Origin of the sequence: Micromonospora musae (assembly GCF_003626635.1) — a bacterium.
GTDB lineage: Bacteria > Actinomycetota > Actinomycetes > Mycobacteriales > Micromonosporaceae > Micromonospora > Micromonospora musae.
The window spans coordinates 171,758-228,292 of the sequence record NZ_RAZT01000007.1; the positions used below are offsets into that span (position 1 = coordinate 171,758).

At 72.2% G+C, this 56,535-nt stretch carries 51 protein-coding genes and 1 tRNA gene (2 of these 52 only partly in view); 26 read left to right on the top strand and 26 right to left on the bottom strand.

Going from position 1 to position 56,535, the window contains the following annotated elements; all coding sequences use genetic code 11:
- On the bottom strand, nucleotides 1-1,246 hold the 5' portion of the coding sequence (locus D7044_RS15365; RefSeq protein WP_120689340.1) for a D-arabinono-1,4-lactone oxidase. It extends 68 nt beyond the left edge of the window; 1,246 of the gene's 1,314 nt are visible here — the first part of the coding sequence; it begins with the start codon at nucleotides 1,244-1,246; the stop codon falls past the left edge of the window.
- A gap of 225 nt (nucleotides 1,247-1,471) precedes the next feature.
- Between D7044_RS15365 and D7044_RS15370 the strand changes: the two genes are divergently transcribed.
- Nucleotides 1,472-2,047, top strand: a complete 576-nt coding sequence (locus D7044_RS15370; RefSeq protein WP_120673673.1) for a TetR family transcriptional regulator — start codon at nucleotides 1,472-1,474, stop codon at nucleotides 2,045-2,047.
- Nucleotides 2,048-2,175: 128 nt separating this feature from the next.
- On the opposite strand, the gene D7044_RS15375 is transcribed toward D7044_RS15370, so the two are convergent.
- Nucleotides 2,176-3,384, bottom strand: a complete 1,209-nt coding sequence (locus D7044_RS15375) for an amino acid deaminase/aldolase (RefSeq protein WP_120689341.1) — start codon at nucleotides 3,382-3,384, stop codon at nucleotides 2,176-2,178.
- Nucleotides 3,385-3,531: 147 nt separating this feature from the next.
- Here D7044_RS15375 and tmk point away from each other — a divergent pair, with 147 nt between their 5' ends.
- From tmk to D7044_RS15405, 6 genes are all read left to right on the top strand, one after another.
- Nucleotides 3,532-5,856, top strand: a complete 2,325-nt coding sequence (gene tmk, locus D7044_RS15380; RefSeq protein WP_267901612.1) for a dTMP kinase — start codon at nucleotides 3,532-3,534, stop codon at nucleotides 5,854-5,856.
- Nucleotides 5,856-7,115: a DNA polymerase III subunit delta' gene (locus D7044_RS15385; protein WP_120689342.1), complete on the top strand. Its 1,260-nt coding sequence runs from the start codon at nucleotides 5,856-5,858 to the stop codon at nucleotides 7,113-7,115. Before tmk ends, D7044_RS15385 begins: the two co-directional genes overlap by 1 nt.
- A 145-nt stretch (nucleotides 7,116-7,260) precedes the next feature.
- On the top strand, nucleotides 7,261-7,590 hold the full coding sequence (locus D7044_RS15390; protein WP_120673670.1) for a YbaB/EbfC family nucleoid-associated protein: 330 nt from the start codon (nucleotides 7,261-7,263) through the stop codon (nucleotides 7,588-7,590).
- A 1-nt stretch (nucleotide 7,591) separates the two neighbouring features.
- Nucleotides 7,592-7,897 carry a hypothetical protein gene (locus D7044_RS15395; protein WP_120673669.1) on the top strand — a complete coding sequence of 102 codons (306 nt, stop codon included), beginning with the start codon at nucleotides 7,592-7,594 and terminating at the stop codon, nucleotides 7,895-7,897.
- A complete protein-coding gene (locus tag D7044_RS15400; protein ID WP_120673975.1) occupies nucleotides 7,897-8,583 on the top strand; it encodes a hypothetical protein in 687 nt (228 codons plus the stop codon). The genes D7044_RS15395 and D7044_RS15400 overlap by 1 nt, the downstream gene beginning before the upstream one ends.
- 287 nt (nucleotides 8,584-8,870) lie before the next feature.
- Nucleotides 8,871-9,710, top strand: coding sequence for a PSP1 domain-containing protein (locus tag D7044_RS15405; protein ID WP_120673668.1), 840 nt, complete (start codon nucleotides 8,871-8,873; stop codon nucleotides 9,708-9,710).
- Between the two features lie 145 nt (nucleotides 9,711-9,855).
- Here the strand turns inward: D7044_RS15405 and D7044_RS15410 are convergent, their stop codons facing one another.
- A complete protein-coding gene (locus D7044_RS15410) occupies nucleotides 9,856-11,715 on the bottom strand; it encodes a metallophosphoesterase family protein (RefSeq protein ID WP_233564998.1) in 1,860 nt (619 codons plus the stop codon).
- A gap of 144 nt (nucleotides 11,716-11,859) precedes the next feature.
- Between D7044_RS15410 and D7044_RS15415 the strand changes: the two genes are divergently transcribed.
- Together D7044_RS15415 and D7044_RS15420 are read left to right on the top strand one after the other, a co-directional pair.
- Nucleotides 11,860-11,933: transfer RNA gene (locus tag D7044_RS15415), tRNA-Thr, on the top strand.
- 175 nt (nucleotides 11,934-12,108) lie between these two features.
- Nucleotides 12,109-12,618: a hypothetical protein gene (locus D7044_RS15420; protein WP_120689343.1), complete on the top strand. Its 510-nt coding sequence runs from the start codon at nucleotides 12,109-12,111 to the stop codon at nucleotides 12,616-12,618.
- Nucleotides 12,619-13,013: 395 nt separating this feature from the next.
- Here the strand turns inward: D7044_RS15420 and D7044_RS15425 are convergent, their stop codons facing one another.
- Both D7044_RS15425 and D7044_RS15430 read right to left on the bottom strand, forming a co-directional pair.
- The gene (locus D7044_RS15425) at nucleotides 13,014-13,283 is read right to left on the bottom strand and encodes a hypothetical protein (protein ID WP_120673666.1); all 270 of its coding nucleotides are present in this window, start codon (nucleotides 13,281-13,283) and stop codon (nucleotides 13,014-13,016) included.
- Nucleotides 13,284-13,514: 231 nt separating this feature from the next.
- Nucleotides 13,515-14,738, bottom strand: a complete 1,224-nt coding sequence (locus D7044_RS15430; protein WP_147434672.1) for a hypothetical protein — start codon at nucleotides 14,736-14,738, stop codon at nucleotides 13,515-13,517.
- A gap of 274 nt (nucleotides 14,739-15,012) precedes the next feature.
- On the opposite strand from D7044_RS15430, the gene D7044_RS15435 reads away from it, so the two are divergent.
- On the top strand, nucleotides 15,013-15,603 hold the full coding sequence (locus D7044_RS15435; RefSeq protein WP_120689344.1) for an HAD family hydrolase: 591 nt from the start codon (nucleotides 15,013-15,015) through the stop codon (nucleotides 15,601-15,603).
- A gap of 15 nt (nucleotides 15,604-15,618) precedes the next feature.
- Here D7044_RS15435 and D7044_RS15440 read toward each other — a convergent pair whose 3' ends face one another.
- On the bottom strand, nucleotides 15,619-16,986 hold the full coding sequence (locus D7044_RS15440) for an FAD-dependent monooxygenase (protein WP_158610010.1): 1,368 nt from the start codon (nucleotides 16,984-16,986) through the stop codon (nucleotides 15,619-15,621).
- A gap of 184 nt (nucleotides 16,987-17,170) precedes the next feature.
- On the opposite strand from D7044_RS15440, the gene D7044_RS15445 reads away from it, so the two are divergent.
- The gene (locus D7044_RS15445) at nucleotides 17,171-18,349 is read left to right on the top strand and encodes a low temperature requirement protein A (protein WP_120689346.1); all 1,179 of its coding nucleotides are present in this window, start codon (nucleotides 17,171-17,173) and stop codon (nucleotides 18,347-18,349) included.
- Between the two features lie 104 nt (nucleotides 18,350-18,453).
- Here the strand turns inward: D7044_RS15445 and D7044_RS15450 are convergent, their stop codons facing one another.
- From D7044_RS15450 to D7044_RS15475, 5 genes are all read right to left on the bottom strand, one after another.
- Entirely contained in the window at nucleotides 18,454-19,206 is a 753-nt protein-coding gene (locus D7044_RS15450; protein ID WP_120673661.1) for a hypothetical protein, read from the bottom strand.
- A gap of 47 nt (nucleotides 19,207-19,253) precedes the next feature.
- A complete protein-coding gene (locus D7044_RS15455; RefSeq protein ID WP_120689456.1) occupies nucleotides 19,254-19,601 on the bottom strand; it encodes an antibiotic biosynthesis monooxygenase family protein in 348 nt (115 codons plus the stop codon).
- Between the two features lie 41 nt (nucleotides 19,602-19,642).
- Entirely contained in the window at nucleotides 19,643-21,190 is a 1,548-nt protein-coding gene (locus D7044_RS15460) for an MFS transporter (RefSeq protein WP_325050897.1), read from the bottom strand.
- Nucleotides 21,187-21,825: a winged helix-turn-helix domain-containing protein gene (locus D7044_RS15470; RefSeq protein WP_120689348.1), complete on the bottom strand. Its 639-nt coding sequence runs from the start codon at nucleotides 21,823-21,825 to the stop codon at nucleotides 21,187-21,189. Before D7044_RS15470 ends, D7044_RS15460 begins: the two co-directional genes overlap by 4 nt.
- A gap of 72 nt (nucleotides 21,826-21,897) precedes the next feature.
- Nucleotides 21,898-22,515 carry a pyridoxamine 5'-phosphate oxidase family protein gene (locus tag D7044_RS15475; protein WP_120689349.1) on the bottom strand — a complete coding sequence of 206 codons (618 nt, stop codon included), beginning with the start codon at nucleotides 22,513-22,515 and terminating at the stop codon, nucleotides 21,898-21,900.
- Nucleotides 22,516-22,829: 314 nt separating this feature from the next.
- On the opposite strand from D7044_RS15475, the gene D7044_RS15480 reads away from it, so the two are divergent.
- Entirely contained in the window at nucleotides 22,830-23,375 is a 546-nt protein-coding gene (locus D7044_RS15480) for an Hsp20/alpha crystallin family protein (RefSeq protein WP_120673658.1), read from the top strand.
- 9 nt (nucleotides 23,376-23,384) lie between these two features.
- The gene (locus D7044_RS15485; protein WP_120689350.1) at nucleotides 23,385-24,491 is read left to right on the top strand and encodes a glycosyltransferase family 9 protein; all 1,107 of its coding nucleotides are present in this window, start codon (nucleotides 23,385-23,387) and stop codon (nucleotides 24,489-24,491) included.
- 14 nt (nucleotides 24,492-24,505) lie between these two features.
- On the opposite strand, the gene D7044_RS15490 is transcribed toward D7044_RS15485, so the two are convergent.
- Together D7044_RS15490 and rfaE2 are read right to left on the bottom strand one after the other, a co-directional pair.
- The gene (locus tag D7044_RS15490; RefSeq protein ID WP_120689351.1) at nucleotides 24,506-25,384 is read right to left on the bottom strand and encodes a glycosyltransferase family 2 protein; all 879 of its coding nucleotides are present in this window, start codon (nucleotides 25,382-25,384) and stop codon (nucleotides 24,506-24,508) included.
- On the bottom strand, nucleotides 25,381-27,207 hold the full coding sequence (rfaE2, locus tag D7044_RS15495) for a D-glycero-beta-D-manno-heptose 1-phosphate adenylyltransferase (protein ID WP_120689352.1): 1,827 nt from the start codon (nucleotides 27,205-27,207) through the stop codon (nucleotides 25,381-25,383). The genes D7044_RS15490 and rfaE2 overlap by 4 nt, the downstream gene beginning before the upstream one ends.
- 147 nt (nucleotides 27,208-27,354) lie before the next feature.
- On the opposite strand from rfaE2, the gene D7044_RS15500 reads away from it, so the two are divergent.
- Both D7044_RS15500 and D7044_RS15505 read left to right on the top strand, forming a co-directional pair.
- Nucleotides 27,355-27,906: a type 1 glutamine amidotransferase domain-containing protein gene (locus tag D7044_RS15500; protein WP_120689353.1), complete on the top strand. Its 552-nt coding sequence runs from the start codon at nucleotides 27,355-27,357 to the stop codon at nucleotides 27,904-27,906.
- Nucleotides 27,907-28,025: 119 nt separating this feature from the next.
- Nucleotides 28,026-29,702 carry an MDR family MFS transporter gene (locus D7044_RS15505; protein WP_233562884.1) on the top strand — a complete coding sequence of 559 codons (1,677 nt, stop codon included), beginning with the start codon at nucleotides 28,026-28,028 and terminating at the stop codon, nucleotides 29,700-29,702.
- Nucleotides 29,703-29,835: 133 nt separating this feature from the next.
- On the opposite strand, the gene D7044_RS15510 is transcribed toward D7044_RS15505, so the two are convergent.
- Nucleotides 29,836-30,327: an NUDIX domain-containing protein gene (locus tag D7044_RS15510; RefSeq protein ID WP_120673652.1), complete on the bottom strand. Its 492-nt coding sequence runs from the start codon at nucleotides 30,325-30,327 to the stop codon at nucleotides 29,836-29,838.
- A gap of 98 nt (nucleotides 30,328-30,425) precedes the next feature.
- Between D7044_RS15510 and D7044_RS15515 the strand changes: the two genes are divergently transcribed.
- Entirely contained in the window at nucleotides 30,426-32,060 is a 1,635-nt protein-coding gene (locus tag D7044_RS15515) for a fatty acid--CoA ligase (RefSeq protein WP_199716642.1), read from the top strand.
- 174 nt (nucleotides 32,061-32,234) lie between these two features.
- Here D7044_RS15515 and D7044_RS15520 read toward each other — a convergent pair whose 3' ends face one another.
- From D7044_RS15520 to D7044_RS15535, 4 genes are all read right to left on the bottom strand, one after another.
- Complete coding sequence (locus D7044_RS15520) at nucleotides 32,235-33,248, bottom strand: NADPH:quinone reductase (RefSeq protein WP_120689355.1); 1,014 nt, start codon at nucleotides 33,246-33,248, stop codon at nucleotides 32,235-32,237.
- Nucleotides 33,249-33,329: 81 nt separating this feature from the next.
- A complete protein-coding gene (locus D7044_RS15525; protein ID WP_120689356.1) occupies nucleotides 33,330-33,983 on the bottom strand; it encodes an HAD family hydrolase in 654 nt (217 codons plus the stop codon).
- A 98-nt stretch (nucleotides 33,984-34,081) separates the two neighbouring features.
- Nucleotides 34,082-34,936, bottom strand: a complete 855-nt coding sequence (locus D7044_RS15530) for an SCO6745 family protein (protein WP_407663306.1) — start codon at nucleotides 34,934-34,936, stop codon at nucleotides 34,082-34,084.
- A 169-nt stretch (nucleotides 34,937-35,105) separates the two neighbouring features.
- Nucleotides 35,106-35,786: an FKBP-type peptidyl-prolyl cis-trans isomerase gene (locus tag D7044_RS15535; protein WP_120673970.1), complete on the bottom strand. Its 681-nt coding sequence runs from the start codon at nucleotides 35,784-35,786 to the stop codon at nucleotides 35,106-35,108.
- Nucleotides 35,787-36,028: 242 nt separating this feature from the next.
- On the opposite strand from D7044_RS15535, the gene D7044_RS15540 reads away from it, so the two are divergent.
- The gene (locus D7044_RS15540; protein WP_120673648.1) at nucleotides 36,029-36,427 is read left to right on the top strand and encodes a PPOX class F420-dependent oxidoreductase; all 399 of its coding nucleotides are present in this window, start codon (nucleotides 36,029-36,031) and stop codon (nucleotides 36,425-36,427) included.
- Between the two features lie 10 nt (nucleotides 36,428-36,437).
- On the opposite strand, the gene ku is transcribed toward D7044_RS15540, so the two are convergent.
- On the bottom strand, nucleotides 36,438-37,457 hold the full coding sequence (gene ku / locus D7044_RS15545; RefSeq protein ID WP_120689357.1) for a non-homologous end joining protein Ku: 1,020 nt from the start codon (nucleotides 37,455-37,457) through the stop codon (nucleotides 36,438-36,440).
- Nucleotides 37,458-37,541: 84 nt separating this feature from the next.
- On the opposite strand from ku, the gene ligD (D7044_RS15550) reads away from it, so the two are divergent.
- A complete protein-coding gene (gene ligD / locus D7044_RS15550; protein WP_120673646.1) occupies nucleotides 37,542-38,483 on the top strand; it encodes a non-homologous end-joining DNA ligase in 942 nt (313 codons plus the stop codon).
- The gene (ligD, locus tag D7044_RS15555) at nucleotides 38,473-39,387 is read left to right on the top strand and encodes a non-homologous end-joining DNA ligase (protein WP_120689358.1); all 915 of its coding nucleotides are present in this window, start codon (nucleotides 38,473-38,475) and stop codon (nucleotides 39,385-39,387) included. The genes ligD (D7044_RS15550) and ligD (D7044_RS15555) overlap by 11 nt, the downstream gene beginning before the upstream one ends.
- Before the next feature lie 102 nt (nucleotides 39,388-39,489).
- On the opposite strand, the gene D7044_RS15560 is transcribed toward ligD (D7044_RS15555), so the two are convergent.
- From D7044_RS15560 to D7044_RS15570, 3 genes are all read right to left on the bottom strand, one after another.
- Complete coding sequence (locus tag D7044_RS15560) at nucleotides 39,490-40,125, bottom strand: hypothetical protein (protein ID WP_120689359.1); 636 nt, start codon at nucleotides 40,123-40,125, stop codon at nucleotides 39,490-39,492.
- A gap of 8 nt (nucleotides 40,126-40,133) precedes the next feature.
- Nucleotides 40,134-40,613, bottom strand: a complete 480-nt coding sequence (locus tag D7044_RS15565; RefSeq protein ID WP_233562883.1) for a sigma-70 family RNA polymerase sigma factor — start codon at nucleotides 40,611-40,613, stop codon at nucleotides 40,134-40,136.
- Between the two features lie 108 nt (nucleotides 40,614-40,721).
- Nucleotides 40,722-42,062, bottom strand: a complete 1,341-nt coding sequence (locus D7044_RS15570) for a serine hydrolase (RefSeq protein ID WP_120689360.1) — start codon at nucleotides 42,060-42,062, stop codon at nucleotides 40,722-40,724.
- A gap of 616 nt (nucleotides 42,063-42,678) precedes the next feature.
- Between D7044_RS15570 and D7044_RS15575 the strand changes: the two genes are divergently transcribed.
- Nucleotides 42,679-43,569, top strand: a complete 891-nt coding sequence (locus tag D7044_RS15575) for a GNAT family N-acetyltransferase (protein ID WP_120689361.1) — start codon at nucleotides 42,679-42,681, stop codon at nucleotides 43,567-43,569.
- A 217-nt stretch (nucleotides 43,570-43,786) separates the two neighbouring features.
- On the opposite strand, the gene D7044_RS15580 is transcribed toward D7044_RS15575, so the two are convergent.
- A complete protein-coding gene (locus D7044_RS15580) occupies nucleotides 43,787-46,096 on the bottom strand; it encodes an esterase-like activity of phytase family protein (RefSeq protein WP_120689362.1) in 2,310 nt (769 codons plus the stop codon).
- Between the two features lie 54 nt (nucleotides 46,097-46,150).
- Entirely contained in the window at nucleotides 46,151-47,302 is a 1,152-nt protein-coding gene (locus tag D7044_RS15585) for a hypothetical protein (RefSeq protein ID WP_120673639.1), read from the bottom strand.
- Between the two features lie 220 nt (nucleotides 47,303-47,522).
- Here D7044_RS15585 and D7044_RS15590 point away from each other — a divergent pair, with 220 nt between their 5' ends.
- From D7044_RS15590 to D7044_RS15605, 4 genes are all read left to right on the top strand, one after another.
- A complete protein-coding gene (locus D7044_RS15590) occupies nucleotides 47,523-48,020 on the top strand; it encodes a SigE family RNA polymerase sigma factor (protein ID WP_120673638.1) in 498 nt (165 codons plus the stop codon).
- Nucleotides 48,021-48,026: 6 nt separating this feature from the next.
- Entirely contained in the window at nucleotides 48,027-48,905 is an 879-nt protein-coding gene (locus D7044_RS15595; protein WP_120689363.1) for a hypothetical protein, read from the top strand.
- 154 nt (nucleotides 48,906-49,059) lie between these two features.
- A complete protein-coding gene (locus tag D7044_RS15600) occupies nucleotides 49,060-49,815 on the top strand; it encodes a TIGR03089 family protein (protein ID WP_120689364.1) in 756 nt (251 codons plus the stop codon).
- A gap of 157 nt (nucleotides 49,816-49,972) precedes the next feature.
- Nucleotides 49,973-50,818, top strand: a complete 846-nt coding sequence (locus D7044_RS15605) for a patatin-like phospholipase family protein (protein WP_120689365.1) — start codon at nucleotides 49,973-49,975, stop codon at nucleotides 50,816-50,818.
- Nucleotides 50,819-51,204: 386 nt separating this feature from the next.
- Here the strand turns inward: D7044_RS15605 and D7044_RS32410 are convergent, their stop codons facing one another.
- Nucleotides 51,205-51,378: a hypothetical protein gene (locus D7044_RS32410; protein ID WP_158609262.1), complete on the bottom strand. Its 174-nt coding sequence runs from the start codon at nucleotides 51,376-51,378 to the stop codon at nucleotides 51,205-51,207.
- Nucleotides 51,375-53,225: an amidase gene (locus tag D7044_RS15615; RefSeq protein WP_120689367.1), complete on the bottom strand. Its 1,851-nt coding sequence runs from the start codon at nucleotides 53,223-53,225 to the stop codon at nucleotides 51,375-51,377. The genes D7044_RS32410 and D7044_RS15615 overlap by 4 nt, the downstream gene beginning before the upstream one ends.
- Nucleotides 53,226-53,591: 366 nt before the next feature.
- On the opposite strand from D7044_RS15615, the gene D7044_RS15620 reads away from it, so the two are divergent.
- On the top strand, nucleotides 53,592-54,551 hold the full coding sequence (locus tag D7044_RS15620; protein WP_120689368.1) for a zinc metalloprotease: 960 nt from the start codon (nucleotides 53,592-53,594) through the stop codon (nucleotides 54,549-54,551).
- A 148-nt stretch (nucleotides 54,552-54,699) separates the two neighbouring features.
- Nucleotides 54,700-56,535, top strand: the 5' portion of a protein-coding gene (locus tag D7044_RS15625) for an RHS repeat domain-containing protein (protein ID WP_120689369.1). 1,071 nt of this gene lie beyond the right edge of the window; the window shows 1,836 of its 2,907 coding nt (coding positions 1-1,836); it begins with the start codon at nucleotides 54,700-54,702; the stop codon falls past the right edge of the window.

A 56,535-nucleotide genomic window follows, 5' to 3' on the forward strand; every position in this document is an offset into this window, starting at 1 on the left:
CGGCGCGGAAGTCGGCCCAGCGGGGGTACGCGGGAGCGAGCGACTCCGCGTCGCGCCAGTGCAGTTTGCCCCAGTGTGGCCGGCCGCCCAGCTCTTCGGCGACGCGTTCGAAGGCGGTGAAGTACGGCTCGTACGGCATGCCGACGTACTGGTGGATGGCGACGTAGGCGGAGTCGCGGCCGTACCCGTGGGAGAGCCAGATGTCGTCGGCGGCGGTGAAGCGCACCTCGACCGGGAAGAGCACCTTGAACGGCAGCCCGTCGACGATCCGCCGCAGCGCGTGGAGCGCCTCGCCGAGTGCGGCACGGGGCAACCCGTACTCCATCTCCACGAAGCGGACCCGGCGCGAGGTGCAGAAGACGGCGTCGGATCGCCCGGTGTAGCGGCGCTCGGTGAGGGCCCGCGCGGAGATCGCGGAGATCGTCGGGGCGAGGGCCGGCACGGCCCGGCCGACCCGGCAGGCGCCCGCGAAGACGGTGTTGGAGAGGAACTCGTCGTCCAGCCAGCCGCGCAGCCGCGACAGCGGCCGATCGTCGGCGGGCACCCGGTCGTTCGCCTTGACCTGCACCCTGGCCGTGTACGGGAACCAGTAGAACTCGACGTGGTCGTGCGCCTCGACGAGTTCCGGCAGCCTGGCCAGTACGTCGTCCAGGGGCGCCGGTCGCTCGTGCGCGTGCAGCACGAACGCGTCCACGACGCGCAGCGTCACCTCGACCAGTACGCCGAGCGCACCGAGCGAGACCCGGGCGGCGGCGAGGACGTCCGGGTTCTCCTCGGCCGAGCAGTGCAGCACCTCGCCGGCGCCGGTGACCAGGGTGATCGCCTCGACGAAGGTGGCGAGGCAGCCGTACCCGGCGCCGGTGCCGTGGGTTCCCGTGGAGATCGCCCCGGCGACGGTCTGCGCGTCGATGTCGCCGAGGTTGGGCAGCGCGAGGCCGTGCCGGGCGAGCAGGTCGTTCAAAGCGTGCAGCGTCATTCCCGCGGGCACGGTGACGAGCCGCCGCTCGGCGTCCACCCGTACGCCGGTGTCCAGCGCCGACAGCTCCAGCCGCCGGTCGTCGGCGAGGGCGATCGGGGTGAACGAGTGGCCGCTGCCCGCCACCCGGAGCCGTCCGCCGGCGTCCCGGGTGGCGAGAACGGTATCGACGACGTCTGCCACGGAGCCGGGGCGCAGGATGATGGCGGCACCGCGTTGGTTGCCGGCCCAGTTGGACCAGGGGACGGTGGACGGTGCGGTGCCGGCCATGCGCGCTCCTCGATGTGAATATGAAGTGACTTCATATCAGGAACGTTGTCGCTGGTAAATACCGCAACTGAGGTCCGCTCGTTGTACCGGTAGTCACGATCTAGTGACGTGCAGATATGTTCATCCGTCGAAGGGGGGTGGCGCCGAGTGTCCACACCAGCTGCCACGACCGGGCCGCTGCGGCGCGTACCGGTGCAGGGTCGAAGTGTCGCGCGAGTCCAGCGGATGCTGGACGCCTGCGCCGAACTCGTCGACGAGGTGGGGTACGAGGGGCTGACCACGACCTTGCTCGCCGAGCGTGCCGAGGTGGCGATCGGGTCGGTTTACCAGTTCTTCCCGGACAAGCGGGCAATCGTGCAGGCGCTGACCCTGCGCACGATGGAGTCCTACCTCCAGCGGCTCGACGAGCGGTTCGCCTCGGACGACCTGACCCACTGGTGGGACGGCGTCGACGCGAGCATCGACGAGTACATCACGATGCACCGCACCGTTCCGGGCTTCCGTACCCTGCACTTCGGCGACGTGGTCGACCTGCACCTGCTCGATGAGCAGCGGGACAACAACGGGGTGATCGCGGACCAGTTGGCCCGGGTGCTCACCGAGCGCTTCGGGCTCACCGACGTCCCCGAGCTCCGCTTCCACCTGGAAGTCGCCGTGGAGACGGCCGACGCGCTCATCAAGCTCGCGTTCCGTCGTACCACCGAGGGGGACGACCGGGTGCTGGCCGAGGCGAAGGCACTGATCCGGGAGTACCTGCACCGGCAGGTCGACGCCGCGACCGACGGCGCCCGGGCCGGCTGAACCGCCCGGTCGGCCCGATCGGTCCCGGACCGACGTGGCCGACCGGGCGGCCGTGCCGTCCTGCCGGCTCGACCGCGCGTGCGGCGGATCCCGCACGCGCGGCGCACGACCCGGCGTGCTGAGCCGCGTCAGAGGAAGGCGTGCCCCTCGCCCCGGTAGGTGGGCACCGTCGCGACGACCGTGTCCCCGTCGACCAGGTGCAGCTCGTTGACGTGTTCGCCGAGCTCACCGGCCTTGGCGTGCCGGAACCACACCCGGTCGCCGACGCGGAGCGCGGCAGCCGCGGCGCCGGCGAGCGGCGTCTGCACCTCGCCCGCGCCCTCGGCGCCGAGCATTTTCAGGCCGGCCGGTAGGACCGGACGGGGCAGTCGGCTGGCCGCGGCCGGACCGGAGGCGATCCAGCCGCCGCCGAGCACGGTGACCAGGCCGGGTGCCGGTCGACGCACCACCGAGCAGGCGAAGTAGGCCGCCGGGGTGGGGCGCCAGGCGCGGTACGCGTCGAAGAGCGTCGGACCGTAGAGACCCGATCCCGCGGTGACCTCGGTGACCGCGGGGTCGGCGCTGGTCGCGGCCACGCTCCCGGTGCCGCCGCCGTTGACGAACTCCAGGTCGGCGTGCTCGCGTACGGCCGCCACCGCCGCGCCCCGGCGGGCGAGCAGTTCCCGGTACGAGCCGCGCTTGGCGAGGCGGATCGCCTGGCCGAGCAGCGCCTGCCCGGGCGGCGTGTCGCCGAGGCCGGCGATCTGCGCCTCGTACGCCATGAGGCCGACCAGCCGGAACCCGGCGCGCCCGGCGACCGTGGCGGCGAACGCGCCGGCCGCCGCCGCGCCGTGCAGCGGGGAGCGCCGCACGCCGACGTGCACCCGCCCGCCCATCGGCCGCCAGGAGGCGTCCAGTTCGAGGCAGACCCGAAGATCGGGTCGGCGGTCGGCGGAACGCACGTCGTCGACCAGGTCGAGCTGGTCGGTGCTGTCGATCATCAAGGTGATCGCCGCGGCGAGGTCGGGGTCGGCGGTCAGCGCGGCCAGCGCGCCCCGGTCGGCGCTCGGGTACGCCACCAGCACGTCGTCGCTGAGACCGGCCCGGACCAGCCAGATTGCCTCGGGCAGGGTGAACGCCATCACGCCCCGCCAGCCCGGCCGGGCCAGGGCTCGCGCGATCAACTCGCGGCTGCGTACCGACTTGCTGGCGAGCCGGATCGGCTTGCCGGCGGCGAGGCCGACCAGCTCGACCGCGTTGGCGTCGAAGGCGGCCAGGTCGACCACGGCGTACGGCGGATCCAGGTGGGCGGTCGCCCGTTCCAGGCGCTCGCGAAGTTTGTCGCTTTCGATGGCCACGTGTGCACGCTAACTGTCCGACGGTCAATGCGAAATAGCCTCGCGTACGCCCGGCTGCGGGTGATACCCCCGGCGGCCTAGGCTCGGCGAGCAGGAGAATGTCAGGGTGGGACCGCTGCCCACCGGGTCTAGAGTGTTCCACCGGGGATGCCCAGCGATGGGCCGGCACGTGGAGGTACGGCCATCGAAAGCCAGAACAACGGCGAGTCGCCCGGCGTGTCGCCGTCCGCCAGCCAGCCCGACGGCCCGCAGGGCCCGGCCGAGAGTCCCACCGCTCCGCTCGGCAGCGCCGAGGGGCAGGTCGCCGGTGCCGCGAGCCAACCGGGCACCCCGCCCCAGACCGACCGATCCGGCTACAGCGCGATCCGCTCGGTGCTGCGTATCCGGCCGTTCCGCCGGCTCTGGCTCGTGCTCGGCGTCGCCTCCTTCGGCGACTGGCTCGGCCTCCTGGCCACCTCCGTCTTCGCCGCCGCGCAGGTGCAGGGCAGCACGGCGCAGGGTGCCGCGTTCGGTGGGGTGATCGCCGTACGGCTGCTGCCGGCGCTGGTGCTCGGGCCGCTCGCCGGCGTCTTCGCCGACCGGTTCGACAGGCGCTGGACCATGGTCATCTGCGACCTGCTGCGCTTCGTGCTCTTCGCCTCGATCCCGCTGTACGCCCTCACCGGGGCCAGCGGCGGCCTGGTGGTCACCTGGGCGGCGATCGCGACCTTCCTGATCGAGTCGATCACCCTGATGTGGATCCCGGCCAAGGAGGCCGCGGTACCCAACCTGATCCCGCGCGCCCGGCTGGAGACGGCCAACCAGCTCACCCTCATCACCACGTACGGCCTGACCCCGGTCTTCGCGGCGCTCGCCATCGCGGGGCTCGACCGCAGCGTGCGGGCGGCGACCGGCGGTGAGGTCCCCGGCTGGGCGGAGCCCGCCCAGCTGGCGCTCTGGTTCAACTCCTTCTCCCGGCTCGCCACCGCCGTGGTGGTGGCGTTCGGGATCAAGGAGATCAGCCAGACCCGGGGTGGCAAGCACGAGCACGCCGAGCAGAGCATGACCCGGCAGTTCGTCGAGGGCTGGCGGTTCATCTCCCAGACCCGGCTGGTCCGGGGCCTGGTGCTCGGCATCTTCGGCGCGTTCGCCGGTGGCGGCATCGTGATCGGCACCGCCCGCTTCTTCGCCAACTCGCTCGGCGCCGGTGACGCCGCCTTCTTCCTGCTCTTCGGCGCCATCTTCATCGGCCTGGCGCTCGGTATCGGGCTCGGCCCGATGATCGTCAAGGAGATGTCCCGGCGCCGTTGGTTCGGCATGAGCATCGTGCTGGCCAGCGCGGCGGTGATGACCCTCGCCTTCGCCATCCACCTGTCGATGGCGATCGTCGGCGCGATCCTGGTCGGCGCCGGCGCGGGGATGGCCTTCCTGGCCGGCACCACGCTGCTCGGCGGGGAGATCGCCGACGAGGTACGCGGACGGGTCTTCGCGGTCGTGCAGATCGGTACCCGGCTGGTGCTCATCCTGGCGATCGCGCTGAGCAGCCTGCTCGCCGGTGTCGGCGGCTCCCGCAAGCTGGAGATCGCCGACCTGGGCCTCTCGATCTCCTCCACCCGGCTGCTGCTGCTCGCCGCCGGTGCGGCCGGCATCTTCGCCGGCATCAGCGCGTTCGGGCAGATGGATGACAAGAAGGGCGTACCCGTCCTGGCCGACCTCTGGGGCTCGATCCGGGGTCGTCCGCTCATGCCCGCCGAGCCGTTCGTCTCCAACGGGCTCTTCGTGGTCTTCGAGGGCGGCGAGGGCGCCGGCAAGTCCACCCAGCTCGCCCTCCTCGCCGACCGGCTGCGCACGCAGGGCCGCGACGTGGTGGTCACCCGCGAGCCGGGCGCCACCCCGGTGGGTGAGCGGATCCGGTCGCTGCTGCTCGACACCACCGAGGGCGAGGCCCCGTCGCCGCGCGCCGAGGCGCTGCTCTACGCCGCCGACCGCGCCCACCACGTGGCCACGGTGGTCCGCCCGGCGCTGACCCGGGGCGGGGTGGTGATCAGCGACCGGTACGTCGACTCCTCCCTGGCCTACCAGGGGGCGGGCCGCACGCTCCCGGTCGACGAGGTCTCCTGGCTCTCCTCCTGGGCCACCGGAGGGCTCAAGCCGGACCTGGTGGTGCTGCTCGACGTCGACCCGCGCACCGGGCTCTCCCGGGTGGCGGCGCGCGGCGAGTCCGCCGACCGGCTGGAGGCCGAGTCCGTCGCCTTCCACGAGCGGGTCCGGTACGCGTTCCTCGACCTCGCCGCCGCCGACCCGAAGCGTTACCTGGTGCTCGACGCCGGCCGGCCGCTGAAGGAGATCGCCGGGCTGGTGGCGCAGCGGATCGACGAGCTGCTCGGCGACCCGGCCGGGATCGTGCACCCGCGCCGGGCGCAGGGGCCGGACACCTCGGTGCAGCCGGAGTTATCCGACGAGGAGCTGGTGACGATGGAGCAACGGACCTGATGCCGGACGTCTTCGCCGACCTGGTCGGCCAGGACGAGGCGGTCGGCACGCTGCGCCGGGCCGCCGCGGCGGCGGCCGCCGTGCTGCGGCACGGCGCCGAGCGGACGCTCGTGCCGGCGGGGGCCGTCGACGGCGGCACCCCGGCCGACGGGGCCGCCCCCGCCGCCGACCCGGGCGCCGGAATGACCCACGCCTGGATCTTCACCGGGCCGCCCGGCTCCGGGCGTTCGGTCGCGGCGCGCGCCTTCGCGGCCGCCCTGCAGTGCGCGTACGGCACGGGCTGCGGCGAGTGCCCCGGCTGCCACACCACGATGGCGGGCACCCACGCGGACGTCCGGCTGGTGGTGCCGGAGGGGCTCTCCATCGGCGTCGGCGAGATGCGGGCGCTCGTGCTGCGGGCCGCCAGCACCCCGTCCGGCGGGCGCTGGCAGGTGGTGATCATCGAGGACGCCGACCGGCTCACCGAGGCGGCCGGCAACGCGCTGCTCAAAGCGATCGAGGAGCCGCCCCCGCGTACGGTCTTCCTGCTCTGCGCTCCGTCCACCCACCCGGACGACGTCTCGGTGACGATCCGGTCGCGGTGTCGGGTCGTACCGCTGCGGCAGCCGTCGCCCGCCGCGGTGGCCGAGGTGCTGGTCCGCCGGGACGGTGTCGCCCCGGACGTGGCCCAGTGGGCGGCGGCCGCCGCCCAGGGGCACGTGGGCCGGGCCCGGCGGCTGGCCCGCGACCCGGAGGCCCGCAAGCGGCGCGACGCCGTGCTGGCGGTCCCGCGCCGGCTCACCGCGGTCGGTGCGGCGTTCGACGCGGCGTCCGCGTTGATCGACGCCGCCGAGGCGGAGGCCGAGGCGTCCGTGGCGGAGGCCGACGCCGCCGAGCGGGCGGCCCTGGAGACGGCGCTCGGCGCGGGCGGTACCGGCCGGGGCGCGGCCGGCGCCATCCGGGGCTCCGCCGGGCAGCTCAAGGAGCTGGAGAAGCGCCAGAAGTCGCGGGCGACCCGGGCCCAGCGGGACGCGCTGGACCGGGCGCTGGTCGACCTGGCCGGCTTCTACCGGGACGCGCTCACCATGGCGCTGCGCGCGTCGGTCGCGCCGGTGCACACCGACACCGCCGAGGTGGCCGCCGCGGCCGCGCAGAAGTGGGACGCCGAGGGGGCGCTGCGCCGGCTGGAGGCGGTGCTCGCCTGCCGCACCGCCATCGAGGCGAACGTGAAGCCCCGGATCGCGGTCGAGGCCATGATGCTCGCCCTCTGGAAGGGCTGACCGGCAGCCGGCACCGATCCCGCCCGCCGGACCGCTCGTCCACAGGGCATCGACAGGTGCGATTTCCATGCGGTACGGTCCCGGGAATGCCGTGGTGACGGGGAAGCCACGCTCAGTGAGGATGAGCCGGGGGAGGGGTCCGCCGATGCCACGGGGGGAGATCGACGAGGCTTGGATCGAGGAGGCGGTGCGCCGCTATCGGCGCATCGAGTCACTCCAGGCCGAGTTCGACCAGGCGGTGTCGACCGTGGAGGTCACCGTGCGCTCGCCCGACGGGCTGGTCGAGGTCGTGGTGACCGCCGGTGGCCGGATCACCGACGTCCGCTTCCTCGGTCCGCTGCACGCCCGCAACCCCCGTGACGTCGCCAACTCGGTGCAGGCCGCCGTCACCGCCGCTGCGGACGCGGCCGAGTGGGCCCGGGAGAAGCTGCACAACGAGACCTTCGCCGCCTACCGGCCGCTCGCGGGGGCCTGAGATGGACGCTCTGCGCGCTCTGGCCGCCCGCCTCGACGAGGCCACCGCCGCCCTCACCACGCTCTCCCACACCGTCACCGCGAACGACCCGCCGCAGGCCGCGTTCGGTGCCGACGCGCCGGGTCGGCCGGGCGAGATCGGCCGGGCGTTGCACCGGCAGTGGACGGCGGCCACCGACAGCCGGTCCCGGGAGGCCCGGGTGGCCGCCGGGCGGCTCACCGCCGCCGCGTCAGCCGTACGCGAGGCCGCCGACCACTACGTCGACGTCGACCGGGGGGTCCGGCGGCGGCTGGCCGGGGAGGCGTGATGGACGCCCTGGACCGCCTCGCCGAACCGGGGCTCGACCTGCTGCGCCGGGTGGACACGCTGCTCGCCGCCGGCGCTCCCGAGGAGCATCGGGTCTGGCCTCTGCTGCGCCGGATGCAGGTGCTCCCCGGCGAGGCGGTACGCCACTTCCTGGAACTGCGCCCCGCGCCGCTCGCCGATGCGGGTCACGGGGTGCGACGGCTGGTACGCGGCTACGACGACGTCTCCACCACGCTGACCGATCCGGTGCTCTGGTCCGGGTCGGCCGCCGAGGCGTACGGGCAGTCGCGGGCGGCGCTCCTGCACCACCTCGACGAGGGGCCGGAGAGCCTCGTCGGGCGGCTGGAGTCCACGGCCGGCTACGCCGACGCGCTCGCCGACTGGATCGAGGGCAGCCGGCTCGCGCTGGCCCGGGCGCTGGCCGACGTGCTCCGCTCGGCCGAGGCGGTGGCGGTGGTCGCCGCGACCTCCGTGCTGAGCGGGGCGGCAGCCCGACCGGGTTCCGCCGGTCCGCGCGTCATGGAGGCGGCGGAGATCGCCGCGCGGGTGCTGGCGGTGCTCTGCGTCGCGTACGACGGGGCGGAGACGCTGCTGCGGCAGTGGGGGCCGAGTCTCGCCGAGTCGACGTGGCGTCCCTCGGTGGTGGGCCGCCCCCGCTACGACGGGACCACCCGCGTCGGGTGGTGACCCCGGACAGTCCACGGCGTCGCGTTCGGGCATCGGGCCGAGCCCGCTGCCGTCGGCGACGCCGTGGTCTTCCCCCTGCACCCCCCGCAGGTCTGGTCTCCACTCAACGCGCCCGCCGGTCGTTTGTCGCCCGTCGTGGCGCGGATTCAACCGTCCGGGCGAGGGTCAACGGCACGACGGGTTGGGCGTCGATTCATTCGATTCGACGGCGGTGGATGACTGCACGGTGTAGCCGGGCGGCGACGGTGGCCCCGACGCGGGGCGCCGGTTCGTCGTAGGGTGGGGGCATGGGCATGCTCTGCGCGGTCAGTTTCAACCGGTACGGGCGGCTCTACTACCTCGACCCGGGCGAGCTGCGCCCGCAGGTCGGTGACAAGGTGCTGGTGCCCACGGACGACGGGCCCGAGGTGGCGGAGTGCGTCTGGGCCGCGCAGTGGGTCAGCGAGGAGACGGACGGCTTCCCCAAGCTGGCCGGGGTGGCCGGCGAGGACGACCTCCGCCGTGACGAGGCGCTGCGCCGCCGCAAGGCCGAGGCGAAGGTGGCCGCGAAGCGGCTGATCCGGGCGCACGGGCTGCCGATGAAGGTGGTGGCCGTCGACCATGTGCTCGGCTCCGCCGAGGCGGGCGGGGAGCGCACCACCGTCTACTTCACCGCCCCGCACCGGGTGGACTTCCGCTCGCTGGTCCGCGATCTCGGGGCGACCCTGCACTGCCGGGTGGAGCTGCGCCAGCTCTCGGCCCGGGACTCGGCCCGGGTGCAGGGGGGAATCGGCTCCTGCGGGCGGGACCTCTGCTGCGCGACCTTCCTCACCGACTTCGAGCCGGTCACCATCCGGATGGCGAAGGACCAGGATCTGCCGCTCAATCCGCTGCGCATCTCCGGGGCGTGCGGACGACTGATGTGCTGCCTGAAGTACGAGCACCCGCTGTACCAGCGGTTCCAGGAATCGGCGCCGGCGGTCGGCGCGCGGGTCTCCACACCGGAGGGTGACGGTCGGGTGGTGGGCCACAGCGTTCCGCGCGACTCGGTGACGGTCCGGCTGGACGCCGACGGCTCCCGCTGCTCCTGCTCCCGCGCGTCGGTCTGCGCCCCCCGCCAGGCCCACGACCAGCACTACACCATTTAGCCCCCCGCCGCCGGCTTCTCCCCCGTCGGCGGCTCCCCCGTTGATCAAGAGCTTTGCGTCAGAATCCGGTTCCTGCATGACGCAAAGCTCTTGATCAACGGGGGGGTGGGAGTGGGAGCGGGGGGCCGGTGGGTGGGTGGGTGGGTTAGGGGATGTGGATGGGGGGTTCGGCCAGGCGGGGGGTCAGGGGGGTCTTCGGGGTGAGCCAGGAGGCCGTGGGGGTCTCGTCGGGGTTCACCTGCCAGTCGCGGGCGACCCGGTCCACGGCGATCGGATAGATGGTGAGCGCGCCGTCCGGGTCGATCCGGATCCGCAGGAACGCCTTCGAGTCCTCGATGCCCTGACCGGCGAAGAGCTCGTTGAGGTTCACCCCGAACGCCCCGGCGATCAGCAGGTACGCCGCCACCAGCTGGCTGGCCACCAGCCCGCTGATCGGGCCGTAGACCACCGCGGCGGCGACCACCGGCAGCGGCCACGGCCAGTCGGCGAAGGGCAGCTGCAGCCAGACCCACGTGCCGCCCGCGCCCAACGCCAGGTGGGCCAGCCCGTGCCCGACGCCGAGGATCCAGTGCCGGGCGTGCCGTTTGCCGCTGGCGCTCGGCGGCTTCGCGAAGAACGCGGCCCCGAGCAGCGTCACCAGCAGCATCAGCACCAGCGGCACACTGAACAGCCGCTGCTCGGTCGTACCGACCCGGTTCGCCGCCACGCCGGACATGGCGAGCATCAGCAGGGTGTGCAGGGTGCCGAGCAGGGTGGTGAAGCCCGGGTTGCGCAGCGGCAGCCGGGGGAAGACCCCCCAGCCGTACCGGCGGCTGCGGGCCGCCTCGGGGTAGCGCGCCGCCAGCTCGTACGGGCGGGAGACACTGGCCCGCCGCGCCAGGGTGTCCTTCGGGGGCACCTCGATCCGCTCGGGCAGCTTGTGCGTCGGGTAGAGGTACGCGCCGCCGCTGCCGCAGGTGACGAGCTGCCGGTCCGGGCCGGCGTACCGGGCGTAGTGGTGCAGGTCGCCGGAGATCAGCAGCCGTACCTGAGCCCCGGTCGGCGCGACGATCGTACGGATGAAGTAGTCGATCGAGTCGTACGCCGTGGGGTGGTCGGCGGCCTTGACCCAGGTCGGCGCCGGCACCGCCAGGATCACCCGGTGCTGCGGGCCCAGCTTCTGCGCCACCGCGTCGAAGTAGGCGAGCTGCGGGTCGTCCAGGTACGAGCCGGACTGGTCGTCCAGGCCCAGCAGCCACCAGTCGCCGGGCAGCTCGACCGCGAAGTACGACCGGGACTGGCCGGTGCCCCACCCGCCGAAGTGCCGATCGCGGGAGCGGACGAAGAGCCGCAGGAACGCCGTCAACCCGTCGTACCAGTCGTGGTTGCCGGGAACCGCGAAGAGGGTGGGCTGCTCGGGCGGGGTGATGGGCAGGGCGGCCTGGTAGGGGCCCTTGCACCGGTCCTCGTACGCCTCGAAGGCCGCCGACGGGTAGACCTGGTCGCCGCCCATCACGAGCGTCTGCGCGCGCGGCAGCCGATGCCCGTCGACCTCCAGCTCCGGCTGGGCGAGCAGGTACGCGACCGAGTAGGTGGCGTTGAAGCCGTCGCCAAGGTCCGCCACGTAGTCCAGCCAGAGCCCACCGTCCGGCCCGACCTGCCGTTCGATGCGGGACTCCAGGGAGTTCTGCAGCTCCCGCTTGTCCAGGTACGCGCCGAAGAGCATCGCGAGGAGCGTACGGATACCGGTGCTGATCAGCAGGAACGGCGCGAGCCACGGGACGGGCTTGCGCGGGGTGAAGCCCAGCTCCAGCGGATCGGTGGTCCGGGGGCGGCGGGCCGCCCGCTCCCCGGCCGGCTCCCCGGCGGCCGGTGCTGCGGCGGTCCGCTCACCGGAACTCTGCTCAACAGCGTCCTGCTCACCGGGGCTCTGCTTACCGGCGCTCCGGTCGTCGGCGCCGGCGGCGTCCCGCCGGCCGTGGAGGGGAAGATCCGAGTCGTCGGGGCGGGCGTGATCGTCAGTCACCGCCGCAGCGTAGTCCGGCCACAACGGGAGCGCTGTCCGGCCAACGACCCTTTCGCGCTCCTTGCCCGGGTTGTGACGGCGAGGCGACGAGCGGGGTATCGGATTCGGCCGGGGCGGGCCGGTGCCGTACACTTGGCGATCGTTGCCGCCTTAGCTCAGTCGGCTAGAGCGACGCACTCGTAATGCGTAGGTCGACGGTTCGATTCCGTCAGGCGGCTCGGTATGGAAGCCCAGGTCATCGGCCTGGGCTTCGCCGTTTTCCAAGGTCGACAACCTCGCCGCCGGCCGTGCCAGTCCGCAAATAGTCCGCATCCCGCGCGGCGACCGCCTCGTCCAGCCGGTTGGCGACCGCGTCCAGGTCGTCACCGAAGAGGCCGGCGTACACGGCAGGCCGTGGCCCATCTGCAGGTTGACGACGCAACCCGTAACATCCGCCCGATGGCTCGAACGAACGACGACGACCGCGAGTCGCTCTTTCCAACGGTGGGCGCAGGCACCGCTGACACGTTTCGGGTGGAGTTCACGCCGACTAGCCGCGACAAGAGGTTCGGCGTGTTCCAGCTCTACATCGAGGGCATCCCGATCGGAGACGCCAGCACAACTGCGTTGTACCCGCACATTGCGAATCTCTCCCGCCTGTGCCAGATCGCCGAACACCGCAGCAAGCGGGGGCGGGGCCGGCTACACCTTGGGGACACCTTCGACCACCTGGACATGTCCGTGGAGATGAGCCAGTCTGCCGTGCTGTTCACCTTCAGCACTCGACCTCGATCTGAGTGGGGTGAGCCGCCACCGTGGGCACCGCCGGTTGGTGAGGAAATGCGGCTGAGCGTCGCCCGGTCAGAATTCATCAGCATCTGGCGCCAGGCCGAACCGCGGTTCCGGCTCGACTGCCTCGACTAACCCGCGCACCAGGTCGCGAATCCTGGCCTCGTGCGATGGCTGACGAATACGAGGGTGCCGTCGATGGAAGCTGCGCAACCGGCGTAGGCCGACGTCAACGAGGCGCTCGCGGTCATCGGGTGAGGCGATGGGACATCCCTGATCCCACAGGTCTGACAACGCCGCCAAAGCGACCGCACGAGCTGGGTCGGCCATCCTCGCTCCCCGTTGCCTTCGGTGATCCATGGCGACCGTACAGCCATCCGTACAGCCAAGCCGGCCGTCAGTCATAGGTGATGAGCGGCGACAGCCGACAGGTCGAGCAGATCAGCGGCAGTAGGCGACGCGGGCCGACAGCAGTCTTGATCTTTGCAAGGCAGGGGCCTGCGGTGTGTCATGGGGGATCCGCTAGCAGGCTAGAGGCTGAGGCAGGGAAGCTGTACTTGTTCAGGGCCGCACCACGATTCAACGAACCAGGCACCTGAGGCGACATCGATGTGCTCGGTCACCCGTGGCTGAACGATGGCCGCGATCTGCTTCGTCATGGGCCATGCATCGATGATCCAGCCATCTTCTCCGACGTTGACGTGCTCTCGTAGCGGCTCGATCATTTCCGAAGGCAACTCCCAGGAACGTTCGAGGAAGTCGTCCGCCCCGAACTTCTGAACCACGTTGACCACGTTCACGCGACGACCGTAGCTGGCTCGGGCCGCGCCCACTCGACGGAGAGCAGCGACCGACGCTGGTCGACAGCAGGCGAGCAGTCCGCATCTGGTCCGCAAGAGGGTCGACGGACGGCGGGGGAGTGGTGTGAGATGTCGAGAGGCGTTTCCGCTGCTAGACCGCCAGATGCGCAGTTCGGCGGGACGGGCATCTTGATCTCGTAATGCGTAGGTCGACGCTGTGCGCGAAGCGGACTACCCCTCCAGTCGCGCCAACACGGCCTTGCGCAGCGACCACGACTCGTCCTTGATGCACTCCGCTAGACAAGCGAGCCCGAGTGCGAGGGGCCAGGAAACCGCCTGCCGATGATGCGGCAGCATCTCTAGCGGTCGGTTGGGATCCCAAAGCCGTAGCGGGGCGAGGCTGACTGGCATGAATTCATGGACGTACGACTGCTCTACCCGCCGTGGTGACCGGTCGAGCATCTGATCGCCCGAAAGGTTAAGAAGGGTTACGGCGCAGAACTCCGGCATCGCTCCCCGGCTGACCCACCTACCGTGGCCGACGAGAGAACTCTCTTCTATTTCCCGTGCGGTCAGGTGGCACTCTTCCCGCAACTCGCGCTCGGCCCCGTTGATCACGACCTGCTGGATCGTGTAGTCGTCCGTGTCGCGGGGTACGTCCCTGGGCTCGAGTGCCCCTGAACCGGATGGAGCCAGCAAGCCAGGACTGCCGATGTTGTCGTCCGTCTGCGCGACGAGGAGCAACTGCCCGTCAGTGGTGAGAGCCAGCGTCGACACGCCGATATGGTTCGCAAGGCGACTGCGCTTGAAGGGAACCAGCCGGCCTTCAGCGTCGAGGATGAGGTCCCGCCCACGAAGGGCAGGGCTCTTTCGCCCGACCTCCCAGATGTCCAGTGGAGCGAGGAGGTTGCTGCACATGAAGTCGAAGTAGCGTCCTGCTCTCAGCTTGACGACGTCGTCGCTCAGAATGTCCGACGCCAGACAGAGCACGCTGTCGTTATAGATCCTTCCGGTCTTCGCGCGGTAATTCAGGTAGTCGAGCGACCATGTCCTCAGATCACGTGGAAGCCTGTAATCGGGAGTCCGGACAATGGCCCGGATGGGGCGCTTTCGCAGTTCGATGTTTTCGCGGGACAGCAGAATACCCACGTCGCGCGCGCTCTCCACGCTTGGTCCGAGGTCGGCTGAATGACTGATCACATCCCGGTAGGTGTCGCCCTTTCTCGGCTGGAACCGTACCTCTCTCGAGCGGCGGCGGTTGGCTCGGATCTCCATCAGGGAGAGAGTAGCGCCGGCAAGGCCGGCGACCACGCTGACTGGCCGGGACGGGTCTCCCAGAGATGTCGCCAAGCCGAACGAGGCTAGAACCAGCCCCACCGTGGTGAGCCTGTAACGCCACAATTTGTAGCGCCAGATGGTCGTCTTTGTCCTCACCGTTCTCTTGGCTGCAAGCATCCGCGCCCTCCGCCCGGTGCGACGTGCCCAGGAGGATGCATCGTAGCGGCGAGCCGAGGCTCGTCGCGCCCCGAGAATTTTCGGGCTTTACGGAGATCCAGGACAGTTTCGAACACGACTGGCGGCCGAGGTCGGGCCACCCCGTCCACAGTCAGAAATCTGACCGGTCAGAGCCAGGACCAAGCGGTGGAGGCGGCCGGGAACAAGCGCGAAATGTGTAGCCCCGAGCCGAGTTGCGAATCCGGCGAGCGCGAAGCCGTCTACCCTGCTACGGGTGATCCTGCCCCTGCCTGCCGGTGAGTACCGGGCGTACCTCTTCGACTGCGACGGCACCATCGCCGACTCCATGCCGCTGCATCACGTCGCCTGGCAGCAGGCCCTCCAGGAGTGGGGCTGCGAGCTACCGGAGGACCTCTTCTACGCGTGGGGCGGCCGTCCCGTCGCGGACATCATCGTGGACCTCAACGACCAGCACGGCCTGGCCATGCCGGTGGAGGTCGTCGCCCGACGTCGGGAGGATCTCTACCTGGAACTGCTGCCGAAGGTCACCGCCGTGCCGGGCGTCCTCGAACACATCGTCGAGTCGCACCGGCGGGTCCCGTTCGCGGTCGTCTCGGGCAGCACCCGCGAGTCGGTCACCGCCTCCCTCGGCGCGCTCGGCCTCCTCGACCGGTTCGACGTGTTCGTCTGTGCCGGCGACTACGCGCGGGCGAAGCCGGACCCGGAGGCGTTCCTGCGGGCGGCCGAGCTCCTCGGTGTCGCCCCGCAGGACTGTCTCGTCTTCGAGGACACCGACATGGGCATCCAGGCCGCGACCGCGGCGGGCATGGCGTCGGTACGGGTGCCGGACCCACGGCTGCGGTAGGCCCGCGACGGGCGGTCAGCCGAGCGGGACTCCGGTCGCGATGAAGCGGTCGGGGCGAACGATCGTCACCTGCCCTTGCGCGAACCCGTCCACGTCGGCGAAGACGGCGTCGCGCGCGGTGAGCCACGCCCGGGTCTCGGGATCGAGGATGCCCGCACCGCCGGAGAGCACGCCCCACCGGTTACCCAGCAACGCGTCGAGGGTGGTCCGTCGACCGTCGACGACGAGCGGGGTGTCGGGCAGCTGCCGGGTGCCGTCGGGGAGCCGCTCGGGCGCCGCGGCAGCGGTGGCGACGCGCGCGTCGAGGCCCGGGAGCAGCCCGGCGGTCCGTACGACGCCGCGCAGGGCGGCGGCGGCGAGATGGTTGCGGCCGAGCACGATCCGGCCGGTGCGGAGCGCGGTCCGGGTCATCCGCGTCACAGCCGGCCGCCGCTCGCGTTCGTACCTGTCGAGGTCGGCGGGCGCGTCGGTCAGCAGCCAGGAGAGGGTCGCGACGTCGCGCAGGCCGGCGCCGAGGCCCTGGCCGGTGAAGGGCGGCATCGAGTGCGCGGCGTCGCCGGCGAGCAGTACCCGGCCACGGCGCCACGCCGACGCCGTACGGGCGTGGAAGGTGAAGACGGCGGCCCGCTCGACGCGGAGCGCCGCGGGGTCGGCCCAGGGTCGGATCAGTTCGTCGGCCCGCGCTGTCATGCCGGCCGGATCCTCGCCCGGCAGCAGCATCCACTCCCACCTCCGGGCACCCGGTCGTTCGAACGCCACCATGGGCCGAGCGGGGTCGAGTACGTAGGAGAAGGTCGGCTCGCCGGTGCCGGGCTCGTCGGTGCGGGCGTCGACGACCAGCCACGGCTCCGGGTAGCTGACGCCGTCGTAGCCGACTCCGATCAGGCCCCGCACGGTGCTCGACGCCCCGTCGCAGCCGACGAGCCAGGCTGCGGTCAACGACGAGCCGTCGTCGAGGGTGACGGTGACCCGGTCGGCGGACTGCTGGAGCGCCGTCACCGACCGCCCCGCGTACAGCCGGACCGTCTGTGTCCGCGCCAGCCGGTCGCGTAGCGCCCGCTCGAGGCGCGGTTGGTCGAGCATGACGCCGGCCGGGACGCCGTCGGGCAGGCGCAGCGTCAGCAGGGGGCGGCGGTCCGGAGCGAGCAGTTGCGAGCGGCGCAACGGCACCGCCCAGTCCTCCCAGCCGGCCAGGCCGTCGATGCGGCGGAGGATCCGCTGGGTGTGCGCGTCGAGGACCGCCGCGCGCGGGTGCGGGTGCGACGGGGAGCCGGCGTCGGCTGCCGGGTCCACGACGGCGACCCGGACGCCCCGGCCGCCGAGCAGCGCGGCGAGTACGGCTCCGACGGGTCCACATCCGGCGATCAGCACATCCGCGTCCACGAATCGAATCTCGCCGCCGGCGCGCCCGTTGGCAAGGCCGGCGCGGGGAGACGGCCCGGAGAGGCGGCCGTTCCTCGCCGCTCGGCCGGGTTCGACCCGCCGCCGCTCATTCACATTTCATGAGCACCGCCGTGTGGTACGACTGCCGGAAAGGCGGCCAGATCAGGCAGAAACGGGCGGGTCGATGACGAGTGGGGCAGCCGCGCTGCTGCGACGACCGGAGGCGCCTCGGGCCGCCTTCCTGGAACTCTTCTTCGACCTGGTCTTCGTCTTCACGCTCGCCGCCCTCGCCGCCGGTCTGGTCAAGAACCTGAGCTGGCACGGCGCCTTCCACACGCTGGTGCTGCTGCTCGCCCTCTGGATGGTCTGGACCGCCACGTCGGGGCTGACCGACCGGTTGGATCCGCAGCACCCGGTGGTGCAGCTGCTGGTTCTCGCGACCATGTTCGGCACCCTGCTGATGGCCGCCGCGGCCCCCGAGGCGTTCGACGGGAAGGGCGCCTTCTTCGCGGGTACGTGGGTCGTCACCCAGGTCTGCCCTGCCGTCCTCGTGGTCTTCCTGCTGCGTGGCCACGAGGCGTGGCGGGCCTTCGTGCGGGTGCTCTTCTGGCACTGCGTGGCCTCGGTGCCGTGGATCGTGGGTGCGTTCACGCACGGGGTGGCGCGTGACGTGTTGTGGGCGTCGGCGGTGGGTCTGGAGTGCGCTGCCCTCGCATTCGGCCTGCCGACACCCGGGCTGGGGCGGGCGTACATGCGGCCCGAGTTCGCGATCTCCGGCGAGCACCTGGCCGAACGTCACCGGCAGCTCTTCATCGTCGGGCTCGGTGAGCTCGTCCTGGTCACCGGGCTGACGTTCAGCGGGAGCGAGTTCGGGTCCGGGCAGATCGCGGCGGTCGTGGTCGCGTTCGTCACCACGGCGCTGCTGTGGCGGATCTACCTCCACCGGGCCGGAAGCCTGCTGGCGGTGGCGATCGGAGCCGCCGGCGACCCCGTCCGGGCCAGCATCTGGGCGCTCTACTCCCACCTGCTGATGGTCGGCGGAATCGTGCCCAGCGCCATCGCCGTGGAGCTCGTCATCGAGCACCCGTTCGGGCACGTGCAGCCGGCGTTGGTCGCCGTCATCCTCGGCGGACCCACGCTCTTCCTCGTCGGGCGGGGCATGTTCGAGTACGCGGTCTTCGGCCGGGTGTCCCGGAATCGCGTGATCGGGGCGGGCCTGCTGGTCGTCGGCTCACCGGCGATGATGTTCCTGCCGCGGTTGCTGGTCGCCGTGGTGCCCGCTCTCGTCCTGGCCTGGATCGCGGTGACCGACGGGATCCGCGCCCGAGGACGCCCGGCCGAGCTGCCGGCGCCACCGCTGTAGCCGGCCGGGCGCCGGATGCGAGGAAGGCCCAGGCCGTCCGGCTCGCCGCCGGCAACCTGGGCCTTCCGTGTCACGCCTGGCGCTTGTGCCGCCGGGCTGCGGGGTCAGAGGAACGTGTACATCTCCGCGGCGGCGTCCTCGGTCTCGCCGGCGGGCGGCGCCTCCACCTTCACCGGCTCGCCGAAGCCATGCATCTTCATCTCGGTGACCAGATCGCCGAGGCTCTTCGTGGCGATCGTGTACGAGAGGGAGGTGACGCGGCCCTCGGCGTCGACGGTCGCCTCGAACGGAATCGCCTTCGGGTCCTTCGCCAGCTTGGCGGTCGACTCGAGGCCGTCGCGCATCCCACCGTCGGCGGGCGCGGCCTGCACGGCCTTCTCCAGGTCGGCGGTGCCCTTGTAGCTGCCCTCGCCCACCTTCTCGGCGGTGACGATGCCGCCGACCAGGCCGGTCTGCGACTCCAGGTCGAAGGACTGGCGCAGCGAGCTCTCCGGCCGCAGCTTCGTGAGGTCGATCTTCATCCACGGCTTGCCGCTGCCGGACGCCTCCATCTTGATGTAGGCGGCGTCGCCGATGAGCCGGGCCTCCATCTCCTCGGGTGCCGTGGTGGTGACCGTGAGCACCTTGGCGGCCGGGTCCATCTTGCCGGTGAGCTCCATCGTCGCCGGGCCGGCCTTCACCGAGGCGTCCATGATGACCGTGCCAGCGAGGCTGCGGCCCATGCCCTCCTTGATGGCGGTGACCGGGTCGGCCGCGCTGCTGGCGGACGAGCCGGCCGTGGGGCTGTCGGAGTTGGTGCCGCAGCCGGCCACGAGAACGGCGAGGGCGATCGAAACGACGGGAATCAGTCGACGCATGGGCATGAGCCTATCGGTGGGCGCCGTCATTTTCCGGCCGGGCCTGGTCAGCCGGGGTCGAGCGGGGAGGAGTCGCGCCCGTAGTCGCGTTCGACGGTGGCGATCCGGACGCGGTAGTCGTCGTACCAGACGTCGCGGCCGCGACGTTGGGCGACGAGGTGCGCGGCGACCCGCTTCCAGCCCTGCGCCGCCGTCTGATCCGTCCAGTACGACACGGTGATCCCGACGTCCTCGCGGGCCGACTCGATGCCGAGGAAGCCGGGCTGTTCCCGGGCCAGCTCCGCCATCGACGCGGCCATCACCGCGTATCCGTTGTCGCCGGGGGTGCGGACGGAGGTGAAGATGACCGCCACGTACGGCGGGGCCGGGGTGTCGGCGAAGGGGTGGCTCGACATGGGCGCCAGCATGGCACAGCGGGTCTCCGGTGCGGATGGGGTCAGGCCTCGACCGCTTCGGGCAGCTCGCGTAGGCGGCGGACGGGGGAGAAGAGCACCCAGAGCACGCCGGCCAGCGCGCCCACAGTCGCGATCCAGAGCGCCTCGCGTACGCCGAGAGCGGCACCCAGGGCGCCGCCGATGAGCGCGCCGATGGGCCGGATGCCGTAGTTGATCGTGCGTCGTACCCCGGTGGCCCGGGCCAGCATCGTCTCCGGGGTGAGGGCGGTCTGCACGGAGCCGGTGACGATGTCGAGCACCATCACGCCGACGGCGCAGAAGAACTCGGCGGCGAAGAGCATGCCCAGCACCACGGGTGTCGGGCCGTCGGCCAGCGGGACGAGCAGCAGCGGAGCGGGGAAGAGCAGGAAGCCGCTCACCAGTGTCGGGCCGATGCCGAAGCGGCGGGTCAGCCGGCCGGTGACCGCGGCGCCGAAGAGGCCACCCACCGCGCCCGCGCCGAGCACCGTACCGAGCAGGCCGGGCGAGAGGTGCAGCTCGGTGGTGGCGTAGAGGACGAAGAGCGCGGCGAACATGAAGTTGAAGAGGTTGACAGTGGTGGTGCCGAGCACGATCGCCCGCATCATCGGCGTTCCGGCGATGAACCGTAGGCCGGCGGCGATCCCCAGGCCACGGCCGCGGACCGGCGCCGGCTCCGTGGTGCGCATCCGGGCCAGGAAGGCGGCGGACCAGACGTACGACAGCGCGTCGGCGACCAGCGCGATCGGTGCGGTGAGCAGCTGCACCAGCAGACCGCCGATGCTCGGCCCGGCGACCAGGGACAACCCCCGGCTGCCGTTGATCAGCGTGTTCGCCTCGACGTAGTCCCGACGCTCCACCAGGGACACGAAGAGCGGCCCCCGGGAGACCTCGAAGAGGACCGCGAGGGTGCCCACCGCGAACGCCACGCCGTAGAGCTGGGTCAGGGTGAGGACGTCGAGCAGGTAGGCGGCGGGGATCGTGGCGAGCAGCAGCGCCCGGCCGACGTCACTGAGGACCATGATGCGCCGTTTCCGGGCGAGCCGGTCCACCCACGCCCCGGCGAGCAGGGAGAAGAGGAGGTTCGGCGCCAGCGCGGCGGCGGTCAGGTAGCCCATCTGGGTCGGCCCGGCGTCGGTGATGAGCACGGCGAGCAGCGGCAGCGCCAGCGTGGAGATCTCGTCTCCGAAGTACGACACCGTCTGCGCCGCCCAGTACCGGCGGAACATCCGCTCCTGCAGCAGCCGAGGCAGCCGGAGGCGGTTGAGCGAGCCACCGGGGCCGCTGCCGGTCGGGCCGTCGATCGTTCCGGCCCCGATCGGTCCGCTGTTGGGCACGGCACCGGTCGGGCCGCCGGTCGGCGCGGTTCCGATCGGTCCGCCGTCGGGCGCGATGCCGGTCGGTCCACCGCCGGAAACCGTGCGGGTCCCGCCGCCGTTGGGCACCGTGCCGGTCGCGCCGCGGTTGGGCACCGTGCCGGTCGCGCCGCCGGTGGTAGCGGTGCGGGTCGGCACGGCGTCGCCGGAGGTCGGGCCGCCGGGCGTCAGGCCGCTGGCCGGATCGCCGCTCACCGGGCGCCGCCCGGTGCCTCGGGCGCCTCTGTGGTGGGTGCCGGCGTGGCGGGCAGGGCGCCGTCGGTCGGTGACGGCGAGAGCACCGCGAGCTGGATCAGGCTGACCCGGCGCGCGTCTGCCGGCCGCCGGGACGGGTCGAGGATCCGATCGTCGTACTCGGAGAGCACCTCGTCGAGCCGGCGCGTCAGCTCGGCCAGCTCGTCGGCGGTCACGTAGAGCGACTGGTCGCTGAAGCCGGTGACGGCTCGCCAGGCCGCGGATTCGTCGGCCCGCCGAAGGAGGAACTCCTCCGCGCGGCGGGTGTAGAGCGCGAGTTGGGCCGCGTTCAACTCGTCGGTGGCGGCGCGCACCTGCGGGTCGTCGGAGTCGTCGTCCCAGGAGGTGGCGAGCGCCGTGGCGCGCCAGGGCCGCTCCCGGGCGTCCGCTCCCGGTGACCGCTCGGCGAGGCCGTACTTGGCGAGCTGGCGGAGGTGGAACGAGCAGTTCGGCACGCTCTCGCCGAGCTGCTCGGCGGCCTGGGTGGCGGTCATCGGTCCGTGGGCGCGCAGCAGCCCGAGCAGCGCCATCCGCAGCGGGTGGGCGTACCCCCGCAGGGCCTTCGGGTCGGTCAGCTTAGTCCTGGAGAGCGACATACGCTAAAGCTATCTTTATAAAGATGTCTTTAGCAATAGCGGAGCCGACCTCGACTCGGCACGCGGCGCCGATCAGGCGTAGAGCTTGCGCAGGTAGTCCGGGCCGTAGTGGCGCTCCAACTCCGCGAGCTCCTTCTCCGGCGCCTCCAGCTCCTTCACGAGCCGCGCCCGGGAGGGCAGCACCTCCGGCTGCCAGCTCTCCGGCTTCCACAGCTGCGAGCGGAGGAATGCCTTCGGGCAGTGGTAGAAGATCTGCTCGATCTCCACCAGCACGGCGAGGACGGGACGGTGACCCTTGACGGTCAACTCCTCGAACCAGGGCGCGTCCCGGACCAGCCGCGCGCGTCCGTTGATCCGCAGCGTGTCGGAGCGCCCCGGAATCATGAAGAGCAGCCCGACGTGCGGGTTCTCCAGAATGTTGCGGTAGCCGTCCGCCCGCCGGTTGCCCGGCCGCTCCGGCAGCGCGATCGTCGTGTCGTCGAGCACCAGAGCGAAGCCCGGTGGGTCGCCCTTCGGCGAGACGTCGCAGCTGCCGTCCGCGCCGGCCGTCGCGACCAGACAGAACGGCGAGGCGGCCAGCCACTGCCGGTCCAGGTCGTGCAGCCGGACGCGCTCCTTGTTGGCGGCGTGCGCCGTCGGCTCGCCGAGCAGCTCGCGTAGCTCCTCCGTCGACGTGATCTCCACCGTCACAGGTCCTCCCGGGGGCGAGTGTGCGGGTGGCGCCGCCACGCTGCGGCCCGTGTCGCCCAGCGTACGACCGGCCGGACCAAGGTTTGCCGGCTGCGGCCCGGGGTACCGCGTTCCGCGGACGCGCTGATCCGAGGGGAGACCACGGCATGGGCGAGAGCACGGCATGAGCCAGCGAATCATCGGGCACTGCGGGGTTGAGCCTCAGGTCGTGATCGACCGGAGGGAGAGCACGGCATGAGCGAGCGTAGCGAGCGAATCATCGGGCACTGCGCGGTTGAGCCTCAGGTCGTGATCGACCGGAGGGAGAGCACGGCATGAGCGAACAGGGTGGCGGGCTCGGCCGCTGGCGCGGCCGGCAGCAGGGCTGGGACCCGATGGGCGAACTCCAGTCGCTCCGCGCCGAGCTGCGCCGGTTGGTCAGCGGTCGCTCCGGTCCGCCGGAAGTGGAGCTGACCGAGGTGCCCGACGGCTGGGAGGTCATCGTCCGGCTGCCCGGCGTGGCACCGGAGGAGGTCGCCGTCGAGCTGGACGATCGAGACCTGTGCGTACGGGCGCGCTCCGAGGCGGAGGTCAACGCCGACCAGGGCATTCCCGGCGGCTTCGAGGCCCGCGGCTTCGAGTACCGCGTGGAGCTGCCCAGCCGCGTCGACCCGGACGTCATCGACGCGGTGATGGACCACGGGCTGCTCCGGGTCCACCTGCCGCGATCCGCCCGGCCCGCGCCGCGCACCATCACCGTCGGCCGTACCGGGCCGCGTACCGGCCCGCTCGGCAGCCGTACGCCGGCACCGGGTGATCCCGCCGCGGACCGGGAGCTGCACCGCCCGGACACCGCCGCCGGCGAGATCGACAGGCCTTAGCGGTCCGGCGTGGTCGCCCCGTCCCTGCTCGGCCCGGTCGCCGAGCGTGTACCCGAGGTCGAACGGATCGCCGTGCTGCGCGCGAACGCGCTCGGCGACTTCATCTTCGTACTGCCGGCGCTGGACGCGCTGCGGGCCACGTACCCGCAGGCGGAGATCGTGCTGCTCGGCGCGCCGTGGCACGTGCAGCTCTGGCGCGACCGGCCGGGCCCGGTGGACCGGGTGCTGGTGGTGCCGCCCGCGGACGGCATCCGCCGGCCGGAGCCCGACGAGAAGCCGGCGACGACCGACGAGTTCCTCGCGGCGGCCCGCACGGAGCGCTTCGACCTGGCGTTGCAGCTGCACGGCGGTGGCGCCAACTCGAACCCGCTGATCAGCGCGCTCGGGGCCCGGGTGACGGCCGGGCTGCGCACCGAGAACGCGCCGCCGCTGGACCGGTGGATCCGGTACGTCTACTACCAGCACGAGGTGATCCGCTACCTGGAGGTGGCGGCGCTCGTCGGCGCGCCGGCCACCACGATCGTGCCCGCGCTCGCAGTCACCGCAGTGGACCGGGCCGAGGCGGCCGAGGTGCTCGGCCCGGTCGAGCGGCCCCGGGTGGCGCTGCACCCGGGCGCGACCGACACCCGGCGGCGCTGGCCCGCCGAACGCTTCGCCGAGGTCGCCCGCGACCTGGTCGGCGCGGGGTACGAGGTGCTGGTCACCGGCACCCCGGCCGAGCGGGAGGTGGTGGATCGGGTGGTCGCGGCGGCCGGGGTGCCGGTCCGGCCACAGGTCGGCACGCTCAGCCTCGGCGGGCTCGCCGGCTGCTACGCGGAGTGCGCGCTGGTCGTCTCGAACGACACCGGGCCGCTGCACCTGGCCGCCGCGGTCAACACCCCGACGGTCGGTATCTTCTGGGTCGGCAACCTCATCAACACCGCGACACCGCTGCGCGGCCGGCACCGACCGATCATCTCCTGGACGGTGCGCTGCCCGGTCTGCGGCGTGGACTGCAGCACGACCGACATCTACCCGCACCGGCCCGGCGACGACGGGTGCCCGCACCGGGACTCGTTCGTGACCGACGTACCGGTGGCCGAGGTGCTCGAGGCCGCCCACGAGCTGCTCCCCTGACGGGGACGACGCCCTCAGGCCGGTTGGGCGGCGTCCTCGTCGGCGAGGACTACCTCCCACGCCTCGACGTCCCGCTCCGTTACGGTGGTCGGCGACTCCAGGTGGTACGCCCCGCTGGGCAGCACCCCCGCGCCCCCGTGCCGCGCCAGGACGGCGAGCTGGGCGGCGACGTCCTCACCCTGATGCTTCTCCTGCACCCGTCGCCAGAAGTCGAAGCCGCCCGAGTCGACCAGCTTCGCCCGGTCGTAGAGGACGCACCCGCCGATCCAGGAGACCTTGTACGCGCGCCAGGCCCCGGACGAGAGCGCCAGCTTCTCCGTCAGGTGCAGCAGGTTCGCCGCCGAATGGATCCGCGCCCGGTCCCACTCCGGCGTGCCCGGACGGATCCGCTCCGGCACCGGTCTGCCGCCCCACTCCTCGTAGTGCCCGTGCGTCTCGGGCCGTACGTCGTCCAGGTAGGAGAGACCGTGCACGGCGTTGCCCACGAACCCGCAGCCGAGCTCGGTCAGCACGGTCACCAGCCGGTGCAGCGTCCCCGGTTCCAGCCAGACGTCGTCGTCGAGGAAGAGCACGTACCGGGCCGTCGACGCGGCGAGCAGGTAGGCCCGGTGCTCGGCCAGCCCCCGGCGCGGCAGCCGGCGGGTGAGCAGCACCGGGTGACCCCGGTGGCGTAGCGCCCGGACCATCGTCGCCGCCGCCGGGTGGGCGTACGCGGGCTCCCCGTCGGACTGGTCGCTCACCACCACCCCGAACCCGGGCACCCCCTCCTGGGCGGCCAGCCCGGAGAGGGTGACCGCCAGTTCGGCGGGGCGGTTACGGGTCGGGATCAGCACGTCGACCAACCGGTCGGTGCGGAACTGCTCCGGAGTGCCCGGATCGAGCGGCCGGTTCACGACGGCTTGCTGGACATCGACGGGTCGGTCTCCCGCTCCTGGCTGTGCGTACGGATCCGCTCGATGATCCGCGAGGTGGAGCGGTCCGGCACGTAGCCGAGGGTGCGCACCTGCCCGCCCAGCCGGCGGACCAGCGGCGCCTCCGGCACCATCTCCGGCGGGTAGTCGCCGCCCTTGACGTACACGTCCGGGCGGACGACCTCGATCAGGGCGGCCGGCGAGTCCTCCTCGAAGACCACCACATGGTCCACGCAGGAGAGGGCGGCGAGCAGGGTGGCGCGGTCCTCGACCGGGTTCACCGGGCGGTCCGGCCCCTTGAGCCGGCGCACGCTCTCGTCGGCGTTCACCGCCACGATCAGCAGGTCACCGAGGGCGCGGGCCTGCTCCAGGTAGCGGACGTGGCCCCGGTGCAGCACGTCGAAGCAGCCGTTGGTGAAGATCACTGAGCGGCCGGCGTCGCGCTGGGCGGCCACGATGGCGCTCAGCTCGTCCCCGTCGACCACCACCGGGTGCTCGGCGTCGCGCACCGGTTGGTCGAGCGCGGAGAGCAGATCCTCGCGGCGGCAGACGCAGGTCCCGGTGTCCGAGACGGTGATGGTGGCGGTGAGCTGGGCGAGCTGGGCCGCCGTCGACAGCGGCGCGCCGGCGGCCAGGGCCAGGGTCATCGCCGCCAGGTACGCGTCCCCGGCCCCCACCGCATGGCTGGCCGGAACGGGGGTGCTGTGGCTGCGTCGCCGCTCCCCGTCGGCCGCGCCGACCACCGCGCCCTCGGTGTCCAGGGTCACCGCCACCACGTCGGCGCCGGTGTGCGCGTGCAGCTCGGCGAGGCGGGACTCGGCCAGCATGGCGCGATCGACGCCCTCGCCGGCGGCCGCGTTCACCGTGACACCGGTCGCCGTCACGCTGAGCCCGTCGCCGGTCATCGCCACCCGGCCCTCGCCGGGGGTGGGCTCGCCGGTGGGACCGGTGCCCGCCGGGTCGGGCCCGGTCGGGCCGGTGCTCGTCCGGACCGCCGGGGAGTCCTCCGCCCGGGTCGTACGGTCGCCGGGCGCGGCGCCGACGGTCAGCTCGGACGGGCCGTCGGCCGGGTCGCCGTCCGGATGGTCGAGGTGCAGCTCGGTGCCGCCGCTGCGCCGGGCGGCCCGGGCCAGCAGGCGGGTCGCCTCGGCGAAGCTCGGGGTCACGACGGTCGGGGCGAGACCGCGCCAGTCGGCGAGGTCGTGCGCGTCCAGCGCCACGGTGGCGTAGCGCTCCCGGTTGGCGACCAGCCAGGCGCGTACCGGCGCGGGTAGGGCACCGAGTCCGTAGTCGCAGACCACCATGGTGGGCGCCTCCCCGCCGGCCACGGCGCACAGCTCCTCGGTGGCGCAGTCCAGCGCGGTGAGCAGCCGCTGCACCCCCTCCGGGTCCAGCGGGTCGTCCGGCTCACCGGAGTCCTCGCGGAGCAGGATCTGGTTGCCGGCCAGCATTCGCCGCTTCAGGGGGGTGGGCCGGCCGGGCTGGTTGACCGTACGGTCCCAGACCCCGGCCCGGTCGAGGCAGTCGTGCAGTTCGTCGCCGGCAACGTCGGCGCCGACCGGGGCCACCAGCAACGCGCGGCCGCCGAGCGCGGCGATGTTGACCGCGGTGTTCGCGGCTCCGCCGGCCGCCGAGATCCGGCGGCGGAGGGTGAGCACCGGCGCGGGCGCCTCCCGGCAGAGCCGGTCGGACTCCGCGAACCGCCACTCGTCGAGCATGGCGTCACCGATCACCAGGACCGGGCGTCCCTGCCAGCTCTCCACCACGCTGGCGAGCCGCCGCTGTTCCGCTGCTGCTTCTGCCATGTCGTTGCGGATCCCCCCGGCCCGATGGGTCAAACCCGGTCGCGGGCGGGCTGCTCACGGTGGCGGCGGTCACCATGGCCGGGGTTTTCGTACCTTGCGTCCCGGGAACGATCCAGCTGTACCCCTCGGAGAGGAGATGTTCAGCAGATGTCAGCGACGACACTTCAGGGCAAGCGGATCGCCTTCCTGGCCGCCGACGGGGTGGAGGAGGTCGAGTACGTCCAGCCCCGCGCGGCGGTGGAGCAGGCCGGCGCGACGGCTGAGCTGGTCTCGGTGAAGCCGGGCTCGATCCAGTCCTTCAACCACCTCGACCACTCGAAGACCTACGACGTGGACGTCACGGCGGCGGACGCGGACGCCGGCAGCTACGACGCGCTCGTGCTGCCGGGTGGGGTGGCGAATCCTGACTTCCTGCGTGCGGACGCGGACGCGGTCCGGTTCGTGCGCGCGTTCTTCGACGCGGGCAAGCCGGTCGGGGTGATCTGCCACGGGCCGTGGACGCTGATCGAGGCGGACGTGGTGCGGGGCCGCCGGATCACCTCCTGGCCGAGCCTGCGCACCGATCTCGTCAATGCCGGCGCGAGCTGGGTCGACGAGGAGTGCGTGACCGACAACGGGCTGGTCAGCAGCCGCAGGCCCGACGACCTCCCCGCCTTCTGCGCGAAGATCGTCGAAGAGTTCGCCGAGGGCCGCCACTGACCCGGTGATCATGAGGTTGACGGCGTTCTGGATCTCCGGAGTCGCCGCCAACCTCATGATCGACAGTGCGAGATCTTCCGGTCGGGGCATGTTCCTCGCCTGCCGGGAAAGAAGGGCGGGTGACCAGCGAAGCGCAACCCGGGACCATGCTGAACCGCCGGCAGATCCGCCTGCTCATGGTCGGCCTGATGACCGGCATGCTGCTGGCGGCGCTCGACCAGACCATCGTCGGTACGGCCCTCCCGACGATCGTCGGCGAGCTGGGCGGGATCAACCACTACTCGTGGGTGGTGACCGCGTACCTGCTCGCCTCGACCGCGTCGACGCCGCTGTACGGCAAGATCTCCGACCTCTACGGCCGGCGTCCGGTCTTCCTCTTCGCGATCGGCGCGTTCCTGGTCGGCTCGCTGCTGGCCGGGCTGTCACAGAACATGACCCAGCTGATCCTCACCCGGGGCGTGCAGGGACTCGGCGCCGGTGGCCTGATCACGCTCGCGTTCACCATCATCTCGGACGTGCTGTCGCCGCGGGAACGCGGCCGCTACCAGGGCCTCTTCGGTGCGGTCTTCGGCATCGCCTCGGTGGCCGGCCCGCTCGTCGGCGGGTACTTCGCGGAGACGAACTGGCGGTGGATCTTCTACATCAACGTTCCGCTGGCCCTCGTGGCGATCGTGGTCTGCTACCACGTGATGCGGATGATCCCGTTCGAGCAGCGGGAGCGGAGCATCGACTGGCTCGGCGCGGCGCTGCTGGTGGCCGGGGTGAGCTCCCTGCTGCTGGCGCTGAGCTGGGGCGGCAACGAGTACGCCTGGGGCTCCGGCGTGATCATCGGGCTGATCGTGGCCGGGGTGGTGCTCGGTGCGCTCTTCGTGCTCCAGGAGCGCCGGGTCGCCGAGCCGATCCTGCCGCTGCACCTGTTCCGGCTGCGTACCTTCGCGCTGGCCAACACCGCCGTCTTCGTCATCGGCCTGGTGATGTTCGGGTCGATCATCTTCATCCCGCTCTACCTGCAGATCGTCAAGGGCGCCTCGCCGACCCAGAGCGGTCTGCTGATGCTGCCGATGATGGTCGGCATCATCGGCACCTCGATCCTCACCGGCCGGGCGATGACCCGGATCGGGCGCTACAAGTGGTTCCCGGTCATCGGCTCGGTGGTGCTGGTCGTCGGGATGCTGCTCTTCACCCAGCTGCACGTGGCGACCACGCTCTGGCTGGCCTTCCTCTACATGGTGGTGATCGGCGTCGGGCTGGGTCTCTGCATGCAGTCGCTGATCCTCGCCGTGCAGAACGCCGTCTCCGTCCGGGACCTCGGTGCCGGCACCTCCTCGGCGACCTTCTTCCGGTCGCTCGGCGGCTCGTTCGGGGTGGCCATCCTCGGCACCGTGCTCTCCTCGGGGCTCGCCACCGGGCTGGCCGGTCGGTTGCCCGCCGCGATCGCGCAGCTGCCCCCCGACCAGCGGGCCGCCGCGGAGGCGGCCGGCGGGACGAACATCTCGATCAACGACCCGGCGACCATCATGGCGTTGCCCGGGCCGGTCCGGAACGCGATCCAGGAGGCGTTCGTGGCGGCGCTGCACCCGGTCTTCCTGACCGCTGGCCTGATCGCGATCGTGGCCGTGCTGGTCACGGTCGCCATGCCGAACGCGCAGCTGCGCGGGGCCGGCCCGGAGGGCGCCACCGGTGGTGCCGACCCGCTCGGCGGCAAGGCGCCGGCGGCCGGTGGCAAGCCGCTGTCGCAGGAGTCCAAGGACCAGGCCGCCGCCCAGATGGAGGCCAACTCCCAGACGATGATCTGAGCGCCGGACGCCCCGGCGCCCGGCGCCGTGGCCGCGGGCAACGGTCGAAGGCGATGCGGCGGCCCCGACAGCGGCCGAAGGCGGCGCGGGCAACGGTCGAAGGCGGATCCGCGGTTGCGGGCCGCCTTCGGCGTCACTTCAGGATCAGCCGGTTCGTCTGCTCGAAGACGTCCAGGTCGGCGAGGGTCTCCAGGACCGAGGCGGAGAGCGGCGACGGGAACTGCTCCCGGTGGAAGAAGGCGGCGTCGGTGGTCTCGTCGGTCACCCGGGCGAGGCTGCCGTCCCACTCCTCGACCCGGAACGCGGTCGTGAAGATCTGGTACGTGTGGCCGTACATGTTGGTGTGCGTACGGTCCGGGCCGGTGTAGAGGGCGAACGCGCACACCCGCAGGGCCCGCAGTCCGGTCTCCTCGCGCACCTCGCGTACCGCGCAGTCGGCGATCGACTCACCGAGCTCCATCGCGCCGGCCGGCATCGCCCACTGGCCGTTGTCCGACCGCCGGATCAGCAGGACGCGCCCGGCGTTGTCCCGCACCACGGCTCGGGCCCCGACGAACATCAGCGTCCGGTCTCCGGCGATGGCGCGTAGCTGCCCCACGTAGGAATCGGCCCAGGAGATGCTCACCCGGACAATCTACGAGTCGCGGCTCGGAGCGGACGGCTTTCCGGGGTTCCCAAGATGTGACCGACGACACTAATTTGTCAGCCATGCGGAGCACGATGATGGACGCCCCTCTCCAGGTCTCCCGGATCCTCGACCACGGCGCCACCGTGCACGGCACGGCCGAGGTGGTCACCTGGACCGGCGCCGAGCCCAGCCGGATGACGTACGCGGAGGTCGGGCGGGCCGCCGCCCGTCTCGCCCACGGTCTGCGCGCCGAGTGCGGCGTGACCGGTGACGAGCGCGTCGCCACCTTCATGTGGAACAACAACGAGCATCTGGTCGCGTACTTCGCGGTGCCGAGCATGGGCGCCGTGCTGCACACGCTGAACCTCCGGCTCTTTCCGGACCAGGTCGCCTACATCGCCAACCACGCCGAGGACCGGGTGGTGCTGGTCGACACCACGTTGATCCCGCTGCTGGCCCGGGCGATCGGGGCGATGACCACCGTGCGCCACGTGGTGGTGGTCGGTGGCGGCGATCCGGCTCCGCTCGTCGAGGCGGCCGGCGACCGGATCACGGTGCACCGCTGGGACGACCTGCTCGCGGGCCGCCCCGACACGTACGACTGGCCCGAGGCGAACGAGCGGGACGCGGCGGCGCTCTGCTACACCTCGGGGACGACGGGCAACCCGAAGGGCGTGGCGTACTCGCACCGCTCGATCTACCTGCACACCCTCCAGGTCTGCATGCCGGAGGGCTTCGGGCTCCGGCCGACCGATCGGGAGCTGGCCATCGTGCCGATGTTCCACGCGATGTCGTGGGGGCTGCCGTTCGCGGCGTTCCTCTCCGGCGCGTCGCTGATCATGCCGGACCGCTTCCTCCAGGCCGAGCCGATCGCCGCGATGATCGCCGCCGAGCGGCCCACCCTGGCGGGTGCGGTGCCGACCATCTGGACCGACCTGCTGGCCTATCTGGACACCCACGAGGTGGACATCTCCTCGTTGCAGGAGGTGATCGTCGGCGGCTCGGCCTGCCCGCCGGCGCTGATGCACGCCTTCGCCGAGCGGTACGACGTCCAGGTCGTCCATGCCTGGGGCATGACCGAGATGTCACCCCTGGGTTCGGTCTCCCGGCCGCCTCGCGGGGCGAGCGGCGAGGAGGCCTGGCGCTACCGCTACACGCAGGGGCGGATTCCGGCCGGGGTGCAGGCGCGCATCGTCGGGCCGGCCGGAAAGGAGCTGCCCGCCGACGGCACGTCCGTGGGTGAGCTGGAGGTCCGCGGGCCGTGGGTCACCGCGCGGTACGTCGGCGACGACGCCCCGGACGAGGAGAAGTTCCGCGACGGCTGGCTGCGTACCGGGGACGTGGGAACGCTCTCGTCGGACGGCTTCATCACCCTTACCGACCGGGCGAAGGACGTCATCAAGTCCGGCGGGGAGTGGATCTCGTCGGTCGAGTTGGAGAACGCCCTGATGGCGCACCCGACCGTGCTGGAGGCCTGCGTGGTCGGGGTGCCGGACGAGCGTTGGGACGAGCGTCCGCTCGCGACGGTGGTGCTCCGGGAGGGTGCCTCGGTCACCGCGGAGGAGTTGCGGGACTTCCTCGCCGCGTCGGTGGCCCGCTGGCAGTTGCCGGAGCGGTGGGCGTTCGTCGAGGCGGTGCCGAAGACGAGCGTCGGCAAGTTCGACAAGAAGGTCGTCCGTTCGCGGTACGCCGAGGGCGAACTCACCGTACGGGTGTTGAGCGCCCCGTAACGTTTCCGCACGGGCTGACGCCTGACTGAGGAGAGACTCTCCTCCCCAGGGGCGGCCCCGGCGTTCGCACCGCGCCGGGGCCGCCCGTTCCACGCGGGGCGACCCGCAAATCCATTATTGCGAGAGTTGTTCGCCTCCGTCCCGATGACGGCGAAATCCGATCGTGCCGGGACGTCACTGCTCGCTGGTGCTGATCAGCACCTTTCCGACCACCGAGTTCTCCACCGCCTGATGCGCCGCGGCGGCCGCGCTGAGCGGGTGGTGGTGCAGCGGCAGCCCGGCCTCCTCGCCCACCCGGATCGCGCCCTGCACGACGGCGGCGCAGACGTCGCGGACCCCGTGCGCCTTGGCCGCCTTCGGCTCGGTGTAGACCAGCACGAACTGCCAGCGCGCGTTCGGCGTCATCGAGGGGCGGATCGGGAGGGTGACCTCGTCGCCGCCGTCGTTGGCGTACACGCAGACCGCGCCGCCGCTGCGCAGCAGCTGCACGTCGATCTCCGCGTTCGCCGCGGGAGCGACCTCGACGATCGTGTGCACCCCGTCGGGCGCGATCTTGCAGACCTCCGCCACCACGTCCTGCTCGCGATAGTTGATCACGTGGGTGGCACCGGCCGCCGCCGCGAGCTGCGCCTTCTCAGGGCTGCTCACCGTCGCGATGACGCAGGCGTCGGCCCAGCGCGCCAACTGGATCGCCGCGTTGCCCACCGCGCCCGCGCCGCCCTGCACCAGCACCGTGTGGTCGCTGAGCGCGCCCGCGTGCAGCTTCTGCGGCATGTACTCGCCCACCGTCAGGCAGCGGTGCGCGGTGAGGAACGGAATGCCGAGGCAGGCGCCCAGGTCGAACGAGGCCGAGCCCAGGCTCACCGCCTGCCGGACCGGCACCACGGTGTACTCGGCAGTGGTGCCCCACGGCCGCTGCCAGGCGGCCTCCCAGAGCCAGACCCGCTCGCCGATCAGCTGCTGGTCCACGCCCTCGCCGACCGCCTCGACCACCCCGGCGCCGTCCTGCCCGGGAATCTGCCACCCGCCCGGCACCGGCCCGTTCCGTCGCGCCTTCCAGTCGGTCGGGTTCACCCCGGAGACGGCCACCCGCACCAGGACCTCACCGGGCCCCGGCTCCGGCACCGGCCGGTCGACCAGCTGAAGCACCGACGGATCGCCGGTGCGCTCGTACACGATCGCCTTCATCGCCGTCCTCTCTCGTGCTTTGAACCGGTGCCCACCGCCCTCAAGCCGACCGTATGTGCTCGGCCCTGCCGGGGCGGCGGTTCACGGCAGGCGCTCCACCACCTCGGGAGTCAGCTCGTCGACCGAACCCAGCGTCACCGCGGCGAGCTGCGCCGCGTCCGGATCCAGCGGGTACGACCCGTGCGGTACCGCCACCACCCGCATCCCGGCGGCGGCCGCCGACCGCACCCCGTTCGACGAGTCCTCCACGGCGGCGCAGCGCGTCGGGTCGACGCCCAGCCGCCGGGCCACGGCGAGGTACACGTCCGGCGCCGGCTTGCCGCGGGCGGTCTCCTCGGTGGAGAGCGTCGTGCGGAACGAGTCGGTCAGCCCCGTCACGGCCAGCGTCGCGGCGATCAGCCGGGTCGGCGAGGAGCTCGCGAGCCCCAGCGGCCAGCGCGCGGCGATCCGGCGCACCACCTCGTCGGCGTCGTCGATCAGCGGTACGCGCTCCGCGTAGCGCCGGGTCATCTCGTCGACCACCTCCGTGGCCACCTGCTCGGCGGTACGAGTGACGCCGAGTTCGCCGCTCAAGTACTGGGCCCACTCGCCGGTGCTCATCCCCATCAGCCGGCGCTGGCTGTCCGGTTGCCAGATACCGCCGTGCGTCGCCACGTATGCCCGCCGGACCTCCTCCCAGACCGGCTCGGAGTCCACGATCACGCCGTCCAGGTCGAAGATCACCGCATCCACCACGTCCCCATCCTGCCCGATCGCCCATCGCCGGCAAGCCGGGCGGGCCGGGCGTTCGCCCCACCCGGTGAGGGTGCGCGGGTGGTGGGCGGGGCGCGCGGTCACTCCGGCAGCGGCGGTAGCCCGATCGGGTTGTCCGGCGGCAGGACCTTGTGGCAGGCGCGGGTGACGGGGTGCAGCACCTCGCAGAGCCGCTCGACCCGGTCCGCGCCGAGCGCCCGCCAGGGTCGGGCGGCCGCCGCGTCCGTCGCCTCCTCGACCGCCTGGAAACCGGCGTGGCCCCGCTCGGTCGGCTTCCCGTCCGACGTGAGCCAGCCGCGCTCGGTCAACCGCTCCCGGGCGCCCCGCCACTGCTCCTCGGTCCAGCCCCGCCCCAGCAGGTTCACCGCGGGCATGTCCACCGCGACCCGCCAGGCGAGCGTCTCCACCGGGTCGAGGCCGGCGGCGACGAGTGCGGCGACGTGCCCGTCGCCCCGGTGCTCGCGCAGAGTCGTGGCGGCCTGCCAGAGCCGGGCCAGCGGGTACTCGCCGGCGGGCAGGGCGGCGTTGGCGGCGCCGAGCACCCGACCACCGGTCTCGGCCGCGCCGGCCGCCACCTCGAGCAGCTCCGCGGCCTCGGCCAGGTGCGTCTCGGGCAGCTCGTAGGTCAGCTCCGCGAGCGCCTGCACCGCGCCGGTGAGCCGGGCCCGCAACGCCTCCTGCGGGGTGGCGAGCCGCCACACGGCCGGCAGCGCCCGGCTCACCATCGACGGTGCGAAGGAGAAGAAGGCGGCGATCACCGGGGCGGCGTCGGTAGCGCCGAGCGGCGCGGCCCGGCCCGCGAAGTACCCCCGCCAGTACCCGCGCAGCCCGGCCGCCTCGTACGCGGCTCGGCTGCGCGGGTGGAAGTACGTCACCGCGTGCACCGGTTCGTAGTACCGCCACAGAAGTCGAGCGGTCCGGCCGAGGTCGTCCAGCGCCGTCACGTGCACGTGCACCTCCACGTCGCGTCCGAGGTCGACCCCGGGCCGAAACGACCCAGGGTGACCCGGAACCTACTGGAGGTGCGTAACGGGCCGGAAGCCCTCTGTGGTCAACTGCATCACCATCAGGTGACGGAGCGGGACGAACCGGTACGCCGGTCGATCACTGGGCGGCGAGGACGTCCACCACGAAGCGCAGCGGGCCGGAGACCCCGTTGGCGGCGTCGTCGCCGTACGCCAGCTCGGAGGGGATGTCGAGCTGCACCCGGCTGCCCACCGTGACCCCGACGAGGCCCTGGTCCCAGCCCGGGATGACCTGGCCGACGCCGATCGGGAAGCTCGCCGGCTCGCCCCGGCTCCACGACGAGTCGAACTCCTTGCCGTCCTTGTAGAGCACGCCCACGTAGTTCGTGGTGATCGTCTGGCCGGCCTTCACCGCCGGGCCGGTGCCCTTGATCAGCGGGGTGACGGTGAGCTTCGTCAGGTCGCCCTTGCCGGCGGTGACCTTGGGTGCGGTGTTCAAGGCCGGATCCGCGCCCTCGGGCAGCTGCGGCGCGGCGGGGGTGGCGGGGGCCTGCTCGCCGGCGGCGGTCGCGGACGGGGAGGCGTCGGCCTGCGGGGCAGCGTCGTCGTCGCCCCCCTGACCGACGATCACGAAGACGGTGACCAGCACCGCGACCACGGCGAGGGCGGCGAGGCCACCGAGCCATGCCTGCCGGCGGCGCTTCGCCTCTGCCGCCTTCTGCGCGGCCAGCTGAGCGGCCAGTCGCCGCTCCGTTTTCGACCGGTTCTGGGTCCGCTCGCTCACTCGTCGACTCCCTGGGAAGAGGTGGGTGGCCGGCACCGGTGCCGGGAGACAGCCGACGCACACGGTACCCGCCCGGAGGCCTCCGGTGCCCGCCCTGGCGCTGCGGATCCGCCCCGGCGGCCGCCACCGACGGGACCGGTGGCCGTCGCGGCCGCCGCCACCCACGGACCGGGGTTCGTCGTGGCCGGTACCGGCCGGACAGTCGCGGCACCTCGCCGTCGGCGTCGAGGCGGTCCGAACGGCCGGCCCGGCGGCCGGGCCGCCGGTAGATTCCGACCATGGCGATCCTGACCGACGACGACCTGGCCCTGCTGGCCGAGCCGCAGCTCGCGCACGTGGCCACGATCGAGGAGGACGGGAGCCCGCACGTCACGCCCGTCTGGATCGACACCGACGGTGAGCACATCCTGTTCAACACGATCAGAGGGCGGACCAAGTACGAGAACCTGCGACGAAACCCGCAGGTGGCGATCTCGGTGGCGGACCGGGCGAACGACTTCCGCACCCTCTGGATCAAGGGCCGGGCCGAGCTGGTCACGGAGGGCGCCGACGAGCACCTCGACCGGCTGGCGAGGAAGTACCTCGGCCAGGAGAGCTACCCGTTCCGGCAGCCCGGCGAGCAGCGGGTGATCATCCGGGTGACGCCGATGCGGAGGCTGGGCCGCACAGCGCTCTGAGTCGGGCCGCTCAGGCGGTCTTGCGGCTGGTCTTCTTGGCCGCCGCCTTCTTCGGGGCGGCCTTCTTCTCAGCCGCCGCGGTCTTCTTCGGCGCGGCCTTCTTGGCCGCCGTCTTCTTGGGCGCGGCCTTCTTCTCCGCGGTCTTCTTCGCCGCCGCACCGGCGGTCTTCTTCTCGGCCGCCTTCTTCTGCGCCGAGCGGGCCGACGAGATCGGGGTCGGCGCTCCGGCGCCCCGGCCACCCGCCGGCTCACCACGCGCCGAGCGGGCCCGCTCCACGGAGGCCTTCAGCGCGGCCATCAGGTCCACCGCGGCGGCGGGGGCCTCCTCGACCTCCTCCGGCTGGACCACCTCCCGGCCCTCGATCTTCGCGTCGATGACCTCCTGCAACGCCGCCCGGTAGTCGTCGGTGAAGACGTCCGGCTCGAACTCGCCGGTCATCGAGTCGATGAGCGAGCTGGCCATCGCCAACTCCGGGGGACGGACCTTGAGGTCCTCGTCCAGGAAACCGAAGTCGGGCCGGCGCACCTCGTCCGGCCAGAGCATGGTGTTGAGCAGCAGCACCCCCTCGCGTACGCGCAGGGTGGCGAGCTGCTCCCGCTGACGCAGGGCGACCTTCACGATGGCCACCCGCTCCGAGTCGAGCAGCGCGTCGCGCAGCAGCACGTACGGCTTGGTGGCCGCGCCGTCCGGTTCGAGGAAGTACGCCTTGTTGTAGAGGATCGGGTCCACCTGCTCGGCCGGCACGAACTCCAGCACGTCGATCGCGCGGGACGTGGTCAGCGGCAGATCGGCGAAGTCCTCGTCGGTGAGGATGACCATCTCGCCGCCGCCGATGTCGTAGCCCTTGGCGATGTCGTCGTAGGTGACCTCCTCCCCGTCGATCGAGCAGGTGCGCTTGTACTTGATCCGTCCGCCGTCCTCCCGGTGCACCTGGTGGAAGCGGATGTCCTTCTCCTCGGTGGCGGAGTAGAGCCGCACCGCGATCGAGACCAGCCCGAACGAGACGGCTCCTTTCCAGATGGCCCTCATGTCGGCTCCTCTCCCCGGTAGAGCCCAGGATCGCAAAGGATCGAAGCGGGCGCGAGGACTTCGGCCGCGAACTACAGTCAGGAGGTGCCCGGCGCGCCTCTGAAGCCGATGCTCGCGATGACCGGGCAGCTCCCGGTGGGTGCCGGTTGGGCGTACGAGTTCAAGTGGGACGGGGTGCGCGCGCTCGCCGACATCTCCGGCGGCCGGCAGCACCTCTACGCGCGTTCCGGTGTGGAGATCACCGCGGCGTATCCGGAGCTGGCCACGCTCCGCGACCAGGTGGACGACGCGCTGCTCGACGGCGAGGTGGTGCTGCTCGGCGAGACCGGACAGCCCTCGTTCACCGCGCTCGCCGAGCGGATGCACGTCCGGGACCGGAACAAGGCCGCTCGGCTGGCGGCGGTCATGCCGGTGACGTACATGATCTTCGACCTGCTCCGGCACGACGGCGAGGACCTGACGGGCCGGCCGTACGAACGCCGCCGGGAGGCCCTGGACGGCCTCGGCCTGGGCGGCGCCCGCTGGGCCGTACCGCCGGTCTTCTCCGATGGCCCCGCCACCTACGAGGCGGCCGGTGAGCACGGCCTGGAGGGGGTGATGGCCAAGCGGCTCGGCGCGACCTACCGGGCCGGGGTCCGCTCACCGGACTGGGTGAAGGTCAAGCTCGAGGTGACCGGGGACTTCGTGGTCGGCGGTTGGCGGCCGGGGGCGCGGAAGATCGGCGGTCTGCTCGTCGGGGTCCCGCGCCCGGACGGCCGGCTCACCTATCGGGGTCGGGTCGGCGGCGGGATCGGCGCCGCCCTGGAACGGCAGCTCCTCGCCGAGCTGGAGCCGCTGCGCACCGCCGAGGGCTCGTTCGCCGGGGATGTGCCCCGCGAGGATGCGCGAGGCGCGATCTGGGTAACACCCCGGGTCGTGGTGGAGGTCAAGTACGGCCAGCGCACCCCGGACGGGCGGCTGCGCTTCCCGCGGGTGCTCCGGCTCCGGCCGGACAAGCCGGCCGAGGAGGTGGACGATGTCGGCTGACCGGCTCCGGGTGGAGGTCGAGGGGCGCGCGCTGGAGCTCTCCAACCTGGACAAGGTGCTCTATCCGGCCGCAGGCTTCACCAAGGGCGAGGTGATCGACTACTACACCCGCATCGCCCCGGTGCTCCTGCCGCACCTGCGGGACCGGGCGTTGACCCGCATCCGCTTCCCCAACGGCGTCGAGGGCGGCTCGTTCTTCGAGAAGAACGCCCCGGCCGCCACTCCCGGCTGGGTGCGTACGGAGACACTGCCCGCACCCGGGTCGAGCAAGGGGCGGGAGACGATCGACTACGTGGTCGCCGACGACCTGCCCACCCTGGTCTGGCTCGCCAACCTCGCCGCGCTGGAGCTGCACACACCGCAGTGGAGGGTCGGCGAGCACCCGGACATGATGGTGGTCGACCTCGACCCGGGGGCGCCGGCGGCGTTGAAGCAGTGCTGCCAGGTGGCCCTGGCGATGCGCGACCGGCTCGCCGAGGACGGCATCGACAGCTACCCGAAGACGTCCGGGAAGAAGGGCATGCAGCTCTGCTGCCCGATCGCCGGCACCCAGTCCTCGGACGACGTGTCGGCGTACGCGAAGCGGATCGCTCAGGAGCTGGAGCGGGCGCATCCGAAGGTCGTCGTCTCGAAGATGGCGAAGAACCTTCGGGGCGGAAAGGTCTTCATCGACTGGAGTCAGAACAACGCGGCGAAGACCACAGTCGCGCCCTACTCGATGCGGGCCCAGTCGGTGCCGTCGGTGTCCACACCGTTGACCTGGGACGAGGTCGAGGCGGGCGCGGCCGGGAAGCGACCGGCGTCGAAGCCGTACACGACGGCCGAGGTGCTCCAACGGGTGGAGAAGTCCGGTGACCTGCTGGCCCCGCTGCTCGACGGCGGCCCCGAGCTGCCCGCGCCCTGAACCTGCCCCGCTCGTTCCGACGCCCGGCGGGCCGACGCCGATGAGCGGGCACACCCACCGGCGTCGGCCTGCCGGGTTCAGCTCACCGGCCGAGCGCGGGAATCACTTTTCGGAGCCGCACTTCATCGGGTCGTCGTTCGACACCAGATAGTTGGCGATCTTTGCGTACTCCTCGCCCGGCCGAATGGAGAAGACGCTGAAGTAGAGCCGGCTGTTCTTCGGCATCTTCGCTGGCGCGATCACCATGTCGTACTGCTTGGGCGACCCGTCCGGCCAGTTGACCCGCTTGTTCGAGTAGACCTGGTCGGCCTGCGGCAGCTCCTTGCCCTCCGGCGTGCAGATGGCGTGGGTCTTGACCTCGGCGGGGACACCCGCGTCGGCCAGTGCGCTCTTCAGGGCGGCGGGATCCAGAAGCTGCCGGTAGTTCAAGGTCAGCTTCACCGTGCTGTCCGCCTGCTTGGCCAGCGTGAACGCCGCCGGCTCCATTGCCGTCGTACCGCTGCTGCCGGCGACCGGACCGGTGTCGGTCGGGGTCGCGTCGGGCTGCGCGGCGGCCGTCGGCAGGGCCAGCGCGAGCGCGGCCACGGCCGCCAGGCCACCGCCGGCGGCCACGCCGAAGAGCTTGCGGTTGCGCCGCCGCTCCCGGCCACGCTGCTGGATCGCCTCGACCGGGCGCTCCATCCGTACGTCGGAGAGGGTCTGCTTCACCGCGTCCAGCACCTCATCTTCGTTCATCATCCGATCTCCTAGCTGGCCACGAGCACGATCTGCGCCCGCAGGGTTGCGGTGGCACGGGAAAGGTGGACGGCCACGGTTCGGGCGGAGATCCCTAGCACCTCGGCTACGGCGTTGGTGTCCAGGTCGAGCCAGATGCGCAGCACGACCACCTCACGCTGCCGTTTGGGCAGCCTGCGAACGGCGGTCAGCAGGGCGTCGTCCGTGCCGAGGTCGGCCTCGGCGAGCGCCCGGTCGTGGCCGTCGAGAGCGACCTCGCGTCTGCGCCGCCGCCACCAGGACACCCGGAGGTTCAGGGCGGTGCGCACCACCCACGCCGCCGGTGCCGGATGCCGGCTCACCTTCTGCCAGGAGGCCCAGGCCCGCGCGAACGCCTCAGCGACCAGGTCCTCGGCCAGCGCGCGATCGCCCGTTCCGGCGAGTACGGCGCGCAGGCAGTTGTCCCGGGAGCGCTGATAGAAGTCCGCGAAGTCCTTCCGTTCTCGTTCCACACCTGGTGTACGCACCAGCGCCCCGATCCATTTACCGGATGCCGGAAGAAAATCGGCGCCGATCGGCTGCGACCACGACGACCGTCGGAATGTGCCGGCGACTCCGGATCAGGACGGCAGCGGGATCTTCCGCAGCTCACCCACGGTGTACTTGGCGACCTTCTCCACCATCCGGATTCCGGTCTCCATCTTGGTGTGCTGACTGGAGAGCACGGCGATGAGCCAGTCGTGCTCCGGCTCGACGAGCCGCCCGATGCTGTTGACCGCCCACTTGCCGTTATCGGCGTCGAGCTGATCCCAGCCGTTCTTGACGTAGCTCTCCGTGGTGTCGGTACCGGCGGCGGCGGTGATGCCCCAGTCCTGCTCCTCGTCGACCTTGCTCATCAGGCCGAAGAGGTAGGCGCGGTCAGCCTCGGTCAGCGGCCCGTCCTCGGCGCTGAGCGCGGTGAGCAGTCGGATCTGGTCGGCCACGGTGGTGAGCGTCATTCCCCAGCGCACGTTCGGCGCGGTCTCCTTCAGGCCGAACGCGCGGTTCGCGGCGGTCAACCCCGGCTTGCCGTCGATCCGGTCGTAGAGCGCTGAGGTCGCGTCGTTGTCACTCAGTGTGATCGACTTTCTGGCCCGTTCGCGATCGGCGCTGCTGATCTTCTTCCCGTCCTGCTGCGCGTGCCACAGCACCGCGGCGAGGATGTCGGCCTTGACGATGCTGGCCGTCTGGAAGCGCTGGGTGCCGACGGTGACGCTCACCCCGGTCACCCGGTCCTGGACGGCCACCGCGATGCGCCCCTTGGTCGCCCGCACGTACGCCTCGACCCGCTTGCGGGCCGGGCCGAGGTAGTCGGGCGTCGGGCTGGGCGTCGGCTTGGCCGACACGGCGGACGCCGGTGACGACCCGGACCCGTCGCCCGAGCCGGAGAGGCGCCAGATCGCACCCCCGCCGACCAGGCCGCCGCCGGCCAGCGTCACCAGCGCGGCCGCCAACACCCCGCGACGCGTATGGCCACGCCGGTTCGGCTCCTCCGGTGGCTCCGCACTCCGCCGCCGGCCGCCCGTCCGCTGCCGCGGAATGCCGCCGTCCGTCCGCTCGTCGGGCCGCGTCCCGGGGTGACCGCCGTCCGTCCACTGCCCGTGCCGGTCGGCCTGCGCTCCGGGGTGGCCACCGTTCGGCCACTGCCGCTGCCCGTCGGCCTGCGCGCCCGGGTATCGGTCGTCCGGCCACTGCCGGTGCGGGTCGGCCTGCCGCCCGGGACGGCCGTCCGTGCGGTGGCCGCCGTCCGTCCACTGCCGGCGCGGGTCGGCCTGCGTCCCGGGGTGGCCGCCGGCCGGCCACTGTGCGCGCGGGTCGGCCTGCGTCCCGGGGTGGCCGCCGGCCGGCCACTGTGCGCGCGGGTCGGCCTGCGTCCCGGGGTGGCCGCCGGCCGGCCACTGCCCGCGCCGGTCGGCCTGCACGCCTGGGTAGCGCTCGTCCGGCCACGGTCCGCGACGATCGGCCTGCCGCCCGGGGTGGCCCTCCCTGGGCTGGCCGCCGTCCCGCCAGTCTCCGCGCCCACCGGTCTGCGCCCCGGGGTGGCCGGGACCGCGGCGGTGATCAGGGGCGGGCTCGTGCCGATCCCCGGGCCGGTTGTGCATCGATCGCTCCAATCGCAGGACGGCACGGGCCGCCGCACATTAAACACGCCTGTCCTGCGCGGCTGTATTACGGCGAGTGACCAAACGCACATAAAGGAAGGGGCGCTGACCCGATGGTCAGGAATTGACTACACGGAGTCGGGGACGGCCTTTTTCGGCGTCCCCGGCAGTTTCCGATCCATTCATCTCAGGGCAGCGCAGAGGACCCGAACGGGGAGACCGACCCCGTCCGGCCCGGCCCCCGCCGAAGCCCGGCCCTCCACCGGATCCCGGCCCCGGCCCCTCCGCTCAAGCCCGACCCCGGCCCTTCCGCCGAAGGCCGGCCCGGTGCGCCGAGGAGACCGAATCGAGGTTGACAGCCCCGCCGCCCCCGGCGCCTACTGGGCCACCGGGCACGCGGGCGGCGCGGCCCCGACTGGCGGCAACGAAGGACGACGTGGAACCGACCGACACCCTCGACTGGGGCGAACTCGACGAGCGACACACCGCGGCGCTGACCAAGCTGGCCGAGGAGTGCCTCGCGGCCGACGGGGGCCTGCCGCTCCTCACCACACCGCCGCTGCTGCGGGCGCGCCTACTTCAGACGTACACGCTCGGCGCCTGGCACGACGGTCTGCTCGTCGCCGCGGCCGGAATCGGGAACACGGCGACGGCCGGCACCGGTGTCGGCGCGGGACCGGCCACCACGACCGGTCTGGTGCATCCGGACCGGCGCGGTCAGGGGCTCGGCACCCGCCTGATCACCTGGGCGGCCGAGCGGGCCGGCGACAGCGACCTGCTGCTGACCACCGAGACGTGGAGCGCCGACGCGGACCGCCTCCTCACGGCCCACGGCTTCCACCGGACCTTCGCCGAATCGGTGCTGAGACACGACCTGGACGCCGTGCCGGCGGTCGCCCAGCCGGACTCGGTGCGCACCGAGCCGGTGACCGCGGGGGTCGGCGGGGAGCTCTTCAGCACCTACTGCGCGGCGTTCGCCGACCGGCCGGGCTTCGTGACGCCCGACGCCGACGAGTGGCTGGCGGAGCTGTTCGAGGACGACGAGTACCGGCCGGACCTGTCCCTGCTGGCCCGAGCCCCCGACGGGCAGCCCGTCGGTTTCGTGAACGTTCTCGGCACCTGGGTCGACCAGGTCGGCGTCGTGCCGGCGTGGCGGAAGCGGCGGGTCGGGGCGTACCTGGTGGGGAGCGTGTTGCGGTCCCTCGCCGCCGAGGGCGCTCCGCAGGCGTGGCTCTGCGTCAACGACGACAACCCGGCCGGCGCGCTGTACCGGCGCCTGGGCTTCGTCGACGCCGGTCGGCGGGCCCGCTACCTGCGCCGCCGCTGACGGCCGGCGCGCGACGCCACCACTGCCCCGACCACCGGCGCCCGGGACGGCGAGCGCTCTGCCGGGCGACGACGCCGGCGGGACCGGGGAGCACACCGTCCGGCGACGACGCCGGCGCCGGACGGCGAGCCCGCACCCCACGACGACGCCGGCCCGGCGCCCACCTGGTGAGGTGGGACGCCGGACCGGTGCCGATCAGCCGGACGCTGCGCGGGGCTCAGTCGCGCCCGAAGACCTTCCGGCTGGACCCGAGCCCCAGGAACACGGTCTCACCGGTCGCGTCGTTGAGCGCGTCGTTGTCGGTGACCGCGTACACCTCGCCGTTGCCGGCCACGGTCAGACCCTCGAGCTTCTCCTGCGTCCACCCGTTCGTCGCGCGGAGCGCGGGCAGCACGTCGACGGCGAGCGTCTTCGGCAGCACGCGCAGCGGGCCCGGCGCGGCCGCCGAGTCCGGCATCGGGACGGTGTAGACCCGCTTCAGGGTGGCGGCGGGGCCGTTCAGCTTGTCCCGCTCGATCACCGCGAGCCGGTCACCGACCACCGTGATCTCGGAGAGCCCGATCCAGTCCCCCGCGACGTCGGTGCTGTTCAGCTTGTAGCCGAACCAGCTCCAGGTGCCGGCCGCGACGTCGTACCGGCCGAGCCGGACGGTGCCGGCCGGGTCGGTGGAGAGCTCACGCTGTACGGCCACCCAGACGACCTCCCGGCCGCGCCGGTCGGTCGTGGCGGTGACCCCCTCCAGGCCCTGCTTGCCCAGGCCGGCGGCGACGTCCGCCGGCAGTGCGACGACCTGCCGGGTGACCCCGGCGGTGTCCAGGCGGACCAGTGCGTTCTCCGGACCGCTGGCCCCCTCGACGGCGAGCCAGTAGCCGCCCTGCGGGCGGGCGAAGATGCCCTCGGCGTCGTAGCCGACCGGCTTGCCGGCGGCGTCCTTGACGCTCAGCGCGCCGGTGATGACGGCGGGCGAGCGCTTCACGTCGATGTCGAGGATGCGGGTCTGCGAGTACGCCGAGTCGGTGACGCTGACCAGCTCGTTCGGCTTGCCCGGCACTGCGCTCAGCGCGCCGAGGGCACCCCAACCGATAGGCGTGCCGTGCTTGTCGGAGGCGGAGACGATGCTCGGGAACGCGGGCGTGCCCTTGCCCAGCTGGTAGAGGGAGACGGAGGCCCGGACGTTGACCGAGGCGTCGTCCTCCTCGCTGGAGATGGCGATCAGCCCCCGGGACGGGATGGGCAGCAGCCCCTCCGGCCCGTTGGTGGAGGGCAGCATCTGCTTGAAGACCGGCCGGGTCGGGTTGCTGAGGTCGTAGACGGCGACGAAGTTGCTTCGCTCCGAGCCGACGAAGCCGTACCGGACGCCGTCGTATTCGGCGACCGCCACCCCCTCCGGCTCGGTGCCCTTCTTGCCGGCCCGGTCCTCGTTGTGCAGGCCGTACGTCGCGGCGAGCCGCTCGAACGTGTTGCCCGCGTCCCAGGCGACCTTGCCGGTGCGGCTGTCGAAGACGGTCCAGCCTCGGCTGCCGCCCTTCCAGTCACCCTCGTTGGCCGTTGCGAGGTAGTGGTCGTCGATCCAGGCGACCGCGTCCGGCTCGCGCGGCACGTCGGTGATCGTGCCGGTCAGGTCGATCGTGCCGTCGTCGGCGGTGTCGACCCCGCTGATCGTCGCGGTGCCCGCGCTGAAGACCCGGGTGATCCGGCCGGTGGGCAGGTCGATCAGGGCGATCCCGTTGTTCTCCTGGAGGGTCACCGCCAGCTCGTTACGGCTGTTGATGGTGACGTACTCCGGCTCCGGGTCGGTCGGGTCGGTGAGGCCGGCCTTGACCAGGGCGGGCAGCGCCTGGCCCTGCGGGCCGGTCAGCGGCACCGGCCGCACCCGCCAGCCGGCCGGGTTCGTGCCCGCCAGGTCGACGATCTGCACGAAACCGCCGGGAGCCTGGGGCAGGTCGCCCTCCTCGCCGCCGGGCGGGGTGGCCTCCTCGTCGCGCTCGTTCTCGATGGCGATCGCGCCGTACCGGTGGTTCTTGCTGATGGCGATCGAGTCGGGCTGGCCGCCGAGGTCGAAGCTGCGGACCCGCTTGCGGGTGGCCAGCTCGATCACGTCCAGGCGTCCGGACGGCTCGGTGAAGCTGCGGCTGGTGTTCACCACCACGAGCACGTACCTGCCGACCACGGCGACCGAGGTCGGCTCGTCCTCGGCGTCACCGAGCTGCGACAGCGAGAGGGTGCCGAGGCCACGGGGCTTCTCGGCCCGGGAGATGTCGAGGAAGCCGATCCGGCGTCCCAGGGCGTCGGTGTAGATGAGGGTGCGCCCGTCCTCGCTGACCGCCGAGATCTCCGCGACGGTGGGAGAGGTGGGGTCCTCGCCGGCAGGGCGGTTCTGGAAGACGGGGTAGGTGGCGACCCGGTCAAAGGCGAGAGGCTTGCCCGGGTGGTGGTTTCCGCTGGCCGAAGCCGCAGTGGCGCCGGTCAGACCGGCGGCTGCGACTCCGGCCGCGGTGAGCAGGGTGAATGCTCTTCTCAAAGTCAAGGCCTTCCTCCGTACGGTGATGCCCGGTCGGAGGCTGGCACCCTTCGGGGAGCATCAGCTTGCGGCTGCGTGAACAGTCGACGAAGTCATGCGCAGCCGCCACGCCGCGCCGCCGATCAGGGTGAGGGTGACGATGCTGATCGCGATGTCACCGACGAGGGCAGCGGCCGGCGTCGCCGGGGCGTAGGTCGGCACGGCGTAGGCGTACGCGGCGGCGACGAGCATGCTGGCCGTGCCGGCGGCGAGCACCTGTCGCTGCCCCCAACCGGAGCGCCGGGACCAGGTCACCAGCAGGGTCGCGGCGGCGGCGGCGAGCACCAGCCCGACGGCGATCCCGGCCCAGCCGGGGGCGAGATTGGAGCCGGCGTACGCCACGAGGACCACCAGCCCCGGCCAGACCGGCCGGGGCGCGCGACGACCCTTCGCCGCGACCGGTGGACGGCTGTCGTCGTGCGGCGCGGGCGCCGCCGGGACGCCGGAGTCGTGTGCCGGGACCGGTGCGCCGGCGGTGGCCGGGACCGTCGCGACGACCGGCGGCGCGGGGAGGGCCGGGCTGCCGCGGCGGCGGCGGATCAGCAGCCCCGCGCCGATCAACGCGACGGCGACCGTCACGGCGAACCCGACCTGCGCCGGGCTGGCCAGGAAGTCCTTGCGGCCCTCGTCGTCGGAGAAGATCAGGAGGCTGCCGGCGAGGTAGAGCAGTGTGACCACGGTGAGCCCCGGCCGGCCCAGCCACGGGCGCGACCGCCGATCTCCGCGCAGGAGTGACTCGACGATGACGATCGGTGCGCAGATGCTCAGCGCGATGTGGTTGCCGATGTAGTCGAACGCCTGCCGGGCGCTGAAGTCGAGCCCCGGTACGAGCGTGGCCTCGGCGGTGGCCTGGGTGTCCGCGAACTCCGTGTCGTCGAGGAAGCCTGGGTTGAACAGCGACTGGTCGACCAGCCCGGCCTGGATCACGCCGAACGCCGCGGCGAACAGCGCAATCGTCGGCCAGCCCGCCCCGACCCGGCGGGCGGTCTCCCGGATCAGCAGCGCCGCCCCGCCGTACATCGGCGCCAGGACGAGGATCACGAACGGGGTGTCGGTGAGGGTGAAGCCGCCCCAGGAGCACTCGGCGGCCCAGGGGGCGAGCAGTAGTAGCGCGACGGCCGGCACCAACCGGCGGCGCAGGGGGAGACGATCGGGGTGTCGCTCGGCGGGCATCGGCACTCCTCGGCGGCGTGTCGGGGTCATCCGTACCGTGCCCGGACCACCTGGACCGCCGCTACGGCCATCGGCAGAAGACGCGGCCGACCAAAGTCGACAGGCGGGCCGGGTGGCGGTCGCGAGTGTCGACGGCGGGTGCCGACCGGCCCGAGGCGATCGGAGGCAACCTTCTGTGGCACCGCGACGTGATAGGGGCGTGACCGACCAAGAAGAAGCGATGTCCACGGCGGACCGGTCGTACGTGGCCTTCGTCGAGGTGGCTTGGCGGCGGCATATCCGGCTGGCCATGCTGCTGACCGGCGATCGGTGGCGGGCCGAGGAGTTGCTCCAGGAGAGCCTGGTCAAGGTGTACGAGCGGTGGCGGCGGCTGTCCCGGCTCGATGACCCGCACGCCTATCTTCGCCGCGCCCTGGTCAACAACCACACGTCCAGCTGGCGGCGACGTCGCCGGGAGAACCTCGTGGCGGACGTCCCGGACCGGCCCGCCACTGGCGGCGACATCGGCCCCGACGCCCTCGTCCTGCGCGGGGCGCTCATGTCGCTCCCGGCGAAGCAGCGCGCGGTCGTGGTGCTGCGCCACTACGAGGACCTGACCGAGCGTGAGGTGGCCCGGGTGCTGGGTTGCTCGCTCGGCACGGTCAAGAGCCAGAACGCCAAGGCGCTGGAGAAGCTCCGCCACCTACTCGATGAACCCTCCTACGCGGTAAGCAGGTGATCAGTCATGATCTCACTCGATGAACAGCTCGCCCACCGGCTGCACGACATCGTCGACGGCGAACAGGACTCCGTACCCCCGGTGGAGGCGCTGCTCGACCGGGGCCGGCGGGCGCGGCGGCGCCGGAGCACCGCGATGGTCGGCGCGACGTGCGCCTTCCTGGCGTTGGGCGCCGCCACGGCGGTGACCGTGGCGACGCTACCGGCGGCGGACCGTCCGGCCGTCACCGCCGAGGGGGCGGCGCGGCCGACCTCGCCCGCGATGAGGCTGGTCTCGGCGGCCACCGCCAGCGAGAACATCAGTTACCGGATGCGGCTCACCCAGTCGGGGGGCGGGTTGAGTTACGAGGGCGCGTTCGACCCGAGGACCGCCACCGGGTACGTGCGCGCCCCGCAGGACGACTCGGTCATGACCGAGCTGCTGATCGACGGCATCCGGTACGAGGGCGGCGAACGGCCGCAGGGCACGCCGCCGGCCGACAAGGGTCCGGGCGAGACGTACGGCCGCTACGGCCAGTACCCGGGCAGGTACGACCGGCTTTCTCTCTACGGCGACGGGAACGACATCCTCGGTGCGGCGTCGCCCGACCCGGCGGTCCTGTTCGCGGCGTTGCAGCGGGCGGACGCGACGGTCACCGAGAACCCGGACGGCACGCTGCACTTCGCGTACGCGACGGAGTCCGCCGCAGGATCGAGCAGTTCGTCCGGCGACGTCACCATCGACGCCGACGGCCGGATCGCGACTGTGGCGCTCAGCAGCACCTGGCAGTCCACGGCGAAGGGCCGCCTCGACACCGGAACCGTCGAGGTGACGCTCGAACTCTTCGACTACGGCGTCGAGGTGCAGGTGGAGCGTCCCACCGACGTCGTCGAAATCAAGGAGTAGTTCCTCCTCCGTGAGCTGCCCACGACCCGACGGTCGCGGGCAGCTCACGCTCATCCGCGGCCGCGCACCGTCGCACCGTTGCGGGGGGCCGGGGTGACCCGCAGCTGGCCTGCCGGTGGCTATGGTGGGCGCACCGGCAGGGAGGAGCGCCACGATGACCGCCAGCACCCCCACGACCGCCCCGGCGGAGGCTGCCCGCAGCGCCGACCGGCCGCTGCTCACCTACCTCGACGACTCGACCGGCGTGCGGATCGACCTGACGGCGCCGCAGCTCGGCGAGTGGGCGGCGCGCAGTGCGGGCCTGCTGCGCGAAGGCTGCGGTCTCGCCCCCGGCAGCCGGGTCGCGGTGCTGCTGACCCCGCACTGGCGTACCGCAGCGGTGCTGCTGGGCGCGTGGTCGGTCGGGCTGGCCGTGTCGTACCGGCCACGGGCCCTCGCCGGCCTGCCGGTGCTCGAACCGGGTGGCGACCGGCCGTACGACGCGGTGCTCGTGACGCCGGAGCGCCTCGACGACTGGCTGGAGGACGTGCCGGACGGGACGCACCGCTATCTCGTCGGCACCGGGGTGGAGCCGCTGGCGGAGGTGCCGGTGGGCTGGCTCGACTGGTCCACCGAGGTGCTGCGGCACTCCGACGCCGCGCCGAACTACACCGAGATCCGCCCGTCCGACCCGGCCACCCCGGACGGCACCACCTACGGCGAGTGGGGCGGGCTGGCGCGGGAGATGGCCGAGCTGTGGGGGCTGCGCGCCGGCGACCGGCTGCTGGTCGACGCGGCTGAGCACGAGCAGCCGCTGAAGTGGCTGCTCGCCCCGCTCTCCGTCGGCGCGTCCGTGGTGGTCTGCGCGAACCTGGACCGGTCCCGGCTCGACGACCGGATCGCCGCCGAGCAGGTCACCCGGGTGCTCTGATCCGCCGACCGCTCCCGGCCACCCGGCGGGTTGATCGACTCGACTTGCAGGTGGTCGGGGTGTCCGGCTGGTCTGGACACCCCGACTTCAAGGAAGTGGAGTCGGGTCACAGTGGAACCGACTTCCTAGCCCCCGGGCGCTGTGGAAGGCTCCGTTCATGGGAAGCGCAATGGTACTTGCCGGTGGCGGGGTGGCCGGCATCGCCTGGGAACTCGGGGTCCTGCGTGGCCTCGCCGACGCCGATCCGGCGCTCGCCGACCGGGTCATCGCCGCCGACCTGGTGGTGGGCACCTCGGCCGGCTCGGCGGTCGCCGCGCAGATCACCAACGGCACCCCGCTCGACGACCTGTACGCGGCCCAGCTGCGCCCGGAGACCGCCGAGATCGAGGTCGACGTCGACACGGAGAAGCTCTTCGCCGACTACGGCGCGGTGCTGACCGGCGTCTCCGACCCGGCGGAGGCCCGCCGTCGGCTGGGCGCTCTCGCGCTCGCCGCGCAGACCGTGGAGCCGGCCCTCCGGCTCGCCGCGATCGACGCCCGGCTCCCGGTCAAGGCGTGGCCGGGTCGGGACGTACGGCTGCCCGCTGTCGACGCCGATAGCGGCGAGGTGACCGTCTTCACCGGCGACTCCGGGGTGTCCCTGCGCGACGCCGTGGCCGCCAGCTGCGCGGTACCCGGCATCTGGCCGCCCGTGGCTATCGGCGAGCGCCGCTACATCGACGGCGGGGTGCGCTCCATGACCAACGCCGACCTCGCGGCCGGCGCCGACCGGGTGCTGATCATCCAGCCCACCCTGGAGGGCACCCCGCAGCCGTGGGGCAACCTCGACGACGAGATCGCGGCGCTCGCCCCGGCGAAGCTGCACGTGATCAGCGCCGACCAGGCCTCCGTCGACGCGTTCGGCACCAACGCGCTCTCTCCGGCGACCCGGGGGCCGGCGGCTCAGGCGGGCCGGGCCGTCGGCAAGGCCCACGCCGTGGCCGTCGCCGCCCTCTGGGGCTGACCGGCCGACCCGCTGGCCCGCTGACCGGCCGACCCGCCGATCCGCCGACCGGCCGACCCGCTGGCCCGCCGACCCGCTGACCGGCCGACCCGCCGACCGGCGACCCGCCAACCGGCCGACTCGCTGGCCCGCCGACCGCCCCCGCCCGCTCCCGGCCGGCCGGCGGGTTGATCGACTCGACTTACCGGTAAGTCGGGGTGTCCGGCCGGTCCGGACACCCGACCTCAAGGAAGTCGAGTCGATCAAGTGGCCTCAAGCGGCCTCAAGCGTCAAGCGGCCTCCGTCGGCGCCCGGCGGCGTCCAGCGGCCGACCGGCGCCGGCGACCGCCCACCGCTCTCACTCGGCTCCGAGGACCCGAGCGACGCCGGCGGGCGGTCGCGGTTCGTCAACGCCCGTCGGTCTCCTCGGCGAGGTGCTCGCCGTAGGCGTACCAGCTCGTGCCGAGCTTCGGCCCCCACTCGACGGTCAGCGGCGGCTCGGGCTCGTCGTCCGGGTCGCGCAGCGGGAGGCCCGCGTTGAGCAGCGGCTGCCACTCCACGGTCAGGAAGGGCTCGGTCATGACCACGCCTCCTCCGCGACGAGCGGGTCGTTCGACAGCTCAGGTGGCACCGTCTCATCGCCCGGGGCCATGCCCCGCGCCTGCGGCGGCGCGAAGACGGGGTCGGCCGGTGCCGCCCGATGATGCTGCGGGTGCCGGTGCTGGTAGTCCAGGGCGGCCTGGACCAGCGCCGGCTCGGAGAAGCGGGGGCCCCAGAAGGCGGCGTTGATCGGCAGTCCCTCCGTGCTGTCGTACCCGATCGGGAAGGTCACCATGGGCCAGGTGAGCGCGTTGGGGAGCTGGTAGAAGCTGCGGTAGTTGCGCAGCTGTGTGCCGCCGAACCGGGGTCCGATCTGCGCGCCCATCGGCAGCACGAGCATGAAGTCGACGCCGGCCTCGTCGAGCGCCTGCTGGTAGTTGGCCTGCAGCGTGCGGCGGCGGCGTTCGCCCTCGTCGCGTACGGCTGTGGGGATCGCGCCGGCGGCGGCCGCGGCCCGGGCGAGGTCGCCGAACTGCCGCTCCAACGCGGGGGCGTTCTCGGGGTGCGACTCGGCGAACGCCTGGATCGCCTGCCAGTAGCGGATCTCGTAGCGGTTCGGGTTGAGCACCGCCGTGGCGGGCGACACGGCGTCGCCGTCCGGCAGCGGGAGACGTTCGGTGGTGCGGAAGTACGGGTCGTTCGCCGACACCGTGACGTCGAGGCCCGGGAACTCCTTGACCGTGGCGCCCAGCGCGACCAGTTCGGCCTTGAAACGCTCGAAGGCGGCCCGGTAGTCGCCGTCGTACGTCTCCGCGGGTGGGACGCCCGTGCCGCCCCGGGTCATCCAGTCGGTCTGCGGAATGCCGATGGTCGTACCCGCCAGGGGGCGGCTGCCATGCCGCGCGGCCAGGGGGAGCGCGGGGAAGGGGTGCGGGGCGGCGAGGGTGAGCGGGTCGGGCGCGGGGTCCGGGCCGAGGACGGCGGCGAGCACGAGCGAGGCGTCCCGGATCGACCGGGCGATCGGCCCGAGCACGTCATAGCCGGGCGAGAGCGGCATCGTCCCGGCGGTGGAGACGAGACCGAGCGAGGGCTTGATGGCGCTCGCGCCGTTCGCCGCCGCCGGCATGATGATGGAGCCTCCGGTCTCCTCACCGATCGTGGCCGCGGCCAGTCGAGCCACGGTGGCCACTCCGGACCCCTGGCTCGACCCGCCGGGGATGAAGCGCGGGTTCCAGGCGTTGCCGGCGAATGTGCCGGCGATGCTGCCGGAGAAGGCCGAGGCGATGGTGTGGCCGATGATCACCGCTCCCTGTGCGCGCAGCCGCGCCACGATGGTCGCGTCGCGGCGGGACAGGTTCCCGTCGTACGCGTGGGTGCCGTTCTTCGCCTCCAGCCCCTTGACCGCGATCGAGTCCTTGATCCCGAAGGGGATGCCGCAGAGCAGCGGTGGCCGCCGATCGTGGCGGAGCACCCGGTCCGCCGCCGCGGCCTGGGCGAGGGCGCTGTCCCGGTCGATCCGGACGAACGCGTTGTACCCGCCGTTGTCGCCGTAGACCTCGAAGGGGCCGTTGAGCCGATCGATGCGGTCGAGGTACGCCCGCGTCACCTCGACCGAGCTCAGCTTCCGGGCGCGTAGCAGCACGATCAGCTCACTGAGCTCGTAGTCCACGAACCGCGACCGGCGCGGGATCTGGCCGACCGACGGCAGCTGTCTGAGCAGGTCCGGAGTGGAGTCGGGGGCGGCCGTGACCGGTTGCGCGGTGACCAGGCCGGCCACCGTCGCACCGGCTGCCGCGGCGCCACCGCCGAGCAGGTACCGGCGCCGGACACCCGGCTGGGTGTTCTCCGTTGTGGTGGGTGTCGTGGTGGCGTGAGTGCTGTTGCCCATGAAGGCTCCCGTCTGCCAGGAGGGCGGGCGCGTGGGATCGCCCGAAACGCCGGGATGGCGCCGCCGGGAGGATCGTCACGCACGAGCTGTCGCATTGATGTTGCCAACTGCTTTCCGTCGGGTAAACCGGACCTTCACCGGGTTGTCTGCGGTGCCGACCTTCGCTACGGGCGGGCTCCCGCGCGTCCGGGCGCCTCTTCGAAAGCGCTCCTCGCCCCCCTGCCGTTACATCGGGATCAGCCCTCTGAGCAGGGCTTTTGTCGACGCTCCTGACGTGGTCTCATACCGGGCAGACGACGCCACCGACCTGGTCGTGGCAACCCCGCGTCGATTCCGCACCGCTCCCATCCCCTGAAAGGTGCACCGATGCACAGGAGACCGATCTTCCGACTGGCAGTTCTCACCGCCACCGCCGCGACGTTGCTGGCGTCCGGTGGCACCTACGGCGCGGTCGCGGCGGCACCCGCGACCGTCGCCCCGGGTGCCGAGGCGTGTGAGCCGGGCGCCGACGAGCAGAGCGTGGCGCGGGTCGCCGAGGGCGCCACCGTCAAGGAGCCGGAGCTGTACGCCAAGAACGAAGCGAACGCGTACGGCGTCATCAAGGATTCGCCGCGCCTGCCCAACGGCAGCGTCACCATTCCCACGATCTTCCACATGATCTCCGACCATCCGCTGAGCGCGGCGGAGACGGCCCGGTGGAACACCCTGATCGCGGCGCAGATGACGGTGCTCAACGACTCGTTCGCGGGCCGTACGGCGGCGGACGCCTCCGACACGCCGTTCCGGTTCTCCCTCGTCGACACCACCTGGACGGTGAACAGCGCCTGGTACACGGTGGTGCCGGGCAAGAACGAGCGGAACATGAAGCAGGCGCTGTACACCGGCGACTCCCGCACCCTGAACGTGTACGCGGCGAACATCGGCGGCGGGCTGCTCGGCTGGGCGTACTTCCCGAAGGGCTACAACAACGGCCGCGACTACATCGACGGCGTGGTGATGCTCGACGAGTCGATGCCGGGCGGCACGGCCGGCAAGTACTCGCTGGGTGACACGCTGACGCACGAGGTCGGGCACTGGCTGATGCTGGAGCACACCTTCGCGCACGGCTGCTCGGCCTCCGGTGACTTCGTGGCGGACACTCCGCGGGAGGCGGCACCGCAGTTCGACTGCCCGGTGGGCGCGGACACCTGCACCGCACCCGGCCTGGACCCGATCCACAACTTCATGGACTACACGCAGGACTCCTGCATGAACATGTTCACCCCGGGCCAGGCGGACCGGATGAGCGACGCCTGGGTGGCGTTCCGGGCCGGCGGCAGAGGCTGACGGCGGGGACCGGGCGGGCCGCGCCGACGCGGTCCGCACGGTCGCCCGAAGCCACCCGAATTGGCGTACACCGTTGTCGTCCCGCTTCGATACCCTCGTGCAACTCGATGGCGATGTACGCCGTCGTTCACGGGGGAGGGGTATCGTCGTGCGCGCACGAAGACTGCTTGCCGCGTCACTGGGCACAGTGCTCGGTGCCGGCCTGATCAGCGTCAACACCAGCCCGGCGCAGGCCTACGAACAGCGCGACACCGGCAAGTCCGGTTGGGCCTACACGGATTCGCACCTGCCGAAGAAGTCGTTCGTCAACCCGTCCGGGGACGCGCCGATCGGCGCGTGGACGGACGCGGCAGGCGCTCGGCACAAGTCCCGGTCCTACTTCACCTTCGACGTCGCACGCTTCCGCGGGACCGTCATCCACAAGGCCGACCTGGTCATCGAGGAGCGGTCGGCGGCGGACTGCGCGACCGCCCAGCCGGTCGAGCTGTGGCGCACCGACCCGATCACGGCGACCACGAGCTGGAACTCGTCGCCGCGCCGCCGCGAACTGCTCGGCACGGTCCAGGCCGGCGGCGAGGCGGCCTGCCCCGGCTATCTGGTCTGGGACATCATGCCCGCGCTGCAGAAGCTCGCGGATCAGGGCAAGCAGACGCTGACCGTCGAGATCCGGCTGCCGCACGGCTTCGAGGCCAAGCTCTCCCACGGCCGTAAGCTCCGCCCGTTCCCGGTGATCCACAGCGAGTCGAACCACGCGCCGACGGTGGGGCAGATCGGGCTGGAGTTCCCGTCGTGGGCCTGCGGGACGTCGGCGAAGCCGCAGCCCGTGGGACCGCGCTACTACAGCCTGATGGTCAGGGGCGCGGACGCGGACCCCTACGACTACGACTACAGCGGGCAGTTCGCCGCGTGGCCGGTCGGCGACGAGAACCAGCGTGCCGAGCAGTTCGGGTCGAGTTACGGCGGCGCGCTGTCGAAGATCGACTGGGACATGTCGCAGTACCCCGACGGCACCGTGGTGGCCTGGACCGCCCGGGCCTACGACGGGCACGACTTCTCGGCCTGGGCGAAGCCGTGCTACGTCAAGGTGGACGCGCAGCGGCCGGCCACTCCGGTGGTCGTCTCGGCGAAGTACCCGGACGACGGCCAGCCGCACGGCGGGTCGGGAGTGCCGGGCACGTTCACGTTCAAGGCCAACGGGTCGCCGGACGTGGTCGGCTACTACTGGGGGCGCTTCGGCGAGACGTACAACTACATCCCCGCGCCCGCACCCGGTGCCGACGTGACGCTCGAATACACCCCCACCTCGTTCTTCGAGTCGCTGAGTGTACGCAGCGTGGACAGCGCGTCGAACTCCTCGGAGACTGTCCGTTACGAGTTCCGGGTGAAGTCGACCGCGCCGCAGGTGCGGGTGACGATGGGCGGCGTCGGTCTGCCCAGCAAGCTGGCCGTCTCCACGAACGTCGAGGGGGTCACCGAGTTCGGGTACCGCATCGGCGACGGCGGTGAGACCCGGGTGCCGGCCGGCGCCGACGGCACGGCCGAGATCCCCGTCGTCTTCGACCGGACGGGCAACGTCAAGATCGAGGTACGCAGCTACGCCGGGAGCGAGCTCGTCGGCGGGTACACCGAGACCGTGTCGGTCCGGGACACCCCGACCGTGGCGTCGGACGACTTCGCCTTCCCCGAGCACGACGGGGTGGTGGACCGCCCCGGCACCTTCACGTTCCGGCCCGGCCGGACCGGCGTGGTGGCGTACGAGTACACGCTCGGTGGCGGCGATCTGCAGCGCCTCGACGCGGCGGCGGACGGCACCGCGGTGCTGCGATGGACTCCGACCGAGCCCAACTGGTACGTGCTGAACGTGCGCAGCATCAGCGCCGACGGCACCGTCTCCGAGGCCGCACAGTACGAATTCAACGTCATCGACATCAAGCCGGGCGTCTACTCCAGCACCTACTACGAATACGGCGCCTGGGGAGGCGTG

What these genes read in the sequence shown, in the direction of transcription:
- D7044_RS15370 (WP_120673673.1), top strand. Translation starts at nt 1,472, where the DNA reads ATGCTGGACGCCTGCGCCGAACTCGTCGACGAGGTGGGGTACGAGGGG.
- D7044_RS15500 (WP_120689353.1), top strand. Translation starts at nt 27,355, where the DNA reads ATGTCAGCGACGACACTTCAGGGCAAGCGGATCGCCTTCCTGGCCGCC.
- D7044_RS15585 (WP_120673639.1), bottom strand. Translation starts at nt 47,302, where the DNA reads ATGCCCGCCGAGCGACACCCCGATCGTCTCCCCCTGCGCCGCCGGTTG.
- D7044_RS15455 (WP_120689456.1), bottom strand. Translation starts at nt 19,601, where the DNA reads ATGTCGAGCCACCCCTTCGCCGACACCCCGGCCCCGCCGTACGTGGCG.
- ku (WP_120689357.1), bottom strand. Translation starts at nt 37,457, where the DNA reads ATGAGGGCCATCTGGAAAGGAGCCGTCTCGTTCGGGCTGGTCTCGATC.
- D7044_RS15595 (WP_120689363.1), top strand. Translation starts at nt 48,027, where the DNA reads ATGATCTCACTCGATGAACAGCTCGCCCACCGGCTGCACGACATCGTC.
- D7044_RS15600 (WP_120689364.1), top strand. Translation starts at nt 49,060, where the DNA reads ATGACCGCCAGCACCCCCACGACCGCCCCGGCGGAGGCTGCCCGCAGC.
- D7044_RS15445 (WP_120689346.1), top strand. Translation starts at nt 17,171, where the DNA reads ATGACGAGTGGGGCAGCCGCGCTGCTGCGACGACCGGAGGCGCCTCGG.
- D7044_RS15405 (WP_120673668.1), top strand. Translation starts at nt 8,871, where the DNA reads ATGGGCATGCTCTGCGCGGTCAGTTTCAACCGGTACGGGCGGCTCTAC.
- ligD (WP_120689358.1), top strand. Translation starts at nt 38,473, where the DNA reads ATGTCGGCTGACCGGCTCCGGGTGGAGGTCGAGGGGCGCGCGCTGGAG.
- D7044_RS15590 (WP_120673638.1), top strand. Translation starts at nt 47,523, where the DNA reads ATGTCCACGGCGGACCGGTCGTACGTGGCCTTCGTCGAGGTGGCTTGG.
- D7044_RS15605 (WP_120689365.1), top strand. Translation starts at nt 49,973, where the DNA reads ATGGGAAGCGCAATGGTACTTGCCGGTGGCGGGGTGGCCGGCATCGCC.
- D7044_RS15540 (WP_120673648.1), top strand. Translation starts at nt 36,029, where the DNA reads ATGGCGATCCTGACCGACGACGACCTGGCCCTGCTGGCCGAGCCGCAG.
- D7044_RS15620 (WP_120689368.1), top strand. Translation starts at nt 53,592, where the DNA reads ATGCACAGGAGACCGATCTTCCGACTGGCAGTTCTCACCGCCACCGCC.
- D7044_RS15450 (WP_120673661.1), bottom strand. Translation starts at nt 19,206, where the DNA reads ATGCGTCGACTGATTCCCGTCGTTTCGATCGCCCTCGCCGTTCTCGTG.
- tmk (WP_267901612.1), top strand. Translation starts at nt 3,532, where the DNA reads ATGCCCAGCGATGGGCCGGCACGTGGAGGTACGGCCATCGAAAGCCAG.
- D7044_RS15470 (WP_120689348.1), bottom strand. Translation starts at nt 21,825, where the DNA reads ATGTCGCTCTCCAGGACTAAGCTGACCGACCCGAAGGCCCTGCGGGGG.
- D7044_RS15400 (WP_120673975.1), top strand. Translation starts at nt 7,897, where the DNA reads ATGGACGCCCTGGACCGCCTCGCCGAACCGGGGCTCGACCTGCTGCGC.
- D7044_RS15430 (WP_147434672.1), bottom strand. Translation starts at nt 14,738, where the DNA reads ATGCTTGCAGCCAAGAGAACGGTGAGGACAAAGACGACCATCTGGCGC.
- D7044_RS15390 (WP_120673670.1), top strand. Translation starts at nt 7,261, where the DNA reads ATGCCACGGGGGGAGATCGACGAGGCTTGGATCGAGGAGGCGGTGCGC.
- D7044_RS15515 (WP_199716642.1), top strand. Translation starts at nt 30,426, where the DNA reads ATGGACGCCCCTCTCCAGGTCTCCCGGATCCTCGACCACGGCGCCACC.
- D7044_RS32410 (WP_158609262.1), bottom strand. Translation starts at nt 51,378, where the DNA reads ATGACCGAGCCCTTCCTGACCGTGGAGTGGCAGCCGCTGCTCAACGCG.
- D7044_RS15480 (WP_120673658.1), top strand. Translation starts at nt 22,830, where the DNA reads ATGAGCGAACAGGGTGGCGGGCTCGGCCGCTGGCGCGGCCGGCAGCAG.
- rfaE2 (WP_120689352.1), bottom strand. Translation starts at nt 27,207, where the DNA reads ATGGCAGAAGCAGCAGCGGAACAGCGGCGGCTCGCCAGCGTGGTGGAG.
- D7044_RS15385 (WP_120689342.1), top strand. Translation starts at nt 5,856, where the DNA reads ATGCCGGACGTCTTCGCCGACCTGGTCGGCCAGGACGAGGCGGTCGGC.
- D7044_RS15520 (WP_120689355.1), bottom strand. Translation starts at nt 33,248, where the DNA reads ATGAAGGCGATCGTGTACGAGCGCACCGGCGATCCGTCGGTGCTTCAG.
- D7044_RS15395 (WP_120673669.1), top strand. Translation starts at nt 7,592, where the DNA reads ATGGACGCTCTGCGCGCTCTGGCCGCCCGCCTCGACGAGGCCACCGCC.
- D7044_RS15615 (WP_120689367.1), bottom strand. Translation starts at nt 53,225, where the DNA reads ATGGGCAACAGCACTCACGCCACCACGACACCCACCACAACGGAGAAC.
- D7044_RS15560 (WP_120689359.1), bottom strand. Translation starts at nt 40,125, where the DNA reads ATGATGAACGAAGATGAGGTGCTGGACGCGGTGAAGCAGACCCTCTCC.